This is a genomic window from Bradyrhizobium liaoningense, assembly GCF_018130825.1.
GTDB lineage: Bacteria > Pseudomonadota > Alphaproteobacteria > Rhizobiales > Xanthobacteraceae > Bradyrhizobium > Bradyrhizobium liaoningense_B.
Genome location: NZ_JAFCJS010000003.1, coordinates 705,001 through 761,560 on the forward strand (window position 1 = coordinate 705,001; position 56,560 = coordinate 761,560).

Annotated in this window: 50 protein-coding genes, 2 tRNA genes, 2 rRNA genes and 1 riboswitch (2 of these 55 running past the window's edge); of the genes, 24 read left to right on the top strand and 30 right to left on the bottom strand. The window is 64.9% G+C overall.

The annotated features are described in order from the left end of the window. From JQ603_RS16765 to JQ603_RS16780, 4 genes are all read right to left on the bottom strand, one after another. A 23S ribosomal RNA gene (locus JQ603_RS16765) occupies positions 1-593 on the bottom strand; it reaches 2,253 nt to the left of the window's first position. Positions 594-1,002: 409 nt separating this feature from the next. Next, positions 1,003-1,078 (bottom strand) — tRNA-Ala (locus tag JQ603_RS16770). 33 nt (positions 1,079-1,111) lie between these two features. Next, a tRNA-Ile gene (locus JQ603_RS16775) sits at positions 1,112-1,188 on the bottom strand. Between the two features lie 190 nt (positions 1,189-1,378). Continuing rightward, a 16S ribosomal RNA gene (locus JQ603_RS16780) occupies positions 1,379-2,867 on the bottom strand. The 16S and 23S rRNA genes sit together here with 2 tRNA genes alongside, the layout of an rRNA operon. A 1,031-nt stretch (positions 2,868-3,898) precedes the next feature. Here JQ603_RS16780 and JQ603_RS16785 point away from each other — a divergent pair. The 3 genes from JQ603_RS16785 to JQ603_RS16795 all read left to right on the top strand — a co-directional run bounded on the left by JQ603_RS16785 (position 3,899) and on the right by JQ603_RS16795 (position 8,100). Beyond that, entirely contained in the window at positions 3,899-5,962 is a 2,064-nt protein-coding gene (locus tag JQ603_RS16785; protein ID WP_212341048.1) for a M23 family metallopeptidase, read from the top strand. Between the two features lie 156 nt (positions 5,963-6,118). Next, the gene (locus JQ603_RS16790; protein WP_212341049.1) at positions 6,119-7,741 is read left to right on the top strand and encodes a Vgb family protein; all 1,623 of its coding nucleotides are present in this window, start codon (positions 6,119-6,121) and stop codon (positions 7,739-7,741) included. A gap of 92 nt (positions 7,742-7,833) precedes the next feature. Continuing rightward, the gene (locus JQ603_RS16795) at positions 7,834-8,100 is read left to right on the top strand and encodes a hypothetical protein (RefSeq protein ID WP_212341050.1); all 267 of its coding nucleotides are present in this window, start codon (positions 7,834-7,836) and stop codon (positions 8,098-8,100) included. 82 nt (positions 8,101-8,182) lie between these two features. Here JQ603_RS16795 and clpB read toward each other — a convergent pair whose 3' ends face one another. Continuing rightward, positions 8,183-10,822 (bottom strand): ATP-dependent chaperone ClpB, encoded by a 2,640-nt coding sequence (gene clpB / locus JQ603_RS16800; RefSeq protein WP_212341052.1) that lies wholly within the window; start codon positions 10,820-10,822, stop codon positions 8,183-8,185. Between the two features lie 241 nt (positions 10,823-11,063). On the opposite strand from clpB, the gene JQ603_RS16805 reads away from it, so the two are divergent. After that, the gene (locus tag JQ603_RS16805) at positions 11,064-11,852 is read left to right on the top strand and encodes an MOSC domain-containing protein (RefSeq protein ID WP_212341053.1); all 789 of its coding nucleotides are present in this window, start codon (positions 11,064-11,066) and stop codon (positions 11,850-11,852) included. A gap of 10 nt (positions 11,853-11,862) precedes the next feature. Here JQ603_RS16805 and JQ603_RS16810 read toward each other — a convergent pair whose 3' ends face one another. Then, positions 11,863-12,591, bottom strand: coding sequence for a hypothetical protein (locus JQ603_RS16810; protein WP_212341055.1), 729 nt, complete (start codon positions 12,589-12,591; stop codon positions 11,863-11,865). A gap of 155 nt (positions 12,592-12,746) precedes the next feature. Further along, positions 12,747-13,406, bottom strand: a complete 660-nt coding sequence (locus tag JQ603_RS16815; protein ID WP_212341057.1) for a TIGR02594 family protein — start codon at positions 13,404-13,406, stop codon at positions 12,747-12,749. Positions 13,407-13,621: 215 nt separating this feature from the next. On the opposite strand from JQ603_RS16815, the gene JQ603_RS16820 reads away from it, so the two are divergent. After that, positions 13,622-14,485 carry an alpha/beta fold hydrolase gene (locus tag JQ603_RS16820; protein WP_212341059.1) on the top strand — a complete coding sequence of 288 codons (864 nt, stop codon included), beginning with the start codon at positions 13,622-13,624 and terminating at the stop codon, positions 14,483-14,485. 122 nt (positions 14,486-14,607) lie between these two features. Here the strand turns inward: JQ603_RS16820 and metW are convergent, their stop codons facing one another. Together metW and metX are read right to left on the bottom strand one after the other, a co-directional pair. Further along, on the bottom strand, positions 14,608-15,270 hold the full coding sequence (gene metW, locus JQ603_RS16825; RefSeq protein ID WP_212341060.1) for a methionine biosynthesis protein MetW: 663 nt from the start codon (positions 15,268-15,270) through the stop codon (positions 14,608-14,610). A 1-nt stretch (position 15,271) separates the two neighbouring features. Next, positions 15,272-16,474 (bottom strand): homoserine O-acetyltransferase MetX, encoded by a 1,203-nt coding sequence (gene metX / locus JQ603_RS16830; protein ID WP_212341061.1) that lies wholly within the window; start codon positions 16,472-16,474, stop codon positions 15,272-15,274. Between the two features lie 90 nt (positions 16,475-16,564). Further along, positions 16,565-16,644: riboswitch (SAM riboswitch) on the bottom strand. 192 nt (positions 16,645-16,836) lie between these two features. On the opposite strand from metX, the gene JQ603_RS16835 reads away from it, so the two are divergent. From JQ603_RS16835 to JQ603_RS16845, 3 genes are read left to right on the top strand one after another with little or no spacing between them, the layout of a single operon-like run. Next, positions 16,837-17,685: a chorismate mutase gene (locus tag JQ603_RS16835; protein WP_212341062.1), complete on the top strand. Its 849-nt coding sequence runs from the start codon at positions 16,837-16,839 to the stop codon at positions 17,683-17,685. A gap of 35 nt (positions 17,686-17,720) precedes the next feature. Continuing rightward, complete coding sequence (hisC, locus tag JQ603_RS16840; RefSeq protein WP_212341063.1) at positions 17,721-18,818, top strand: histidinol-phosphate transaminase; 1,098 nt, start codon at positions 17,721-17,723, stop codon at positions 18,816-18,818. Next, on the top strand, positions 18,815-19,753 hold the full coding sequence (locus JQ603_RS16845) for a prephenate/arogenate dehydrogenase family protein (RefSeq protein ID WP_212341064.1): 939 nt from the start codon (positions 18,815-18,817) through the stop codon (positions 19,751-19,753). Before hisC ends, JQ603_RS16845 begins: the two co-directional genes overlap by 4 nt. A gap of 118 nt (positions 19,754-19,871) precedes the next feature. Here the strand turns inward: JQ603_RS16845 and JQ603_RS16850 are convergent, their stop codons facing one another. Continuing rightward, complete coding sequence (locus JQ603_RS16850; protein ID WP_212341065.1) at positions 19,872-21,056, bottom strand: DUF2125 domain-containing protein; 1,185 nt, start codon at positions 21,054-21,056, stop codon at positions 19,872-19,874. 110 nt (positions 21,057-21,166) lie between these two features. Between JQ603_RS16850 and JQ603_RS16855 the strand changes: the two genes are divergently transcribed. Next, on the top strand, positions 21,167-21,775 hold the full coding sequence (locus JQ603_RS16855) for a gamma-glutamylcyclotransferase (RefSeq protein ID WP_212341066.1): 609 nt from the start codon (positions 21,167-21,169) through the stop codon (positions 21,773-21,775). Positions 21,776-21,872: 97 nt separating this feature from the next. Here the strand turns inward: JQ603_RS16855 and JQ603_RS16860 are convergent, their stop codons facing one another. The 4 genes from JQ603_RS16860 to ftsE all read right to left on the bottom strand — a co-directional run bounded on the left by JQ603_RS16860 (position 21,873) and on the right by ftsE (position 25,251). Beyond that, on the bottom strand, positions 21,873-22,646 hold the full coding sequence (locus JQ603_RS16860) for a lysophospholipid acyltransferase family protein (RefSeq protein WP_212341068.1): 774 nt from the start codon (positions 22,644-22,646) through the stop codon (positions 21,873-21,875). A gap of 35 nt (positions 22,647-22,681) precedes the next feature. Beyond that, entirely contained in the window at positions 22,682-23,386 is a 705-nt protein-coding gene (locus JQ603_RS16865) for a YdcF family protein (protein ID WP_212341070.1), read from the bottom strand. Positions 23,387-23,630: 244 nt separating this feature from the next. After that, positions 23,631-24,599 carry a cell division protein FtsX gene (locus JQ603_RS16870; RefSeq protein ID WP_212341071.1) on the bottom strand — a complete coding sequence of 323 codons (969 nt, stop codon included), beginning with the start codon at positions 24,597-24,599 and terminating at the stop codon, positions 23,631-23,633. Then, positions 24,592-25,251, bottom strand: coding sequence for a cell division ATP-binding protein FtsE (ftsE, locus tag JQ603_RS16875; RefSeq protein WP_018646542.1), 660 nt, complete (start codon positions 25,249-25,251; stop codon positions 24,592-24,594). Before ftsE ends, JQ603_RS16870 begins: the two co-directional genes overlap by 8 nt. Positions 25,252-25,421: 170 nt before the next feature. On the opposite strand from ftsE, the gene JQ603_RS16880 reads away from it, so the two are divergent. Beyond that, positions 25,422-26,300: an MJ0042-type zinc finger domain-containing protein gene (locus JQ603_RS16880; protein WP_212341072.1), complete on the top strand. Its 879-nt coding sequence runs from the start codon at positions 25,422-25,424 to the stop codon at positions 26,298-26,300. Positions 26,301-26,335: 35 nt separating this feature from the next. After that, positions 26,336-26,710, top strand: coding sequence for a response regulator (locus tag JQ603_RS16885; protein ID WP_166818684.1), 375 nt, complete (start codon positions 26,336-26,338; stop codon positions 26,708-26,710). Between the two features lie 218 nt (positions 26,711-26,928). Here JQ603_RS16885 and JQ603_RS16890 read toward each other — a convergent pair whose 3' ends face one another. Next, complete coding sequence (locus JQ603_RS16890) at positions 26,929-28,077, bottom strand: DUF4175 family protein (protein ID WP_212341073.1); 1,149 nt, start codon at positions 28,075-28,077, stop codon at positions 26,929-26,931. Then, the gene (locus JQ603_RS16895) at positions 28,065-29,996 is read right to left on the bottom strand and encodes a TIGR02302 family protein (RefSeq protein ID WP_212341074.1); all 1,932 of its coding nucleotides are present in this window, start codon (positions 29,994-29,996) and stop codon (positions 28,065-28,067) included. Before JQ603_RS16895 ends, JQ603_RS16890 begins: the two co-directional genes overlap by 13 nt. A 165-nt stretch (positions 29,997-30,161) precedes the next feature. Here JQ603_RS16895 and JQ603_RS16900 point away from each other — a divergent pair, with 165 nt between their 5' ends. Together JQ603_RS16900 and JQ603_RS16905 are read left to right on the top strand one after the other, a co-directional pair. After that, the gene (locus JQ603_RS16900; protein WP_008567285.1) at positions 30,162-30,545 is read left to right on the top strand and encodes a carboxymuconolactone decarboxylase family protein; all 384 of its coding nucleotides are present in this window, start codon (positions 30,162-30,164) and stop codon (positions 30,543-30,545) included. A 198-nt stretch (positions 30,546-30,743) separates the two neighbouring features. Next, positions 30,744-31,652 (top strand): NAD(P)-dependent oxidoreductase, encoded by a 909-nt coding sequence (locus JQ603_RS16905; RefSeq protein ID WP_212341075.1) that lies wholly within the window; start codon positions 30,744-30,746, stop codon positions 31,650-31,652. A gap of 185 nt (positions 31,653-31,837) precedes the next feature. Here JQ603_RS16905 and lysA read toward each other — a convergent pair whose 3' ends face one another. The 3 genes from lysA to argH all read right to left on the bottom strand — a co-directional run bounded on the left by lysA (position 31,838) and on the right by argH (position 34,908). Continuing rightward, on the bottom strand, positions 31,838-33,103 hold the full coding sequence (gene lysA, locus JQ603_RS16910) for a diaminopimelate decarboxylase (protein ID WP_212341076.1): 1,266 nt from the start codon (positions 33,101-33,103) through the stop codon (positions 31,838-31,840). Between the two features lie 23 nt (positions 33,104-33,126). Further along, the gene (lptM, locus tag JQ603_RS16915; RefSeq protein WP_212341078.1) at positions 33,127-33,417 is read right to left on the bottom strand and encodes an LPS translocon maturation chaperone LptM; all 291 of its coding nucleotides are present in this window, start codon (positions 33,415-33,417) and stop codon (positions 33,127-33,129) included. 99 nt (positions 33,418-33,516) lie between these two features. Then, positions 33,517-34,908 carry an argininosuccinate lyase gene (gene argH, locus JQ603_RS16920; protein ID WP_212341081.1) on the bottom strand — a complete coding sequence of 464 codons (1,392 nt, stop codon included), beginning with the start codon at positions 34,906-34,908 and terminating at the stop codon, positions 33,517-33,519. Between the two features lie 105 nt (positions 34,909-35,013). Here argH and tlpA point away from each other — a divergent pair, with 105 nt between their 5' ends. Next, a complete protein-coding gene (tlpA, locus tag JQ603_RS16925) occupies positions 35,014-35,679 on the top strand; it encodes a thiol:disulfide interchange protein TlpA (protein ID WP_212341083.1) in 666 nt (221 codons plus the stop codon). Between the two features lie 3 nt (positions 35,680-35,682). Here the strand turns inward: tlpA and JQ603_RS16930 are convergent, their stop codons facing one another. From JQ603_RS16930 to JQ603_RS16955, 6 genes are all read right to left on the bottom strand, one after another. Then, positions 35,683-35,877 carry a putative motility protein gene (locus JQ603_RS16930; protein WP_211411771.1) on the bottom strand — a complete coding sequence of 65 codons (195 nt, stop codon included), beginning with the start codon at positions 35,875-35,877 and terminating at the stop codon, positions 35,683-35,685. A 201-nt stretch (positions 35,878-36,078) separates the two neighbouring features. After that, on the bottom strand, positions 36,079-36,960 hold the full coding sequence (locus tag JQ603_RS16935; protein WP_212341085.1) for a 3-hydroxybutyryl-CoA dehydrogenase: 882 nt from the start codon (positions 36,958-36,960) through the stop codon (positions 36,079-36,081). A 209-nt stretch (positions 36,961-37,169) separates the two neighbouring features. Continuing rightward, positions 37,170-38,114: an electron transfer flavoprotein subunit alpha/FixB family protein gene (locus JQ603_RS16940; protein ID WP_212341087.1), complete on the bottom strand. Its 945-nt coding sequence runs from the start codon at positions 38,112-38,114 to the stop codon at positions 37,170-37,172. Beyond that, on the bottom strand, positions 38,114-38,863 hold the full coding sequence (locus JQ603_RS16945) for an electron transfer flavoprotein subunit beta/FixA family protein (RefSeq protein ID WP_212341089.1): 750 nt from the start codon (positions 38,861-38,863) through the stop codon (positions 38,114-38,116). Before JQ603_RS16945 ends, JQ603_RS16940 begins: the two co-directional genes overlap by 1 nt. 126 nt (positions 38,864-38,989) lie before the next feature. Further along, positions 38,990-39,562, bottom strand: a complete 573-nt coding sequence (locus tag JQ603_RS16950; RefSeq protein WP_018646528.1) for a cob(I)yrinic acid a,c-diamide adenosyltransferase — start codon at positions 39,560-39,562, stop codon at positions 38,990-38,992. Between the two features lie 2 nt (positions 39,563-39,564). Beyond that, positions 39,565-39,759 carry a twin transmembrane helix small protein gene (locus JQ603_RS16955; RefSeq protein ID WP_183246976.1) on the bottom strand — a complete coding sequence of 65 codons (195 nt, stop codon included), beginning with the start codon at positions 39,757-39,759 and terminating at the stop codon, positions 39,565-39,567. 231 nt (positions 39,760-39,990) lie between these two features. On the opposite strand from JQ603_RS16955, the gene JQ603_RS16960 reads away from it, so the two are divergent. Continuing rightward, positions 39,991-40,884 (top strand): YihY/virulence factor BrkB family protein, encoded by an 894-nt coding sequence (locus JQ603_RS16960; RefSeq protein WP_212341090.1) that lies wholly within the window; start codon positions 39,991-39,993, stop codon positions 40,882-40,884. Here the strand turns inward: JQ603_RS16960 and JQ603_RS16965 are convergent. Next, positions 40,811-42,076 carry an ATP-binding protein gene (locus JQ603_RS16965; RefSeq protein WP_212341091.1) on the bottom strand — a complete coding sequence of 422 codons (1,266 nt, stop codon included), beginning with the start codon at positions 42,074-42,076 and terminating at the stop codon, positions 40,811-40,813. The genes JQ603_RS16960 and JQ603_RS16965 overlap by 74 nt on opposite strands. A 103-nt stretch (positions 42,077-42,179) precedes the next feature. Further along, on the bottom strand, positions 42,180-43,049 hold the full coding sequence (gene gluQRS / locus JQ603_RS16970; RefSeq protein ID WP_212341092.1) for a tRNA glutamyl-Q(34) synthetase GluQRS: 870 nt from the start codon (positions 43,047-43,049) through the stop codon (positions 42,180-42,182). Between the two features lie 127 nt (positions 43,050-43,176). On the opposite strand from gluQRS, the gene JQ603_RS16975 reads away from it, so the two are divergent. Then, positions 43,177-43,827 (top strand): DNA-3-methyladenine glycosylase family protein, encoded by a 651-nt coding sequence (locus tag JQ603_RS16975; RefSeq protein ID WP_212341093.1) that lies wholly within the window; start codon positions 43,177-43,179, stop codon positions 43,825-43,827. A 32-nt stretch (positions 43,828-43,859) separates the two neighbouring features. On the opposite strand, the gene JQ603_RS16980 is transcribed toward JQ603_RS16975, so the two are convergent. Further along, the gene (locus JQ603_RS16980) at positions 43,860-44,747 is read right to left on the bottom strand and encodes a LysR family transcriptional regulator (RefSeq protein ID WP_212341094.1); all 888 of its coding nucleotides are present in this window, start codon (positions 44,745-44,747) and stop codon (positions 43,860-43,862) included. A gap of 180 nt (positions 44,748-44,927) precedes the next feature. Between JQ603_RS16980 and JQ603_RS16985 the strand changes: the two genes are divergently transcribed. The 7 genes from JQ603_RS16985 to JQ603_RS17015 all read left to right on the top strand — a co-directional run bounded on the left by JQ603_RS16985 (position 44,928) and on the right by JQ603_RS17015 (position 53,571). Next, positions 44,928-45,902, top strand: coding sequence for an NAD(P)H-dependent flavin oxidoreductase (locus JQ603_RS16985; protein ID WP_212341095.1), 975 nt, complete (start codon positions 44,928-44,930; stop codon positions 45,900-45,902). 37 nt (positions 45,903-45,939) lie between these two features. Then, a complete protein-coding gene (locus JQ603_RS16990) occupies positions 45,940-47,124 on the top strand; it encodes an ABC transporter substrate-binding protein (protein ID WP_212341096.1) in 1,185 nt (394 codons plus the stop codon). Continuing rightward, entirely contained in the window at positions 47,117-48,664 is a 1,548-nt protein-coding gene (locus JQ603_RS16995) for an acyl-CoA synthetase (RefSeq protein WP_349630750.1), read from the top strand. Before JQ603_RS16990 ends, JQ603_RS16995 begins: the two co-directional genes overlap by 8 nt. Before the next feature lie 99 nt (positions 48,665-48,763). After that, on the top strand, positions 48,764-49,849 hold the full coding sequence (locus JQ603_RS17000) for a DUF2855 family protein (RefSeq protein WP_212341098.1): 1,086 nt from the start codon (positions 48,764-48,766) through the stop codon (positions 49,847-49,849). A gap of 77 nt (positions 49,850-49,926) precedes the next feature. After that, a complete protein-coding gene (locus JQ603_RS17005) occupies positions 49,927-51,690 on the top strand; it encodes a flavin-containing monooxygenase (RefSeq protein ID WP_212341099.1) in 1,764 nt (587 codons plus the stop codon). A 143-nt stretch (positions 51,691-51,833) separates the two neighbouring features. Further along, a complete protein-coding gene (locus tag JQ603_RS17010; RefSeq protein ID WP_212341100.1) occupies positions 51,834-52,811 on the top strand; it encodes a peptidyl-alpha-hydroxyglycine alpha-amidating lyase family protein in 978 nt (325 codons plus the stop codon). Between the two features lie 202 nt (positions 52,812-53,013). After that, entirely contained in the window at positions 53,014-53,571 is a 558-nt protein-coding gene (locus tag JQ603_RS17015; protein ID WP_027522133.1) for an HNH endonuclease, read from the top strand. A gap of 9 nt (positions 53,572-53,580) precedes the next feature. Here the strand turns inward: JQ603_RS17015 and JQ603_RS17020 are convergent, their stop codons facing one another. Beyond that, positions 53,581-55,041 (bottom strand): GH1 family beta-glucosidase, encoded by a 1,461-nt coding sequence (locus JQ603_RS17020; RefSeq protein ID WP_212341101.1) that lies wholly within the window; start codon positions 55,039-55,041, stop codon positions 53,581-53,583. 2 nt (positions 55,042-55,043) lie between these two features. Then, positions 55,044-56,045 carry a glycoside hydrolase family 16 protein gene (locus JQ603_RS17025; RefSeq protein ID WP_212341103.1) on the bottom strand — a complete coding sequence of 334 codons (1,002 nt, stop codon included), beginning with the start codon at positions 56,043-56,045 and terminating at the stop codon, positions 55,044-55,046. A gap of 321 nt (positions 56,046-56,366) precedes the next feature. On the opposite strand from JQ603_RS17025, the gene JQ603_RS17030 reads away from it, so the two are divergent. Continuing rightward, positions 56,367-56,560: the 5' end (the start) of a glycosyltransferase family 87 protein gene (locus tag JQ603_RS17030; RefSeq protein WP_212341105.1), read on the top strand. The gene runs 1,051 nt beyond the window's last position; the window shows 194 of its 1,245 coding nt (coding positions 1-194); the start codon lies at positions 56,367-56,369; the stop codon falls past the right edge of the window.

The following is a 56,560-nucleotide window of genomic DNA, read 5'->3' on the forward strand; positions in this document are numbered from 1 at the left end:
GTTTCAGGTCTATTTCACTCCCCTCGTCGGGGTGCTTTTCACCTTTCCCTCACGGTACTGGTTCGCTATCGGTCGCTGAGGAGTACTTAGGCTTGGAGGGTGGTCCCCCCGTGTTCAGACAGGATTGCACGTGTCCCGCCTTACTCGTGGATACATCATCGCATTACTCGTACGGGGCTATCACCCTCTGAGGCCCAGCTTTCCTGACTGGTTCCGATTGTCTTTGATGTATCACTGGCCTGGTCCGCGTTCGCTCGCCACTACTAACGGAGTCTCTGTTGATGTCCTTTCCTCCAGGTACTTAGATGTTTCAGTTCCCTGGGTTTGCTTGAAACCTCCTATGTATTCAGAAGTCTCATACCTTCTCTTGATAACCGGAAATCCAAAACCTCGCGGTCATGGTCCCGATCATTTCTGGTCGAACACCAAGACACAAGGTCTTGGAGTTCCGGCTATCGAAGGTGGGTTTCCCCATTCGGAAATCCGCGGATCAAAGCTTCTTCGCAGCTCCCCACGGCTTATCGCAGCGTAGCACGTCCTTCATCGCCTCTCAGCGCCAAGGCATCCACCGAACACCCTTAAGGCACTTGATTGCTCTCATTATCAATGTCCACACACTCGGCAGAATGTTGTCCGTACGATTGCCTTGCGGCGCGCACCCTCGATGAATGCTACGTACAGCCGGACATTGACTAGAAAGACCAGCTTGCTTCGTAAGATCGTTCCGATAGCGAGGCGGTCAAGCTTCGCTAAAAGGATCATTTTACAACTCGCTCATTCTTCAGATGCAGCCTTGTGAGCTACACTTGAAAAGCGCGCGAGCGCCGAAAATGATCCGGAGATAATGAAGTATCGCGTGGCAATTGCTTGCCGCACGATCCAACTCGGATCGATCTCCTCTTTACGATGTCAGAAAACACGCAGTTCACTGTCTATCCAGACTAGTGAATGCGAAGTGATGTTTCGCGGACGACGGTGCACAGTGTCGATGATCAAACCATCTGGTGGAGCCAGACGGGATCGAACCGACGACCTCATGCTTGCAAAGCACGCGCTCTCCCAGCTGAGCTATGGCCCCGTAACCAGAAGACGAATGCTCACTCGATGAAAGTGGTGGGCCTGGGAAGACTTGAACTTCCGACCTCACGCTTATCAAGCGCGCGCTCTAACCAACTGAGCTACAAGCCCCTAACGCATATCCCGTTAAGGACCCTGGATCCTGCCGTTGCAGGCCCAGCGCGTGTTCGTCCGCGAAGAAAGAGAAACGAAGACGGCGAAATCCCGCCAATGCAGCTCAACGATCTGGCGATCTGTTGGCCACTGATGTTTCTAAAACGATCCGATAGTGAGCCGAAGCTCGCTGAAGGATCATCCTTAGAAAGGAGGTGATCCAGCCGCAGGTTCCCCTACGGCTACCTTGTTACGACTTCACCCCAGTCGCTGACCCTACCGTGGCCGGCTGCCTCCCTTGCGGGTTAGCGCACCGTCTTCAGGTAAAACCAACTCCCATGGTGTGACGGGCGGTGTGTACAAGGCCCGGGAACGTATTCACCGTGGCGTGCTGATCCACGATTACTAGCGATTCCAACTTCATGGGCTCGAGTTGCAGAGCCCAATCCGAACTGAGACGGCTTTTTGAGATTTGCTAGGGGTTGCCCCTTCGCTTCCCATTGTCACCGCCATTGTAGCACGTGTGTAGCCCAGCCCGTAAGGGCCATGAGGACTTGACGTCATCCCCACCTTCCTCGCGGCTTATCACCGGCAGTCTCCTTAGAGTGCTCAACTAAATGGTAGCAACTAAGGACGGGGGTTGCGCTCGTTGCGGGACTTAACCCAACATCTCACGACACGAGCTGACGACAGCCATGCAGCACCTGTGTTCCAGGCTCCGAAGAGAGGGTCACATCTCTGCGACCGGTCCTGGACATGTCAAGGGCTGGTAAGGTTCTGCGCGTTGCGTCGAATTAAACCACATGCTCCACCGCTTGTGCGGGCCCCCGTCAATTCCTTTGAGTTTTAATCTTGCGACCGTACTCCCCAGGCGGAATGCTTAAAGCGTTAGCTGCGCCACTAGTGAGTAAACCCACTAACGGCTGGCATTCATCGTTTACGGCGTGGACTACCAGGGTATCTAATCCTGTTTGCTCCCCACGCTTTCGTGCCTCAGCGTCAGTATCGGGCCAGTGAGCCGCCTTCGCCACTGGTGTTCTTGCGAATATCTACGAATTTCACCTCTACACTCGCAGTTCCACTCACCTCTCCCGAACTCAAGATCTTCAGTATCAAAGGCAGTTCTGGAGTTGAGCTCCAGGATTTCACCCCTGACTTAAAGACCCGCCTACGCACCCTTTACGCCCAGTGATTCCGAGCAACGCTAGCCCCCTTCGTATTACCGCGGCTGCTGGCACGAAGTTAGCCGGGGCTTATTCTTGCGGTACCGTCATTATCTTCCCGCACAAAAGAGCTTTACAACCCTAGGGCCTTCATCACTCACGCGGCATGGCTGGATCAGGGTTGCCCCCATTGTCCAATATTCCCCACTGCTGCCTCCCGTAGGAGTTTGGGCCGTGTCTCAGTCCCAATGTGGCTGATCATCCTCTCAGACCAGCTACTGATCGTCGCCTTGGTGAGCCATTACCTCACCAACTAGCTAATCAGACGCGGGCCGATCTTTCGGCGATAAATCTTTCCCCGTAAGGGCTTATCCGGTATTAGCACAAGTTTCCCTGTGTTGTTCCGAACCAAAAGGTACGTTCCCACGCGTTACTCACCCGTCTGCCGCTGACGTATTGCTACGCCCGCTCGACTTGCATGTGTTAAGCCTGCCGCCAGCGTTCGCTCTGAGCCAGGATCAAACTCTCAAGTTGGACTTGAACTTTGAACCGGCTGATCACAACGTTTGACGAGGTCCCACCATTTTTCATCGACCGAAATCGACGAGCTGCCTGCGATTCACATCGCTGGCAACGATGGTGTTTCCTTTAAAACGTGTACCGCCGAAGTCTTTCGTCCGGTCTCGATCAGAAAAGCCGAAGCTTTTCAGAAGCGAGACCCGCAAGGACTCCGCCGTCCACGTTTCTCTTTCTTCATCTTCACTTGTCAAACAGCCCGGAACCGGAGAGGTCCCAACCTTCCTGAGAGGAAGGGTTCCGACACCCTTACCGACGATGGATGAACTCCAACCGACTGGTGTCGGCTGTTGTGTTCACTCAACAAGGTGAGGAGCATCAGTGGCGCGTTCGCTCGCCTTGGTCAGTGACCCGGCGGCGCCGCGCTCAGTGGTTGGGGTTATAGGCCCCACCTTCCGGGCTGTCAACGCCAATCGTCAACAAATCGTCGCACAGTGGATCAGCGAAAAAATTCCCACGATTCCAGTCGGTTAGAGGGGCGCCGGACGCGCCAAACGAGCCGGCCCGGCAAAAAATCTGAAAAAAGTTTGGCCCATGGCGGGCTCCGGAGGGGCTCCGGAAGCGGTCCTGGGCGCCCTTCCCGGGCGGTCCCCGGCGCCCGCCCGTTCAGGAAACTTTTTCCATATTAGGCGCCGTACTTGAGCCACAATCCCGCGGCGTTCTGATAAGAGACAAGCTTGAATCGCGGGATGCCAGTGGGGGCTGCCGGCGATTTTGGTGAGGTCGGAGGAAGGCGATCAGACGATGAAGCAGCCTTCTTCGGACATTCGAGAGACATCGAGAGATCTTTTTCCGCTTAGCTGTTCGTAATTTCGGCCGGCCCATTATCGGGGCCTTCTGACTGCGGACGCCTGTGCGGCTTGCCCATTCCTGCGATGCCCCTCGAAGAGGGCGGTCAGGAAGGGGCTCGAAACCGGGCTCTTGGAATTGGGCTCTTGGAATTGAGCTCGTGGAATTGGGCTCTTGGGTCGTTGATTGGGGGACTTGGGTTGAACCACAGGACGTCACGCGGCGCTTATGGGCGTGAGACCGGGATCATCGATCTCGGCCACGAGCCGCCGCTGTCCGTCGATGGTTCGGAAGCCGCCGTCATCGACCGCCGTCGCGTCTCGGTACAATGGTTCAGCGGGACAATTCTGACCGGACTTTGCGGCGCGGCCCTGATCGGCGGCGCCGTTTTCGCGTCGCTCGACGGCGAGATGACCTTCGCCAAGGTTCCGGAACGGGTCGAGGGTGCGCTGCGTGGCGCGTTCGGCGCAGCTGATCGCGCCGCCACGCTGCACAAGAGCGACCGCCTGCCGCCGCCCAGCGAATCCACGGCCTCGCGCAACATCATGCGCGTCTCGACGGTCGCCCGCGTCGGCAACCGCGACGTGATGCGGGTGCGCCCCTTCGTCCGGATCGCCGGCAATCTGTCGATGACGACGAGCGATCTGTCGGCGAAGATTCCGCCGTTCAACGCCCAGCGTCTTCTCACCGACGTCGGCTCCGATCCGAAGACGGCATCGGACGATCCGAACAATCCGGAAGCCGTCGAGCCCGACGCCGAGGTCTCTTTCGTGACCAAGGACCTGTCGCCGGTGCTGCCGAAAGCCAAGATTTCCGCGGTGGTGGCGCTCGACGACATCCTGATGCGGGTGCGCGACGCCGCCAACTGGCGCGGCAATGGCGGGGTGCGCTACGCCTCGCTCGCCAATGCCGCCGCCGACGTGTCCGGCGCGACCGGCCCCTCCGACATCAAGATGGCCTACGCCACCGAGGTGTCGCCCTCCGATCCCTATGCCGGCTTCGAGACCCGCGTGGTGCCGGAAAACGTCACGCTGCTGCCGAAGACCAAGGAACAGATTACCGGCGGCAATCCCAACGGCGAGCGCGTCCATCTGGTCAAGAAGGGCGACAGCGTCGGCTCCGTGCTGCGCGATCTCGGCGCCACCGCGGACGAGATCAAGGCGATCACCGCAACCCTCGGCCCCCGGGGGCGCGACGGCGGCCTGAAGGAAGGCGAAAAACTCCGCATCCTGATGGCGCCTGCAAGCCCCGGCGCCCGCCTCCAGCCCTATCGCGTCGTGGTTGCAAACGACACCATGGTGGAAGCGATCGCGGCACTGTCCGATCTCGGCAAATACGTCGCGGTCGACGTCTCCAGCATGAACACCGTCGCGGACGCTACGGCCAACGCCAACAGCGACGACGATGACGACGATGACGGCACTGGCGTCCGGCTCTACCAGAGCATCTACGAGACCGCGATGCGCAACAAGGTGCCGATGCCGGTCATCGAGGACATGATCAAGATCTATTCCTACGACGTCGATTTCCAGCGCAAGGTGCAGCCAGGCGATTCCTTCGACGTCTTCTACGCCGGCGAAGAAGAGGGCGTGACATCGAGCGAAAAGAACGACGTGCTGTTCGCCTCGCTCACCGTCGGCGGCGAGACCAAGAAATACTACCGCTACCAGAGCCCCGACGACGGCGTCGTCGACTACTACGACGAGACCGGCAAGAGCGCGAAGAAGTTCCTGGTCAGGAAGCCCGTCAACAACGCCATCATGCGCTCCGGCTTCGGCGGCCGCCGCCACCCCATCCTCGGTTTCGTGAAGATGCACACCGGCGTCGACTGGGCCACCGCCTACGGCACGCCGATTTTCGCCTCCGGCAACGGCGTGATCGAAAAGGCCGGCCCCGAAGGCGGCTACGGCAAGTACATCCGCATCAAGCACGCCAACGGCTACGAGACCGCCTACGGCCACATGTCGGCGTTCGCCAAGGGCATGGAGCTCGGCAAGAAGGTGCGGCAGGGCCAGGTGATCGGCTTCGTCGGCTCGAGCGGCATGTCGACCGGCCCGCACGTCCATTACGAAATCCTGGTCAACGGCCGTTTCGTCGACCCGATGCGCGTGAAACTGCCGCGTGGCCGTTCACTGGAAGGCCCGATGCTCGCCGGCTTCGAGAAAGAGCGCGACCGCCTCGACGCCATGATGAGCGGCCGGGGTGCTGCCATCGCCCGCATGTCGGACGCAACCGGCGGGCCGTTGCAGGTCACCAACCGCTAAGTCGGCCACCGGCCGACGGCGACCAAACATCCTTCAAGCACGATCGAACTGAAAAACGTTGCGAGGCGGGCCGCTTCGCGGCGCTTACAATTTCAAGTTTCGTTTGCCAAAGCCGCAGGACGGGCGAATACTTTCCAAAAAATGGGAGGTCTCGCCATGAAGAACAGGCTCGCCTGCGCAGCCCTGGTTGCCGCCGTTTTCTCCGTCACGAGCGCATCCGCCGCGGAAAACTGGGAGGTGACCAGGCTCGTTCCGGGCTCGGCGTTCCATGGCGTGCACGGGCTCGGGATCGACAAGGCCGGCCATTTGTTTGCCGGCAGCGTCGCGGGCGCGATGCTCTACGAGGTCGACATCGCCAGCGGTACCGCCAAGGTTGCAATCCCCTCACCGGTCGGAATGGCCGACGACATCGCGTTCGCGCCCGACGGCACCATGGCCTGGACCGGTTTCCTGGCCGGCGATCTCTATTCGCGCAAAGGCGACGGACCGATCAAGAAGCTCGCCTCCGGGCTCCCAGGCATCAACTCGCTCGCCTTCCGCAAGGACGGCAGGCTCTACGCCACGACCGTTTTCCTCGGCGACACGCTCTACGAGATCGACGTCGAAGGCGTCAAACCGCCCCGCCAGATCATGGAGAAGATGGGCGGCCTCAACGGCTTCGAGTTCGGCCCGGACGACAAGCTCTATGGTCCGCTCTGGTTCAAGGGACAGGTCGCCAAGGTCGACGTCGACAAGGCCGAGCTGACCGTCGTCGCCGACGGCTTCAAGGTGCCGGCCGCCGTGAACTTCGATTCCAAGGGCAATGTCTTTGTGGTCGATACCGCGCTCGGCCAGCTCGTGCGGGTCGATCCCAAATCAGGCGCCAAGACCGTGGTCGCGCAGCTGAAGCCGTCGCTGGACAACCTTGCCATCGACGACAAGGACCGCATCTACGTCTCCAACATGGCCGACAACGGCATCCAGGAGGTCGATCCGGCGACCGGCCAGGCCAGGCAGATCATCATCGGCAAGCTCGCCCTGCCCGGCGGCATCGGCGTCACCTCGGAGAATGGCAGGGACACGATCCACGTCGCCGACGTGTTCGCCTATCGCACGGTGGACGGGATGACCGGCGAGGTCAGCGAGAAGGCGCGCATGCATGCCGCCGGCGTCACGCTCGAATATCCGATGAGCGCGACGGCGAAGGGCAACGACGTGGTCCTGTCGAGCTGGTTCACCGGCACGGTGCAGGTGATCGACGGCAAGACCAGCGCAACGCGCGACATGCTGCACGGCTTCAAGGCGCCGCACGACGCCATCGTACTCGCGGACGGCAGCATCCTGGTGGCCGAGCTCGGCACCAAGTCGCTGGTCCGCGTCAGCGGCGAGCATGGCAAGGATCGCACCACGCTGATTGGCGACCTCGAGGGCCCGGTCGGACTCGTCGGCGGAACGCGTGGCGAGGTCTACGTCACCGAAGCCTTTGCCGGCACCGTCTCCAGGATCGAAAGCAATGGTGAAAAGACCGTGCTCGCCAAGGAGCTGAAAATGCCCGAAGGTCTCGCACGCGGCAGCGACGGCAAGCTGATCGTGGCGGAAGTCGGCGCCAGGCGGCTGATCGAGATCGCGCCGGAGACCGGCACAGTGACCGAAATCGCGGCCAATCTCCCGATCGGCCTGACGGGCGCGCCCGGCGGCCTGCCGACCCACATTCCGACCGGCGTGGCGGTCGGCGCGACGGGCGTCATCTACTTCTCCTCCGACATCGAGAACGCGATCTACAAAGCGGTGAAGAAGTAGCGTCTGCCGGCGGAGTCCTGCTGACCTGGAACCGGCCCCGCCGGTTCCCCGTTATACAGCAATGGGAAGCCGACCAGCAGGAGGATCGCCCCATGACGCGCCTCTCACGCGACGATGTCATCAAGACCGTGGACCGGGCCGACGACGTCACCATTGCCGAGATCATCGGGACCGGCGCGACCGTCGAGGAACTCGCCGAGGCCCAGGCCTGGCTCGCCAATGACGAGCCGATGATCAACGATTTGCGGCCGCTGGCGCAGGGACGGGTGCGCGAGCTCGTCGACATCCTGTCCGAGCTTGAAGAGGACGACGACGAGGTTGGACCGGCCGAGTCCGGCTCCGCGTCCGCAATCGGCTAGGACGTCAACGAGCCGCAAAACAATCCGCCCCGGAGAGATCATCTCTCCGAGGCGGTTTGTCGTTTCAGGCAACGAATGGCGATCAGTTCAGCTTCCGCTTCGGCACCGGCGCCTCGAACTGGGCGATCTCCGCGGTCTGCGGCGCCTTGCCGTTGAAGGTCAGCACGTTGCCTTCGGAGGAGATCGCGACCGTGTCGCCGTCCCTGACGTCGCCGCCGAGGATCATCTCGGCGAGCGGGTCCTGCAGGTAGCGCTGGATTACCCGCTTCAGCGGCCTTGCGCCGTAGGCAGGGTCCCAACCCTTGGCAGCGAGCCAGTCGCGGCCGGCGGCATCGAGGCTCAGCACGATCTTGCGATCGGTCAAAAGCTTCTGCAGCCGGGCGAACTGGATCTCGACGATGCGGCCCATCTCGCTCTTCTGCAGGCGGTGGAACAGGATGATCTCATCGACGCGGTTGAGGAATTCGGGGCGGAAATGCGCCCGCACCGTTCCCATCACCTGCTCGCGCACGGCGGACGTATCCTCGCCCTCGGGCTGGTTCACCAGGAATTCCGAACCAAGGTTCGAGGTCATGATGATCAGCGTGTTGCGGAAGTCGACGGTGCGGCCCTGGCCATCGGTCAGGCGGCCGTCGTCGAGCACCTGCAGCAGGACGTTGAAGACATCAGGATGCGCCTTCTCGATCTCGTCGAACAGCACGACCTGGTAAGGCCGGCGCCGCACCGCCTCGGTGAGCGCGCCGCCCTCGTCATAGCCGACATAGCCCGGAGGCGCGCCGATCAGCCGCGAGACCGAGTGCTTCTCCATGTATTCGGACATGTCGAGGCGGACCATCGCAGTCTCATCGTTGAACAGGTACTCCGCGAGCGCCTTGGTCAGCTCGGTCTTGCCGACGCCGGTCGGCCCTAAGAACATGAACGAGCCGGTGGGGCGGTTCGGGTCCTGCAGGCCCGCGCGGGAGCGGCGCACGGCGGTCGCGACCGCACGCACGGCCTCGGTCTGGCCGACGACGCGGGTGCCGAGCTGCTCCTCCATCTTCAGGAGCTTCTCCTTCTCGCCCTCCAGCATCTTGTCCACGGGCACGCCGGTCCAGCGCGAGACCACCTGCGCGATGTGGTTGGCGGTCACCGCCTCCTCCATCACCTCACCGGAGCCTTCACGCGCCTCGATGTCGGCAAGCTGCTTCTCGAGCTGCGGAATCCGGCCATAGGCCAGCTCGCCCGCCTTCTGGAATTCGCCGCGCCGCTGCGCAGCGGCCAGATCGACGCGCAGGGCGTCGAGCTCCGACTTCAGCTTCTGGGCGTTGGAGAGCTTGTTCTTCTCCGCGCTCCAGCGCGCCGTCAGCGCCGCAGACTTCTCTTCGAGCTCGGCGAGCTCCTTCTGGAGTGCCTCGAGACGAGATTTCGAGCCGAGATCGCTTTCCTTCTTCAGCGCCTCCTGCTCGATCTTGAGCCGGATGATCTCACGGTCGAGCGAATCCAGCTCTTCCGGCTTGGAATCGACCTGCATCTTCAGCCGCGCCGCGGCCTCGTCCATGAGGTCGATCGCCTTGTCGGGCAGGAAGCGGTCGGTGATGTAGCGGTTGGACAGCGTCGTGGCGGCGACCAGCGCGGAATCGGTGATCCGCACGCCGTGGTGCTGCTCATACTTGTCCTTCAGGCCGCGCAGGATCGAGATGGTGTCCTCGACCGAGGGCTCGCTGACGAAGATCGGCTGGAAGCGCCGCGCCAGCGCCGCATCCTTCTCGACGTGCTTCTGGTACTCGTCGAGCGTGGTCGCGCCGATGCAGTGCAGCTCGCCGCGGGCGAGCGCGGGCTTGAGCAGGTTGGAGGCGTCCATCGCGCCGTCGCCCTTGCCGGCGCCGATCAGGGTGTGCATCTCGTCGATGAAGAGGATGAAGGTGCCTTCGCTGCCGGTCACCTCCTGGAGCACGGCCTTCAGCCGCTCCTCGAACTCGCCGCGGTATTTCGCACCGGCAATCAGTGCGCCGAGGTCGAGCGACAGCAACTTCTTGTCCTTCAGGCTCTCGGGCACGTCACCGTTGACGATGCGCAGCGCGAGGCCTTCCGCGATGGCGGTCTTGCCGACGCCGGGCTCGCCGATCAGGACGGGATTGTTCTTGGTCCGGCGCGACAGCACCTGGATGGTGCGGCGGATCTCCTCGTCGCGGCCGATGACCGGGTCGAGCTTGCCGTCGCGCGCAGCCTGGGTGAGGTCGCGGGCATATTTCTTCAGGGCGTCATAGGCGTTCTCGGCGGTCGCCGAGTCCGCGGTGCGGCCCTTGCGCAGCGCCTCGATCGCCGCATTGAGGTTTTGCGGGGTGACACCGCCCTTGCTCAGGATCGCGCCGGCCTCGCTGGTCTTCTCCAGCGTAAGGCCAAGCAGCAGCCGCTCGACGGTGACAAAGCTGTCGCCAGCCTTCTCGCCGGCCTTTTCGGCGGCATCGAAGGTGCGGGCAAGCTCGGGCGCCAGATAGATCTGCCCCGCACCGCCGCCGGAGACCTTCGGCACCTTGTTCAGGGCCTCCTCGGTCGCCTTCAGGATCGCACGGGAATTGCCGCCAGCGCGGTCGATCAAACCGGCCGCGAGCCCCTCATTGTCGTCCAGGAGGACCTTCAGCACGTGCAGGGTGGAAAACTGCTGGTGCCCCTCGCGCACCGCGAGCGACTGCGCGGACTGGATGAAGCCCCTGGAGCGTTCGGTATATTTGTCGATATTCATGTCTTTTCTTTCCCTCGGCCTGCCCCTGGGGCCCTCTAAGGCACCCCAAACGGCATCTTCATTGGGTTTCCAATTACCGCATTGACGTTTCTCAACCGGTAACGGTCGTCGTGGACCGGCGTGGCCGCCGGCCTGAGGCAGATGTGGGAAGCGGGTTGCGGATGCGAAAGAGGCGACTTCACAATTTCGTGCGCTGATCCGCCGGCTTGGCGGAGCTGCGTCGAATCCCCTAAGTAGCGACATGACAGCCAGCCAGACCGCCGAGATCACCGGCCTCTTCCGCTACCCGATCAAGGGCCTGACACCGGAGCCCCTCTCCCGCGCCCCCTTGCGGCGAGGGGAGACCCTGCCTGCCGACCGCCGCTACGCCATCGAGAACGGCCCGAGCGGGTTCGATCCCGAGGCGCCCGAATGGAAGCCGAAAATCCTGTTCCTGATGCTGGCGCGCAATGAGCGGCTGGCCTCGCTCGACAGTCGCTTCGAGGACGCGACCAACCGCCTGACCATCCGCAAGGACGGCCAGATCGTCGCCAGCGGCGATCTCGAGACCGCCGCCGGGCGCGCCGCCATCGAGAGCTATTTCACCGAGAACTTCCAGCCGGAGCTGAAGGGGCCGCCGAAGGTGCTCTCGGGCCGCGATCACAGCTTTTCCGACGTCGCCCGCAAGGTGGTGTCGATCATCAATCTCGACAGCGTCCGCGCCATCGAGGCCATGCTCGGCGGCACTGCCGTCCACCCGCTGCGCTTCCGCGGCAATCTTTACGTGAAAGGCTGGCCGGCCTGGTCCGAGCTCGACCTCGTCGGCCAGACGCTCGCGATCGGCGAGGCCCGGCTCAAGGTGGTCAAGCGCATCGTGCGCTGTCCGGCGACCAATGTGGACCCGGTGACGGCAAAGCGCGATCTCGAGATCCCGCCGACGCTCTCGCGCCATCTCGGCCACATGGACTGCGGCATCTATGCCGAGGTCATTGCCGATGGTGAGATCGGGGTGGGCGATGCGGTTGCGGTGGAGCAGCCCAAGCTGATGTGAGCGGCGCCTGCTACCTAAGCGGCCGAAAAATCGGCTGGCCGTTTTTCAGCCGATCGAGGAAGTCCTGCGGATCGACGGACTCGCCGTTTCCAAAGCTCAGCCTGTGCAACGACGCATCGCGGTCATGCCGTGGCTCGATCGCCTCGGCCGCGGCCGCGGTGTATCCGATCGGCAGGCAATAGCCGTCGCCATATTCCATCTCCGCGCGGCCCCCGACCTCGGCCCAGATATCGATGCCGTGATAAAAATAGGTCCGGAGATGTCCCGTCACCATGAGGGCCGAATCTTCGAACGAATTGACGATGATCTCGTCGGCCTCGAGGTTGCCGTCGATCATGACGCACTTGCCGTAAGCATTTGCAAACGCGCTGCAGGCAACGTTGCCCAGCACGATGAAACAGCCGCACTCCGTGCCATCCTCTCCGAGGTCCAGCAGGCCGTCCGCGGAGAGATCGCCGAGCACGAGCATGTTGGCCGCCGAGGCCGGCAGCGCATCTGGCACGGACAGCGAGCCGTGATGCACGGCGCAGTCGCCTCCCGGCGCGAAAAACTCGTAACGCGCCAGCTCGCGCCGAAACCTTGCCGAACCGCGTCCCTCCAGCAGTGCGTAGAACTCCTCCGCCGTCACTTTCGCGAATGTCATGACCCTCTGCCGCTCCGGGCCGAAGGTTCGGCCAGTGCCATCTTCGTCGCACGGCAGCGGCGAAAGGTTCGTGGCGCAACTGACAGCCTCGCCCATGTGGGCACGAGGCTGTCAACCAGTGAACTTCGTAGGGTGGGTTAGCCGAAGGCGTAACCCACCACTGTCTACCTCCGCAGAAAGAGAAGAGGTGGGTTACGCCAGCGGACCGCGCTTCGCGCAACCGCTAGCTAACCCACCCTACGCACCTCGCCTCAGTTCGGCATCACATACGCATAGATCCGACCGCGCGAGACCGGCGCTTCGCGGACGCGGTTGCCATTGTTGCCGGAGATCATGATCGGATTGCCCTGCGCGTCGATGCCGGTGATGATGCCGACATGACCGCCGCGGCGACCGCGCGACATCACTGCGATGGCGCCGACCTGCGGGCCAGAGACGCGCGTGCCGTAATGCGCGAACGAGCTGGCCATGTCGGAGCCGGTGCCACGATGGCCGCTGTGCTCCAGCACCATGTTCATGAAGCGCGCGCACCACAGGCTGCCGCGCCCGGTCGGATTGCCGCCGAGATAACGGCGCGCCTCGGACACGAGGCCCGAGCCGCCACCGAAGCCGCCGCTCGCAGCCATGCCGTTATTGCCCATGCCGCCGCTGCTGGCGTTCGGATCATAGCTGGCCTGGGTGTCGGCGAAGCCGCCCGCCTGCAACTGCGCCGCGCTGCGATCGAAGCGCGAGCTGCGTGCATGATGGCGGGAGTGATGATGTCTGGCGTGGTGCACGTGAGTGTGCCGCTCTGCGCTATGACGATGATGCGGCCGCGCCGAGGCCGGAGAAACGAATGCGGCGACCGCCGCGAAGAAAACCGCCAGCGCGACAACACAACGCGACAGGCGGTACGCAAACAACTCAAACATTCTTCATCCTTCGTTGACACCCCTCTTTCCCGCCGGCCCGTGCGGTGGCCGACATCCGCCGGGGCGTAAAGCTTCCGGATGTGGCGAGAAAAAGACGCAACGTCGGCGAATAGCTGCGATGATTTTGTGCCGGTGCTGGTTTGAAGCTGCCGCATTGCAGACAACAGCATTAACTGCGATCCTGAAAAGGCGGCTTGAAGAGAGGGAAACGGTTAATGCCCCACGCCACGACATGGGATGACGTCCGCATCTATTTCGAAGAGGTGGGCCAGGGAACGCCGATTATTTTTCTGCACGAGTTCGCGGCCGACTACAGCAATTGGGAGCCGCAGATGCGCTACTTCTCGCGCGGCCACCGTTGCATCACCTATTCGGCGCGCGGCTACACCCCGTCGGACGTGCCTGATGGCGAGGTCTACACCTACACGCATTTCTACACCGATGCGCTCGCCGTGCTCGACCATCTCAAGATCGAGCGCGCGCATCTCGTAGGCCTCTCGATGGGCGCCTACTCCTCGCTGCAGATCGGCCTGAACGCGCCGCATCGCGCGCTGTCGATGACGCTGGCCGGCGTCGGCTCCGGTTCGGAGCTCGAAAATCTCGACGCCTGGCGCAAGCAGTGCCGCGCCAATGCCGAGCAGTTCGAGACGCTGGGCTCAGCCGAGGTCGCCAAGGTCACGCGCGAGGCGCCGAGCCGGATTCCGTTCCTGGTCAAGGACCCGCGCGGCCACGCCGATTTCTATGCCGCGCTGGCGCGGCACGATGCGAAGGGGTCGGCCAACACGATGCGCGGCTTCCAGGGCGGCCGTCCCTCGATCTACACGATGGCGGATGCGATCGCGAAGGTGGCAACGCCGGCGCTGATCATCTGCGGCGACGAGGACGATCCTTGCGTCGGAGCGAGCCTGTTCCTGAAGAAGCATCTGCCGGCCGCAGGGCTCGCGATGTTTCCGAAATCGGGCCACGTGCTCAATCTCGAGGAGCCCGCGCTGTTCAACGAAAGCGTGGAGCGGTTCGTGGCGCTGGTCGAGGCGGGACGATGGCCGGTGCGTGATCCCAGGTCGCTGGCGGCGCATTAGAGCGAAGGCGCCGCCAAACGCTCCGTCTCGTAGCCCGGATGGAGCGCTAGCGTAATCCGGGATTCTCGAGCGCGGCGCGACCTGCCCCGGATTGCGCTCCGCTCCATGCGGGCTACGGGAAACTACTTCCCCCCGCCCCGGCTCAGCAGAAACACGCCCTGTTCGCCGAACATATTCCACACCCACCAGGGCAGGTTCAGCGGCACCGGGCGGCCATAGAGATCGAGCGCCACCGAGCGCTCCATCTTGACGTTGATCGCGTCGCAGAGCTCGACGAAATCCTTGATGGTGCAGAAGTGGATATTGGCGGTGTCGTACCAGGTCGCGGGCAGGTTCTCCGTGCGCGGCATGTGGCCGCCGATCAGGAGCTGCAGTCGCATCTTCCAGAAGCCGAAATTCGGGAACGACACGATGGCGCGGCGGCCGATGCGCAGCAGATTCTCCAGCACGACCTTCGGCTGCCGCGTCGCCTGCAGCGTCTGCGACAGGATCACGTAGTCGAAGGCATCATCGGGATAATTGACGAGGTCGGTGTCGGCGTCGCCCTGCACCACCGCGAGGCCCTTGGCGACGCAGCGGTTGACGCCCTCGCGCGACAGCTCGATGCCGCGGCCGTCGATGCCGCGGGCCTCGAGCAGCTGAAGCAGGTCGCCGTCGCCGCAGCCGACGTCGAGCACTTTCGAGCCCGGCTTGACCATCTCGGCCATCAGCAGATGGTCGGCGCGAGCCTGGCCGGACTGCCCGGCCGCAACGCCGCCCAGCGGCAGCACTTCCTGCACCGACATCCTAGCTACCCCCGCCATTCAGTCCGCGCGCCTTGCCGGCCGATTGCAGGAAGGCGCGGGAGATGTCGAAAAACTCAGGCACGTCGAGCAGGAAGGCGTCGTGGCCGCGATCGGTCTCGATCTCGGCAAACGACACCCGCGCGCTCGAGGCGTTCAGCGCATGCACCAGCGCGCGCGATTCCGAGGTCGGAAACAGCCAGTCGCTGGTGAAGGAGACGACGCAGAAACGGGTCTGGATGCCGGCGAACGCCTTCGCCAGCACGCCGTCATGGTCGGCGGCGATGTCGAAATAGTCCATCGCGCGCGTCAGATAGAGATAGGCGTTGGCGTCGAAGCGCTCGACGAAGGACGAACCCTGGTAGCGCAGATAGGACTCGACCTGGAAGTCGGCGTCGAACGAGAAGGTCGGCAGCTCGCGATCCTGCATGCGCCGGCCGAACTTCCGGTGCAGCGCGGCGTCGGAGAGATAGGTGATGTGCGCCGCCATCCGCGCCACCGCGAGGCCGCGATGCGGATGGATGCCGCGGTCGGCATAGCCGCCATTGTGCCAGTCGGGATCGGCCATCACGGCCTGGCGGCCGAGCTCGTGGAACGCGATGTTCTGCGCCGAGTGGCGCGTCGAGCAGGCGATCGCGAGCGCGGAGAACACGCGCTCGGGATAGGCCGCGGTCCATTGCAGCACCTGCATGCCGCCCATCGAGCCACCGACCACGGCAAACAGCGTGTCGATGCCGAGCCGGTCGATCAGCATCGCCTGCGCGCGCACCATGTCCGGAATGGTGATGACGGGGAATTCCAGCCCCCACACCTTGCCGGTGGCGGGATTGATCGAGGCGGGCCCGGTCGAGCCCATGCAGCCGCCGATCACGTTGGAGCAGATGATGAAGTACCTGTCGGGATCGAGCGGCCGGCCCGGGCCGACCAGGGTCTCCCACCAGCCGGACTTGCCGGTGACGGGATGCACATTGGCGACGTGCTGATCGCCGGTCAGCGCATGACAGATCAGGACCGCGTTGGAGCGATCGGCGTTGAGCTCGCCATAGGTCTGGTAGGCGATCTGGAACGGGGCGAGATCGACGCCGCAATCGAGCGGCAACGGCTGCTCGGTGCCGAAATGCGCGATGAGCGAGCTCGGATGATCCACTTCGTGCGACCGATCGTCGGCACTGATCGCGGGGCTCGGAATCGACTTGACGCCAACCATCTGACCATCGACCTCGTTTGCGATCGGACTTCAGACCGCATTGACATCAGGCCATGAAAAACCCGGCCTGAACGATAGGTTCGGCCGGGATCGGAAGCGTCCCCGGCCTGTTTAGCGAGTTTTTTAACGTGGCTGCAAGCCGGCCGGCTCAAATGACCACGGAACAGGCAAAAACCTACCGGCTTGGACGGTTTTCGTCAAGTCGCGGCCCGGATGAGCCAAATTCGTCCCCTGGCGCGTCAGCCGAAAGGGCCGTCATTTCTCTTTGCTTTCGCGGCCCTGACTGCCTAATCAAGACATCGATCGCAGCGGACCGGCTCGGCTGGCCCGCATTGGAACGCCTCTCAATAGTCCTGTCAGATATGTCCCAACGTCCGCCCGCGCCACCATCATTGCAGGAATTGCGCAAGGAGATCGATGCGATCGACGAGGGCATGCATCGCCTGCTGATGCAGCGCGGCGACATCATCGACCGCCTGATCCAGGTGAAGCAGACCCAGGAGGTCGGCTCGGCGTTCCGCCCCGCGCGCGAGGCCTCCATGATGCGCGAGATCGTGCAGCGTCATCGCGGCATCCTGCCGCTCGACACCGTCGAGAGCATCTGGCGCGTCATCATCTCGACCTTCACCTATGTGCAGGCGCCGTTCTCCGTGCATGCCGACATCTCGGTGAGCGAGCCCGCGATGCGCGATTCCGTGCGCTTCCATTTCGGCTTCACGGTGCCCTACGTCGCGCATTTCAGCGCGCAGGCCGCGGTCGAGGCGGTGGCGAAATCCAAGGGCGACCTGGCGCTGGTCTCGGCAACGTCCAGCCGCACGCCGTGGTGGCTGGAATTGGAAGCACAAGGCGCGCCGAAGATCATCGCGCGCATGCCCTTCGTCGAGCGCGCCGACCATCCGGCGTCACTGCCCGTGTTCGCGATCTCACGCGTCGCCGACAGCGCCGTGGTGACGGAGGTCGAGACCTTCAGCGTGCGGGTCTCCGGGTGGAACGCCGAGGTCGCGCGGGCGCTGTCGCCGCTTGCCGACATCGTGGCGGTGCCCGATACCGCCTTCGACGGCGCGGCGCTGCTGGTCTCGGTCACGAGCGACACCAGCATCGACAAGATCAGGGCTGCCCTGATCGAAGCGGGGGCCTCGGTGCGCTCCACGGCCCTCGTCGGCAGCCACGCAACGCGCTATACGGTGGCCCCGACCGGGTCGAAATCGTAAATCGCGTACCGCCTAAAGCCTATCCGGAGTTGAAGATGTCCCGCCCCGTGCCGAACCCCGGCATTCTCGATATTGCGCCCTACACGCCCGGCAAGACCCCGGTGCCGGAGCCGGGCCGCAAGGTGTTCAAGCTCTCGGCCAACGAGACGCCGTTCGGGCCCTCGCCCAAGGCGATCGAAGCCTTCAAGAATGTGGCGGATCATCTGGAAGACTATCCGGAGGGCACCTCGCGCGTGCTGCGCGAAGCGATCGGCCGCTCGTTCGGGCTCGATCCGAACCGCATCATCTGCGGCGCGGGTTCGGACGAGATCCTCAACCTGCTCGCCCACACCTATCTCGGCCAGGGCGACGAGGCGATCTCCACCACCCACGGCTTCCTGGTCTACCCGATCGCGACCATGGCGGTCGGCGCCAAAAACGTGATCGCGGAGGAGACCAACCTCACCTGCAACGTCGACGCCATCCTGAAGGCGGTGACGCCGAAGACGAAGCTGGTCTGGCTCGCCAATCCCAACAATCCGACCGGCACCTATATTCCGTTCGACGAGGTCAAGCGGCTGCGCGCCGGCCTGCCCTCGCACGTGCTGCTGGTGCTGGACGCCGCCTATTGCGACTACGTCTCGCGCAACGATTACGAAATGGGCATCGAGCTGGTCGCCACCACCGAGAACACGGTGGTGACGCACACCTTCTCCAAGATCCACGGCCTTGCCGCGCTGCGCATCGGCTGGATGTTCGGGCCCGAGCACATCATCGACGCGGTCAACCGTATCCGCGGTCCCTTCAACGTGTCGACGCCGGCGATGTATGCCGCGGTCGCCGCGATCGAGGACACCGCGCATCAGGCGATGTCGAAGCAGTTCACCGAAACCTGGCGCAACTGGCTCACCGAGGAGATCAGCAAGCTCGGCCTGAAGGTGACCCCGAGCGTTGCCAATTTCGTGCTGATCCACTTCCCGACCGACAAGGGCAGGACCTCAGACGATGCCGACGCCTTCCTCACCAAACGCGGCCTCGTGCTGCGCGCGCTGAAGAATTACGGCCTGCCGCATTCCCTGCGCATGACCATCGGCACCGAAGAGGCCAACCGCCTCGTCGTCGATGCCTTGCGCGACTTCGTGGCCGGCAAATGAGCGCGAACCCGCATTTCCAGCGCGTCGCGCTGATCGGCTTCGGCCTGATCGGCGGCTCGATCGCGCGCGCTGCGAAGCTCCAGGGCCTGGCTTCCGAGATCGTCACCACCGCGCGCTCGGAGAAGACGCGCGCGCGGGTGATCGAGCTCGGCATTGTCGACCAGGTGGTGGCGACCAATGCGGAAGCGGTGAAGGACGCCGACCTCGTCATCCTCTGCATTCCCGTCGGGGCCTGCGGACCGGTGGCGCAGGAGATCGCGCCGCATCTGAAGCCCGGCGCCATCATCTCCGACGTCGGCTCGGTGAAGGGCGCGATCGTCAGGGACATGGCACCGCACCTGCCGAAGACGGTCCATTTCGTGCCGGCGCATCCGGTCGCGGGCACCGAGCATTCGGGGCCGGATTCCGGCTTCGCCGAGCTCTTCATCAACCGCTGGTGCATCCTGACGCCGCCGGAGGGCACCGACACTGAGGCCGTCGCTCACTTGCGCGCCTTCTGGGCGGCGATGGGCGCCAAGGTCGAGGTGATGACGCCGGATCACCATGATCTGGTGCTCGCGATCACCAGCCATCTGCCGCATCTGATCGCCTACACCATCGTCGGCACCGCCGACGAGCTGGCGCAGGTGACGGAGTCCGAGGTGATCAAGTTCTCCGCCGGCGGCTTCCGCGATTTCACCCGCATCGCCGCGTCCGATCCGACGATGTGGCGCGACGTATTCCTTGCCAACAAGGAAGCGGTGCTGGAGATGCTCGGCACCTTCACCGAGGATCTCGCCAAGCTGACGCGCGCGATCCGCCGCGGCGACGGCGAGGCGCTGTTCGATCACTTCACCCGCACCCGCGCCATCCGCCGCGGCATCGTCGAGATCGGCCAGGATTCGGCGGCAGCCGATTTCGGCCGCCAGCACGGGCAGCTCGAGAAGAAGCCGTAGCTCCTGTCATTCCGGGGCGCCCGAAGGGCGAGCCCGGAATCCATTGGGCCACAGCGCACGGGGTGAAATGGATTCCGGGTTCGATGCTACGCATCGCCCCGGAATGACGACACATCAATCAATATAGCGGCGGGATCTGGCCGACCTTCACCGGTCCGAGCAGCACCGCGCCGTCGACGAACTTCAGCGGGAAGCTGCGCGCCTTCTTGCCCTCGAGCGTGCTCTCGGTGCCGATCGAGTTGATGCCGGCGGCAACGCCGGCGTTGGCGTTCTGCTTGATGACCTTGCCGAGGCCGGGAACAGCGCGGTCGAGCGCACCAAAGAGATTGTTGAGGTCCTGCGACTTCACGCCGGGCGCGACGCGATCCAGCGTTGCCTGCGGCACGCCCTCTTCCAGCAGCTTCTCGATGCCGAGCGCCGGGATCGCGCGCTCGAGGCCGGTCACCGTCATCTGCAGCTCGCCATCGAGTCGGCCATTGGCCGACAGGCCGAGCGTGCCGGCCGCGACCGCTATCATCTCGCCCTGCTGGATCCGCGACTGCACGATCTCGATATGGCCGCCCGCGGCCTGGATCTCGCGGAAGCGCTGCGGCCAGGGCTTTGGCGTGAGGTCGGAAAGGCCGGTGATCTTGGCGCGCGTGTCGGCCTCGAACGGCTCGGCGAGCAAGGGATGAACGCCCTGGATGCTGCCCTGCGCGACGTGAAGCACGGTCTCGATCACGGGATGATCCGCCGGCGAACCGTCCGCGAGGCGGCCATGCAGTTCGACCTGTTTTGCGCGCGCGAGCGGCACCTGCACCGAGCCATCAACGCGGTTGATGCTGGGATCGTCGAACACGAGGGAGGCGCGCTCCGGCACGGCGGGCAGGCCGAACACGCTGCTGCGGCCCTTGCTCCAGTTGACCACGAAGGTGTTCTGCGTGACCCCGTCGACCAGTGTCGCCGGTGCCGAGAACTCTGCGATCACGAGCTTGGGATCATAGACCTGGGCGACGACCAGGATGTTGTCGAGCCTGGCCGTGAACGGCGTCTTGCTGGCATTCTGCGAGACCAGGGCGACGCTGGCGCCGGAACATTGGACCTCGAAGCGGAACGGGAAGCCCGCGATCGAGCGCTTGGCGCAATCATAGATGCGGCCGGACTTGGCCTCCTGCGCGCGCCAGGCATCTGCGGCGGTCTCGGCCTGCGACGCGGCATAGAACCAGAAGCAGGTCCACGCGACGGCGAGGATCAGCAGGAGAACGGGTGCGATGAAAAGGCCCCAACGGGAGCGGCGGCCTGTGGCAACGGTCATATCGGACATGCGGCGACCCTTTGGCCCCAGATTCAGGCAAATGTAAGCGGGGCTGGCCCCCGACGAAAGACTGAGAATCCGCTTCGCTTGGAGCCTTCATTCTGGTAGCCGTGCCCGAAATGTCCGAAATCACCCTCCCCTCCGTCACGAATGCCAAGGGCGACCTCTGGGTGTTCGGCTACGGCTCGCTGATGTGGCGGCCGGGCTTCGAATTCGAGGAGCGCGTCCCGGCCCGGCTGGTCGGCGAGCATCGCGCGCTCTGCGTCTATTCCTTCGTGCATCGCGGCACGCCCGAGAAGCCGGGCCTGGTGCTCGGGCTCGACCGTGGCGGCGCCTGCCGCGGCATCGCCTTCCGCGTCGCCGAAAAGCACCGTGCCGACGTGGTCGCCTATTTGCGCGAACGCGAGCAGGTGACGTCGGTCTATCGCGAGGTGATGCGCTCGGTATGGCTGGAGAACGATGCGCGCCAGCGCGTCTCGGCACTCGTCTATGTCGTCGACCGCGGTCATGTGCAATATGCCGGCCGGCTGTCGCTCGCCGATCAGCACCGACACGTCGTCCAGGGCCATGGCCAGTCCGGCGCCAACCGCGACTACGTGACGGCAACGGTGAAAGCCATCGAGGCCGAAGGCTTTCGCGACACGCAACTGCATCAGCTCGCGACGATGCTGCATGGTGATGCGCATCCCCTGCACGCGCCTGCTCCCGAAGATCGAGAGAGCCGCTAAAGCGCGATGAGATTTGGATGAATCGTCATCGCGCTTTAGGTTGTTGTTTGCGCATGATCTTTCCGGAAAACCGCTTCGCACTTTTCCGGATCATGCTTTAGCTCTCCGACGGCGCATAGCTCGGCGCGCTGCCGATCAATTGCTCCTGCTCTTTGCGGCCGGCTTCGACGAGGCGAACGGTCGCGTCTTCGATCACCGTCTGCACGCGGGAAAGAAACTCATCCTTCGGCAGGCCTGATGGCAGCGGAGCGAGGAACTCGACGACGAGCGTGCCCGGATAGCGCATGAAGGTACGGCGCGGCCAGAACAGGCCGGAATTGAGCGCGATCGGCAGGCACGGCACGCCGCAGGACGAATAGATCTGAGCGAAGCCGGTCTTGTAGTCGGGCGGAGCGCCCGGCGCGCGGCGCGTGCCTTCCGGAAAGATCACGAGCTGCTTTCCGCTGCGCACCGCCTCGCGCGCCCGCCGCGTCATGTCCAGCAGCGCCTTCACGCCGGCATTGCGGTCGATCGCGATCATCCCAGTCTTGACCAGGAACTGGCCGAACACCGGAATCTGCATGAGCTGGCGCTTGAGGATGAAGATCGGGCGGTTGAAGAAGCCCGGCAGCACGAAGGTCTCCCAGAACGACTGGTGCTTCGCTGCGATCACCAGCGGCCCCTGCGGGATGTTCTCGACACCCCGGAATTCCACCTTGATGTTGCAGATCACGCGCATCAGGACCAGCGTCGCCTTCGCCCACCATTGCGCGACCGTCAGCATGGCACGCGGCGGCAACGCGAAGGTCGGCAGCGCCACGATCGCGAGGCACACCAGCACGGCATAGAACAGCACGTTGAACACGAGCGAACGCAGGAAAATCAGAAACATCGACGATCCGATTAGTTTGCCGATCAGTTTGCCAGTCAATTGGCCTGGGCGGTGGCGGGCCGCTTCGGTTGCTGGCCTGCAGGCTGCTCCGACATCTCGGGCGAAAGGTCAATCCCGAAATCCTCCAGCCGCACCCTGAGCTCGGCCGCGATGTACTTGACATATTCGGACAACAGCAGCCGCAGGGTGGACGCCGAGGTCCACCACGGCTCCTCGCGCCATTTATCGCCGACCACCACGAACGGGATCAGCGTGGTCTCCGGCATCGCATGCGAGAATTCCACCAGCGCGCGCGGCATGTGATAGTTCGAGGTGACCACGATCAGCGACTTGAAGTGCCGCCCCTCGGCCCAGCGCCGCGCCTCCGCGGCATTGCCGCGGGTCGTCAGCGCGGTGCGATCGAGGTCGACGCAGCAGGTCATGAAAGACTGGTTCTCCGGCAAGGTCCGCGAGATGTCGTTTGCCGTCGAGGTCGGATGCACGCCGGAGATCAGCAGCCGCTTGCCATAGCCGGCGGCCAGCAGCTCCATCGCGTCCGAGACCCGCGAGGAACCGCCGGTCAGGACGACAATGCCGTCGGCCTTGCGGTCGGGCGCAATCTCGGCGCCGCGCATCTGCGACAGGAACGCGACGAAGCCCGCCGCCGCGCCGACGAAAGCGAACGCAATCGTCGACACGATTGTCGCGCGCAGCCAGCCGCGCGGCAGTTTCGGCGATCGATCGTCGGTCGGCGAGGTCATGCGATGTCAGTGATCCCTTCCCTGAATGATTTTAGGACGTTTTGAGGCGAAGTGGAGTCCGGTTTGTCAGGCTTATCAAAGCGACTGAACCACAACTCGATCCGCGGCGGTGCTGTGCTCCCTCGCCCCGCTTGCGGGGAGAGGGTTGGGGTGAGGGGGAGTCTCCGCGGGGACGGAGGCAGTCGGCGTCGCGGAGAGTCCTCCTCACCCGGAATCCGCGCAAGCGGGGAGAGGCGAAGAAACTTCAATCGATATCATTCAGCGTCGCAAACAGCGTCTGGCGCGAGGCGACCGCGGTGATGGCGCCGATCAGCACCGCCTGCACCGCGAGCACGACATAGCCGGACGGCCGCAGCGAGAAGGTGCCCAGCAAGGCCGCGAACTGGTCGCCGACCGGGGTCCCCGAGAACCAGCCGGCGATCGACTCGGAGAAGCCGAACACCAGCATGGCGGCGCCGCCGCCGATCACGCCGCCTTCGAGGCCGAGCCTGAGGAAATGCCGCAGGAAGCGGTTGGCGATGTAGCGGTCGCCGGCGCCGACGAAATGCAAGACCTCGACGATCGGGCGGTTCGCCGCCATGGCGCCGCGGGTCGCGAACGACACCGAGATGATGGTCGCGATGATGACGAGCGCGAGAATGCCGAGGCCGGCGAGCACGGTGGCGTTGGTCATCGAGCGCATGCGCTCGATCCAGGCGCGGTGATCGTCGACGCTGGCGCTTGGCGCCACCTGCGTCACGCGGGCACGCAAGGCGCCGAGATCGAGCGGCGTGCCGGGCTGCACCCGCGCGATGATCATGCGCGGCACCGGCAGGTCGTCCATCGACAGGCCGGTGCCGAGCCACGGCTCGAGCAGCTTGCCGCTCTCGTCCTTGCTGAACGGCTTGACCTCGACGATGCCGGGCTGCGCGCGCATCGCCTCGGTCACGGCCGCTGCGTCGCGGTCGAGATCGCGCCCCGCTTGCGGACGGACCTGGATGGTGATCTCGCTTGCGACCTCCGACTGCCATTCCGCGGCGGAGGCGCTGACCAGCAGCACGGTGCCCGTGGTCATCGAAGCCAGGAACGTCATGATGGCGACGACGGCGACCAGCGCGCGGCCCTGGATCGAGGCGCGCGGCACGATCGGCGACATGTTGCGCGCCTTGGCCGGAAGCTGCGGACGCTCCTGTCCGAGGTCGACCAGCACGCCGCGCTCGTCGGTCCTACTCATAGACGTGCAACCGTCCCTGGTGCAGCACCAGCCGCCGCGCCTCGTACTGGTCCATCAGGCCGATGTCGTGGGTCGCGATGATGACGGCGGTGCCGGATTTGTTGAGCTCGATGAAAAGCCGCAGCAGACGGCGGCCGAGCGTCGGATCGACGCTGCCGGTCGGCTCGTCCGCGAGCAGCAGCTGCGGCCGCGAGATCACCGCGCGCGCGATCGCGGCGCGCTGCTTCTCGCCGCCCGACAGGATCGGCGGCAACGCATCCATGCGATCGCCGAGGCCGACCCAGCGCAGGAGGTCGATGACCTCCTTGCGATAGCTCGACTCGCTGCGGCCCATGACGCGGAACGGCAACGCGACGTTCTCGTAGGTCGTCATGTGGTCGAGCAGGCGGAAATCCTGCAGCACGATGCCGATGCGCTTGCGCAAGTCCGCGATCTCGTCCTTGCCGAGCTGCGAGATATCGTGGCCGAACAGATTGACGAGACCGCGCGTCGGCCGATGCGACAGGAACAGCAGGCGCAGCAGCGAGGTTTTGCCGGCGCCGGACGGGCCGGTGAGGAATTGGAAGGAATGCGCGGGGATCTGGAAGCTGAGGTCGCGCAGGATCTCCGGCCCCAGACCGTAACGCAATCCGACATTTTCGAACCGAACCAAGCTCAGCTCCGTTCGAGAGGGGACGATGGAAGCGACGCGGCGCGCTGCCATGCGCGATCAACGGTTTTTGCGACCGTTATGGTTTCCGGTTCGTTAACGGTCGCCTTGTAGCATCCAGGGCAACCGGCTCTCCGGGTCATCAAGACCAGTCCATGCATCAAGGCTCGTCCATGCATATCGTCTGCCCCCATTGTACGACATCCTACGCCATCAAGCCCGCGAGCCTGGGGACGAACGGACGGACGGTCCGCTGCTCCCGCTGCAAGGAGACCTGGGTCGCCTATGCCGAGGATGCCATCGAGGAGGCGTCCGTGCCGGCGATGGCCGCGGCCAGCCAGGCCGACGACCAGTCCGACCTGGCCGAGCAGTGGAACTCCTATGCCAAGGACGATAACGCCGCCGACACCCCGGTGGTCGAGAGCCCCTCGATCGCCAGCGACTGGCCGGCCGACAACGCCCGGGAGATCGAGGACGAGTGGTCAGCGGCGGCACGGGCTGCCGAGGAAGAAGCCGTCGGCGCACAGCACCAATCCTGGTTCCGCAGCCTGTTCAGCCGCCCCGGCGCGCGGGTGAAGCGTCCAGTCCCCGCTGTTGCTCCGCGAAAATCCTATTTCGGCCTGCCGACCGCCTGCGCAGCCATGGCCGCGCTGGTGCTGGCCCTGATCATGTGGCGCGGCGACGTGGTGCGCCTGCTGCCGCAGACGGCGGCGTTCTACAAGATGGTCGGGCTCGAGGTGAACCTGCGCGGGCTGACCTTCAAGGACGTCAAACTCTCCAGCGAGACCGTCGACGGTAAGCAGGTGCTGGTGATCGAGGGCGTGATCGTCGGTCAGGGCAAGAAGCCGCTCGACATCCCGCGGCTGCGATTTGCCGTGCGCGACGCGCAGGGCGCGGAGATCTACGCCTGGAATACTGTGCTGGAACAGACCGTGCTGCAGCCCGGCGAGCGCGCCTTCTTCCGCTCCCGCCTGGCCTCGCCGCCGCCGGAAGGCCGCAATATCGACGTTCGCTTCTTCAACCGGCGCGACATCGCCGGCGGCAGCGTATAGTCGTCGCACGGGAGGTTGGTCCCAAGGTTGGTCTCATGTCCAAAATCCTGATCGCCGACGACGAGGATTCGATGCGCACGCTGGTGGCGCGCGCCATCGCCATGGACGGCCACGAGACCGTGACCGCACAGGACGGCGCCGAGGCGCTGGAGATCCTGACCCGCGAGGACGGCGCGTTCGATCTCCTGCTCACCGACATCCAGATGCCTGTGATGGACGGCATCGCGCTGGCGCTGTCCGCCGCGCGCGATTTCCCCGACCTGACGATTTTGCTGATGACCGGCTTTGCCGACCAGCGCGAGCGCGCCTCGAACCTCAATGCGCTGGTGCATGATGTCGTGACCAAACCGTTCTCGGTGGCGGACATCCGCACCGCAGTGGCCGACGCGCTGGCGGCGAAGAAGGGGTAGTCGGCGATCGCCGCAGTCACGTCGGCTATGCCTCTATGACGCGACGTCGCCGCGACACATTCGGTGTCGTCCTGGCGAAGGCCAGGACCCATACCGCGTGATTTATCTGTCGGAAATGGACGTCGTACCGGGCAACCAGCCTTCGCCAAATGCCTCCCTGGGGTAATGGGTCCTGGCTTTCGCCAGGACGACATCGGGGAGGCATCGAGGCTATCGCCTCAAAAATCCTTCAGCAGCCGCTCGATGTAGTCGAGCTCGATCTGCGGGCGCGAGGGATCGCCTAAGCGGCGGCGGAGCTCTTCGAGGATGCGGCGGACGCGCTGGGCGTCGATCTCGCCGGGGATCTTGACGGTGTAATCGTCGCTGAACTCACGGCCGTGAAGGGGCCGGCCGAGCGGGTCGGTCTGATTGCCGCCGCTCTGCTGGCGGCCGGCCCGGTTGCCGGGACCATCACCCTGCCCGTCGCCGTCGCCCTGCTGCATCGCCTCGGCCATCTTCTGCGCGCCCTTGCGCAGGGCATCGAGCGCCTTGCCCTGCGAGTCCACGGCACCATCCGCGTTGCCCTCGCCGAGCTTCGAGCCGGCATCGCCCATGGCGCCGTCGGCGGCATCCAAGCTGCCATCGTCATCGCCCTGGTCGCCGTCCTGATCGCCATCCTGGCCGGACTGTCCCTGCTCGCCCTGCTGACCCTTCTGACCCTGCTGCTTCTGGCCCTTTTGACCCTTCTGCGTGAGGCCGCGCTTGGCGAGTTCGTCCTGCAGCTTCTTCAGGCGGTCGCGCAGCGCCTGCTGGTCCTGCTGGAGGTCCGACATCGACTGGTCGCCCTGCTTGCCGCGGGAGCGGTCGCGCCGGGAATCCTGGCCCTGCTTGAAGGTCTTGTCGCGCAATTGCTGCTGCTTGCGGATCATGTCGCTGAGCTCGTTCAGCGCCTGCTCCATGTCGCTGTCGCCGGACTGCCCCGGCTGCGCCATCTGGAGATTTTCCATGATCTGCGCGAGCTGCTCGAGCATGCGCTGCGCGGCTTCTTTATTGCCCTCGCGCGCCGCCTTCTCGATCTGCTTCAGCAGCTCGTCGAGATCGCGCTGCGTGATGACGTTGCGATCACGGCTGGAGGATTGGCTCCGTTCCGTCGCCCGCTTGTACTCCTCGAGCTTCTGAATGGCGTCGGATTGGTTGCTCAGGCTCTTACCGGATTCCTTCTGCCTGAGGCTGTCGCCGGAATCCTGCATCGCCTTTTCGGCGCTGTCGAGCAGCGCATCGGGATCCTGATCCAGCTGGGCAGCGGCCGGCGAGACGCCGCCCAACAGGAAGGCGAGGCAGGCGATCGAGATCGCCCTGAAGACTGGCGCGCGTGCTAGCTTCCGCATTTCCGGTCCCGCGTAAACTGGTTGGCCCCGTCGTTGCCCGCCTTCGCCCGGTTGCTTGCCGACTTCCGATAGGCCTGAAGCTGCTCCCGCAACGCGTCCTGCTGCTTCGACAGTTCTTCGAGCTGATCTGGCGTCGCCTTCTGGGTCTTCTGTTTCAACTCGACGGCCTTGTCGAGAATGAGCTGGACCTCGGCCGGGAACGGCTGACGGGGCCCGAGCGGATTCTGCTCGGCGCGGCGAGCGAGATCGCGCACCTTGCCGGCCATCGCCTCGCGAAGCTTTTGCGTCAGCACCTTGAGCTCTTCCTCGCTGGCGCCGCGTTCCAGCGCCCGCTTCAGCGCGTCCTGCGCCGAGCGCAGCGCGGCGTTGACGCTGCCGGCGACACCGTCGTCCTCGATGGTGACCGCGAACGCCCACATGCTCGCCACCACGTCGCGCAATGCATCGTCGGTGCGGGCCGCCTCGAGCTGGGCCGCGAGGCTCCGGAGGCCGAGATAGCAGCCGGCATCCGGGGTGAACAATTCGGGCGCGATCATCAGCGCATCGAGCGCGGCGTAGACGTCGGAATTCTTGTTGGCATCGAGCGCGAGGATGCGGCGCTGCTCGATCAACGCGCGCGCGAGCGAGTTGGTGAACAGGCGCTCGGGCAGGCGCATGTTGAACGGCTCGCTTTTCGCCTCGTTGCCGGCCTCGTCCTTGGCGGAGAGCGTCAGCGTGACGTCGGCACCGGCATAGGGATCCTCGCTGAGGTCCTTCACGGTCTGGCCGACGCCGTTGCGGGTGCGCGCGTTCGGCAGCACCAGCGGGAATTGCGGCGGCGGGAACAGCGGCCGCGCGGCGGCCTTGGTGTCGTCCTTGCTGCCATCCTTGCCATCGGCAGCGCGCAAACCGATTTGCGCCTCGGCGCCGGTGACGCCGTAATCGTCCTCGATCTTGTAGGACAGCTGGAGTCCGCCGCGCGCCTGGCGCTCGGGATCCTTGGCGAGCGAGATCGTCGGCGCGCGGTCCGGCGTCGCCGCAAAGGCCCATTGCGGCTGGCCGGAAGGCGCACGGACATGCGCGGTGCCGTCGGCGGTGATGGCGAAATGCTTCTCGTTGGTGCCCTTGGGCGTGGCTTCAGTGGGGGCGACCTCCTTCAGGCCGCCGGAGATGACGACATCGAGGTTGCCGCCGGAGGAGCGCACGATCAGGGTCGAGCCGGCGGGAACGGCGAGCGGACCGCTCGCCGGCAGCGCGGCGGCTTCCTTGTTGGCGGCCGACAGGATGACGGGCGGCTTGCCGGTGTAGAGCGGCGGCGTGACCCAGGCATCGACGCGAACGTTCGTCGGCGCCAGCACGCCATTCCAGTCGAAGGCGGCCCCGACGCGCATCGCGCGCTCGTCGCCGGCAGCGAAGAAGGTCGCAACCAGCATCACCATGACCAGCGCCCGCAGCGCCCAGGGATCATGGAGCGCGAGCCGCGGTCGCGGCAGACCGGCACGGATGCGCTTGAGCGAGGCCAGCGTACGCTCGCGCTGCGCCTGCCACAGCGCCTTCGCGATCGGGTCCTGCGAGGTCAGCGTGTCCGTGAGCGTGGTTGCCGGGCGGTGACGGATGCCGGAGCCGCGGTCGAGCCGGCCCAGCGCTTCCTCGCGGCTCGGCCAGCGGAACCGAAGCAGGGGGAACAGCACGGCGATCGCAATGCCGGCGAAGATGACGAGACCGACGGCACGGGCCAGGAACGGCAGCGCCAGCCAGAGACCGGCCCAGGACACCACCAGGAACAGGCCGATGACGGTCAGCAGCCGCGCGAGATTTGGCCAGGCACGCTCCCACGCGATGGCATAGATGGCCCTGTCGAGGGCCTGCGCCAGCTTCAGCCGCGACAGAGCGTCGCCGTCGCGGATAGGGTCTGACGGGTCGGGGGTGACGCCGTTCAATCAGCTCTCCAGGTTGCCCGGTAGAGTGAAGCGTACCACAACGGCAGCACTGAGGCATCCGTTCCTGTACGGGAGACACCCCTTTTCCCGCATAACACGAGGACGTGACTGGCCCGCCGCAACCCCGTAATTTCCGCGCCACCTGAGGACAATGAAGGAAACGCCATGGACAAGAAGATGCACGACAAGGGCCTCGAGGTCCGCAAAGCGGTACTCGGAGAAGCCTATGTCAACAACGCCCTGAAGAACGTCGACGATTTCAACCGTCCGTTCCAGGAGATGCTCAACGAATATTGCTGGGGCACGGTGTGGGGCCGCGAGGAGCTGCCGCGCAAGACCCGCAGCATGCTCAACATCGCGATGATCGCGATCCTCAACCGCCAGCACGAGTTTCGCGCGCATCTGAAGGGCGCGCTCACCAACGGCGTCACCCGCGACGAGATCCGCGAGATCCTGATGCAGGTCGCCATCTATGGCGGCATGCCCGCCGCCGTCGACAGTTTTCGCATCGCGCGCGAGGTGTTCGCGGAGATCGACGGCAAGGCGTGAGGCAGGCCTCTCTCCGGCGTCGTCCCGGCGAAGGCCGGGACCCATAACCACCTTCGGATGTGGTTACGAGGACTCGGAGTTGTCAGCTTCGCGCCACACCTCTCCCTCGGGTAATGGGTCCTGGCTTTCGCCAGGACGACACCGAGGGTGAGCGCGAGCCGTTCAACAAACAACGAATAACAAGCACAAGGAAACACCATGGACATCGGATTCATCGGGCTCGGAAACATGGGTTTCCCGATGGCGCGGCGGCTGATCGAGGCGGGACACAGGCTCGTCGTGTTCGACACGCGCAAGGAGGTCGTCGAAAAGCTCGTGGCGCGCGGCGCCACCGCTGCGTCGTCGCCGAAGGACGTCGCCGACCAGGTCGAGACCGTGATGGCGAGCCTGCCCTCGCTGCAGGCTTCGCTCGAGGTTGCCACCGGCGCGAACGGCGTCATCGAGGGCAAGCGTGCAAAGCGCTTCATCGATCTCTCCACCGTCGGCTCGGCGATGGCATCGAAGATTCACGGCCTCCTGGCCAAGCGCAACATCGTGCAGATCGACTGCCCCGTCTCGGGCGGTGTCGGCGGCGCCGAAAAGGGCACGCTGGCAGTGATGGTGTCGGGGCCGAAGGCGGAGTTCGAGCTGCTGAAGCCGGCGCTCGACGTGATCGGAAAAGTATTCTTCATCGGCGAGAAGCCGGGGACGGCGCAGACCATGAAGCTCGCCAACAATTTCCTGTCGGCCACCGCCATCGTGGCGACCTCGGAAGCCGTCGTGATGGGCGTGAAGGCCGGGCTCGATCCCGCCGTGATGATCGACGTCATCAATGCCGGCTCCGGCATGAACACCGCAAGCCGCGACAAGTTTCCGCGCTCGGTCCTGCCGCGCACCTTCGATTTCGGCTTCGCCACGGGATTGATGGTGAAGGACGTGCGGCTGGCGCTGGAGGAGATGAAGCAGCTCGGCCTGTCGATGGAGGTCGCCGACGCCGTCGGACGGCTATGGGAGACCGTGATCAGCGCGGAAGGCGCGGAGTCGGATTTCACCGCGGCGATCAAGCCGATCGAGAAGAAGGCGGGGGTCGTGGTTGGCGGGAAGACGGGCGGATTGGTCGGGAAGTAGTTTCTCGCGCATCCCCTGTCCACGTCGTCCTGGACAAGCGAGCGGAGCGAGCGCTGATCCAGGACCCAGGGAGAGGTTTGGCGAAGACTCGTGGTTACCAGCTTCGCGCCAAATTACTTCCTGGGGTAACGGGTCCTGGCTTTCGCCAGGACGACGCCGAAATTGTTGAAGCGCCGTCGCGCCCCTCACAGCCACGGCGCCGGCGTATCCATCGCGATCAGCTGCTCGACCTCGATGCGCGGGCGCACGACGGCATACTGATCGCCCTTCACCAGCACCTCGGGCACCAGCGGGCGCGTGTTGTAGGTGCCGGCCTGCACGGCGCCATAGGCGCCGGCGGTCATGATGGCGAGGAGATCGCCCGCCTTCGGCGTCGGCAGCGTGCGGTCGAGCGCGAGATAATCGCCGGTCTCGCAGACCGGGCCGACGACGTCGGCCGTGATCGTGGCGGCATCCTTCGCCGGCTGCGTCACCGGCAGGATGTCGTGATGGGCCTCGTACAGAGTCGGGCGGATCAGGTCGTTCATCGCGGCATCGATGATGACGAAATTCTTGCCGTCGCCGTGCTTCACATAGATCACCTTGGCGACCAGGATGCCGGCATTGCCGACGATCATGCGGCCCGGCTCGAACATCAGCGTGCAGCCGAGATTGTGGCTGACGCGCTTGACCATGGCGGCATAGGCGGCGGGCGCCGGCGGGGCCTCGCGGTCCATGTAATAGGGAATGCCGAGGCCGCCGCCGAAATCGACGTGGCTGATGTCGTGGCCGTCGCTACGCAGCGTCTGCACGAATTCGGAGAGGATGCGGAACGCGGTCTCCATACTGGAGAGATCGGTGATCTGGCTGCCGATATGCACGTCGGTGCCGGTCACTTCGATACCAGGCAGCTTCGCAGCGCGGGCATAGACCTCGCGGGCATGCACGATCGGGATGCCGAACTTGTTCTCGGACTTGCCGGTGGAGATTTTTGCATGCGTGCCGGCATCGACGTCGGGATTGACGCGCAACGAGATCCGCGCGGTCTTGCCCGTCTCGGTCGCAAGGCGCGACAGCAGCTCGAGTTCCGGCTCGGATTCGACGTTGAGACAGAGGATGTCGGCGGCGAGTGCCGCCCGCAGCTCGTCTTCCGTCTTGCCAACGCCGGAAAAGACGATCTTGCTGGCGGGAATGCCGGCGGCCAGCGCGCGCTTCAACTCGCCGCCCGAGACCACGTCGGCGCCTGCCCCGAGCTTCACCAGCGTGCGCAGCACCGACTGGTTGGAGTTGGCCTTCATGGCGTAGCAGACCAGCACCTTCTCGCCGGCAAAAGCCTCGGTGAAGACGCGGTAATGCCGCTCCAGCGTCGCGGTCGAATAGCAATAGAACGGCGTGCCGACCGTTGCGGCCAGCTCGGACAGGTTCACCGCCTCGGCGTGCAGCACGCCGTTGCGATACTCGAAATGGTTCATGGCGTTGGCTCAGTTACTCCAGCCTACCGGCCGGGCTTGTCGTCCAGGAGCGGGTCGAGAATAAACGATTTCTTCTTGCCCTTGGGAGCCGCCGGCGCAGCGTCCGCACCATAGGTGGGGTTGAACACGCTCGGCGTCTTCTGGGCTTCGGTCTCGGTGTCGGTGGGCGCGGCGACATTGGCCGTGGACGCGCTGGAGGCGGTCGGCGGCAGGTCGAGTGGCCCTTTGCGGCCGCAGCCGGCAAGCGCGAGCGCCGTCAGGCTCAAGACAATGATGGCCCACCCCGAGCCGGCCGGGCGAAACTTTGACGTCACGACGAAATCCCCACTACGCGGGCCGCACCATACAGAGATTGGCGCGCTCTGGCGAGAGCCGGATGACCATGAAACATAAGCGAAATTTTGCCCTCAGCCCTATTTCCGCTCTTTTTCCAGCCGCTTCGCCCAGCTCTTTGCCTGCGACGCCACGTTCTTCGGCGCGGTGCCGCCGAAGCTGGTCCGGCTCCTCACCGACGATTCGACCGAGAGCACGCCGAGCACGTCCTTGGTGATCTTCGGCTCGATCGCCTGCATCTCCTTCAGCGGCAGCTCGTGCAGCGCCATGCCGCCCTCGGCGGCCTTGGCCACGATCCGCCCGGTGACGTGATGGGCCTCGCGGAACGGCATCTTCAGCGTCCGCACCAGCCAGTCGGCCAGATCGGTCGCCGTGGCATAGCCCTCGCCGGCGGCCGCCTTCATCTTGGCTTCGTCGGGGACGAGGTCGCGGACCATGCCGGTCATGGCGCGGATCGCCAGCGACAGCGCGGCAAAGCCCTCCATGGCGCCCTGCTTGTCCTCCTGCATGTCCTTTTGATAGGCGAGCGGCAGGCCCTTCATGACGATCAGGAGGCCGTTGAGCGCGCCGATGACGCGGCCGGTCTTGGCACGCACCAACTCGGCTGCATCCGGATTGCGCTTCTGCGGCATGATCGACGAGCCCGTGGTGAACTTGTCGCTGAGGCGGATCAGGCCGACCAGCGGCGAGGTCCAGATCACGATCTCCTCGGCAAAGCGCGACATGTGCACGGCACAGATCGAGGCCGCCGACAACGTCTCCAGCACGAAGTCGCGGTCGGAGACCGCATCGAGCGAGTTCGCCATCGGGCGGTCGAAGCCCAGCGCCTTCGCGGTGGCATGGCGGTCGATCGGAAACGAGGTGCCGGCGAGCGCGGCGGCGCCGAGCGGCGACTCGTTGAGCCGCTTGCGCGCGTCCTGGAAACGGCCGCGGTCGCGCGCGGCCATCTCGACATAGGCGAGCAGATGGTGGCCGAAGGTCACGGGCTGCGCGGTCTGCAGATGCGTGAAGCCGGGCATCACGGTGCCGGCATGCTCCAGCGCACGCTCGACCAGTGCCTGCTGGAAGGCGGCGAGCGCCGCATCGGTCTCGTCGAGAACGTCGCGGACATAGAGACGGAAGTCGGTCGCGACCTGGTCGTTGCGCGAGCGCGCGGTGTGCAGGCGGCCGGCGGCGGGGCCGATCAGCTCCGACAGGCGGCTCTCGACATTCATATGGATGTCCTCGAGCGCGCGCTTGAATTCGAAGCCGCCCTTGCCGATCTCTGACAAAATCGTGTCTAGACCCTTGCCGATATTTTTCGCATCAGAGGCCGTGATGATGCCCTTCGCGGCGAGCATCGCGGCGTGGGCCTTGGACGCGGCAATGTCCTGGGCAAAGAGGTGACGATCGACGTCGATGGAGACGTTGATCTCTTCCATGATCTCATCGGGACGCTCCGAGAACCGGCCGCCCCACATCTTGTTGCTCATGATCCCCTGCTCACGCCTTGCCTGTCGCTAGCCACGTTTGCTGGCCGCAGCCAGCCGTATTAAGAGGCCCCTGATAGCCATATCTGCGACCGGATGACAAACGATATGCTCGACAAGAAGCCCTCCGCCACGCGCCGGATCCCCCTCGTCATCGCCACGGTGGCGATCGGCGGGCTGGCCGGCTTCGCCGCGCTGTACGGGCTGGGCCTGAGCCGGGCGCCTTCGGGCGATCCGACCTGCAAGCCGGCGGTGGCGACGGCGCAAAAAATCGCTCCGCTCGCCCATGGCGAGGTGGCGGCGCTGACCATGGCGACCGCGCCGTTGAAGCTGCCTGACCTGGCCTTCGAGGACGCCGACGGCAAGCCGAAGAAGCTGTCCGATTTCCGCGGCAAGACGCTGCTGGTGAACCTCTGGGCGACCTGGTGCGTGCCCTGCCGGAAGGAGATGCCGGCGCTGGACGAGCTCCAGGGCAAGCTGGCGGGCCCGAATTTCGAGGTGGTGGCGATCAACATCGACACCCGCGACCCCGAAAAGCCCAGGACCTTCCTGAAAGAGGCCAATCTGACCCGGCTCGGTTACTTCACTGATCAGAAAGCCAAGGTTTTTCAGGATCTTAAGGCCATAGGCCGGGCGCTGGGCATGCCCACCTCGGTGCTGGTCGACCCGCAAGGCTGCGAGATCGCGACGATCGCGGGGCCGGCGGAGTGGGCGAGCGAAGATGCGCTCAAGCTGCTCCGGGCGGCGACGGGCAAGGCCGCCGCGTCGCTTTAGGGGTTAGGCAGTCACGTTCAGGTTGCCGCCGACACCGGGTCCGACATTGGCGAGCGAGGGCTGACCGGCACCGAGCAGGGTCAGGACGGTGGATTTCTCCATGTCCAAGTTCTGCTTGGTCAGCGTCGCCGCAATATTCGACTGCAGCGCGCCTTGCTGAGCGGCCAGCATGGTGCTGACCATCGCCATCATATCCATTACGCGAACCCTCGTACCGGCTGTAACCTAGAGGCGAGCGGTTAATGGGACATGAATTGTCACAGAGTGGATGCTAGCCGAGACCAATGGCGCCGTAGGGTGGGCAAAGGCGCACTTGCGCCGTGCCCACCATCTCACCATTGCAGCAAAAAATGCGTGGGCACGCTTCGCTTTGCCCACCCTACGGCACCGGGAAATGGATCAGCGGGTCGGAACCGGCTTGGCGCCGCGGTAGTCGTAGAAGCCGCGCTGGGTCTTGCGACCGAGCCAGCCGGCCTCGACGTATTTCACCAGCAGCGGGCACGGGCGATACTTGGAGTCGGCGAGGCCCTCGTGCAGCACCTGCATGATCGACAGGCAGGTATCGAGACCGATGAAGTCGGCAAGCTCCAGCGGACCCATCGGATGGTGCGCCCCGAGCTTCATCGCCGCGTCGATCGCCTCGACGTTGCCGACGCCTTCGTACAGCGTGTAGATCGCCTCGTTAATCATCGGCAGCAGGATGCGGTTGACGATGAAAGCCGGGAAATCCTCGGAGACCGCGACCTGCTTGCCGAGCCTGGCCACGAATTCCTTGGCCGCCTCGAAGGTCGCATCATCCGTGGCTATGCCGCGGATCAGCTCGACCAGCTCCATCAGCGGCACCGGATTCATGAAGTGGATGCCGATGAAGCGCTCGGGCCGGTCGGTGGCGGCGGCAAGGCGCGTGATCGAGATCGAGGATGTGTCGGAGGCGACGATCGCCTCGGGCTTCAAGATAGCGCAGAGCTCGTGGAAGATCTTGCGCTTGACCTCTTCCTTCTCGACCGCGGTCTCGATCACGAGATCGCAGTCGGCGAGGTCGTCGAGCTTCTCGGCGGCCACGATGCGCGACAGCGCCTTGGTCTTGGCCTCCTCGGTGACGACCTTCTTGGAGACCTGGCGGGCCAGATTGCCATTGATGGTGGCCATGCCCGACTTGAGGCGGTCGGCCGAAACGTCGTTGAGCACCACGTCGAAGCCGGCGAGCGCTGCAACATGCGCGATGCCATTGCCCATCTGACCCGCGCCGATCACGCCGACCTTCTTGATCACTGCCGCCATAATGTCATCCACCGGAACGGCGCGCATATCGCGCCCTGCCTATCCCCTGAGCCGGGAGGTCTGATTTGACCAGAAGCCTGATTTAATCAGAACCTTGGCTCGAAACCTAGATTGGATCGCTTCGAAGGCGTGCCCCACGCCAAAGAAAACGCCTCAAAAATGAAACACCGGCCGGAGTTTATACCTCCGGCCGGTGTTTTGAACGCGTTTTACTTGCCGAGCTTGCCGAGTTCGGCCGTCAGCTCCGGAACCGCCTGGTAGAGGTCGGCGACCAGGCCATAATCGGCAACCTGGAAGATCGGCGCGTCCTCGTCCTTGTTGATCGCGACGATCACCTTGGAGTCCTTCATGCCGGCCAGATGCTGGATCGCGCCGGAAATGCCCACGGCGACATAGAGCTCGGGGGCCACGACCTTGCCGGTCTGGCCGACCTGCCAGTCGTTCGGGGCGTAGCCGGCGTCCACCGCCGCACGCGAGGCACCGACGCCGGCACCCAGCTTGTCAGCCAGCGGCTCGATGTACTTGGCAAAGTTCTCGCGGCTCTGCATGGCGCGGCCACCGGAGACGATGATCTTGGCCGAGGTCAGCTCGGGACGGTCGCTCTTGGCGACCTCCTCACCGACGAAGGACGACAGGCCGGGATCGGCCGCCGCCGCCACGGTCTCGACCGGCGCGCTGCCGCCTTCGCCCGCCGCGGCGAAGGTGGAGGTACGGACCGTGATGACCTTCTTGGCGTCCTTCGACTTCACCGTCTGGATGGCGTTGCCGGCATAGATCGGACGCTCATAGGTATCGGGGGCGACCACCTTGATGATCTCCGAGACCTGCATAACGTCGAGCAGGGCGGCGACGCGCGGCATCACGTTCTTGAAGCGCGAGGTCGCGGGCGCGACGATCGCATCATAGCCGGAAGCCAGCGAGACGATCAGCGCGGCCAGCGGCTCGGCGAGATCGTGCGCGTAGAGCTCGCCGTCGGCGAGCAGCACCTTCTTCACGCCGGCAAGCTTGGCAGCAGCATCCGCCGCGGCCTTGGCGTTCTGGCCGGCCACCAGCACCTCGACATCCGCACCGAGCGCGGCAGCCGCGGTCAGGGTCTTGTTGGTCGCATCCTTGAGCGACGCATTGTCGTGTTCGGCAATCAGAAGCGTCGTCATCAGAGCACCCCGGCTTCGTTCTTGAGTTTCGACACCAGCTCGGCGACGTCCTTGACCTTGACGCCCGCCTTGCGGCCCGCCGGTTCAGTGGTCTTGAGAACCTCGAGGCGCGCGGCGACGTCGACGCCGTAATCGGCGACGGTCTTCTCCGCGATCGGCTTCTTCTTCGCCTTCATGATGTTCGGCAGCGAGGCGTAACGCGGCTCGTTGAGACGGAGGTCGGTGGTGACGATTGCCGGTCCCTTCAGCTTGACGGTCTGCAGGCCGCCGTCGACTTCGCGCGTGACCTTGAAGTCAGAGCCTTCGACCTCGAGCTTGGAGGCGAAGGTCGCCTGCGACCAGCCGAGCAGCGCGGCCAGCATCTGGCCGGTCTGGTTGCTGTCGTCGTCGATCGCCTGCTTGCCGAGAATGATGAGGCCGGGCTGCTCTTCTTCCGCGACCTTCTTCAGGATCTTGGCGACAGCGAGCGGCTCGACATTGCCTTCGGCCTTCACCAGGATGCCGCGATCGGCGCCCATGGCAAGACCGGTGCGGATCGTCTCCGACGCCTGCGCAGGTCCAATGGAGACCACCACGACCTCGGTCGCCTTGCCGGCTTCCTTCAGGCGCAGCGCTTCCTCGACCGCGATTTCGTCGAACGGGTTCATCGACATCTTGACGTTGGCGAGTTCAACGCCCGATCCATCGCCCTTGACGCGGACCTTGACGTTGTAATCGACCACCCGCTTTACCGGCACTAAGACCTTCATCGATCCTCTTTCACTCAATTTGGGAGGGGGGTTATCAACTGGCGCGGAACCTAAAGGCCTGATCCGGCCCGGTCAACGCGCGAAGGGGCCAATTTTTAGACCTTAGAAATGCGCCGTCCAAATGGGTCAGCGGTTCTGGCCCGGAACCCAGAGCACGTCTCCGGCTCCGTTATGGTTAGCGGCACGGCTCGCCACGAACAGGAAGTCCGACAGGCGGTTCATATACTGGATGCCAGCCGCGCTGACCGGCTCGCCCGGCCGGGCCGCCAGTTCCACGATCACGCGTTCCGCCCTGCGGCATATCGTGCGGGCGACGTGGAGGTAGGCCGCAGCCGGCGTGCCGCCGGGGAGCACGAAGGAGGTCAGCGGCGCGAGCTTGTCGTTGAGCGCGTCGATGTCGCGCTCGAGCCGCTCCACCTGGCTCGCGACCACCCGCAGCCGCTCGGCCTTGCCTTCACGTTCGGGCACCGCGAGATCGGCGCCGAGGTCGAACAGGTCATTCTGGATACGGCCGAGCATCGCGTCGAACTCGGGCATGTCATGGGTATGGAGCCTGACAACGCCGATTGCGGCATTGGTCTCGTCGACCGTGCCATAGGCCTCGATGCGCAGATCGTATTTCGGACGGCGCTCGCCCGAGCCCAGCGCCGTCGTGCCGTCGTCACCGGTCTTGGTATAGATGCGATTCAATACCACCATGTTCAGCGTCCCATCGCCCAGACTGCCGCCATGGCGATGACGATCGCCACGAACTGAAGCAGCACCCGCCAGCGCATCAGCTTCTGCGAGGTATCTGGCGAGCCGCCGCGCATCATGTTGACGAGGCCGAGCAGCAGCACCAACGCCACGGCGCCGACCGCGATCGGCAGGATGAAAGTACTCAGGATAGATGCCATCTGAGGGTAGATAACACCGTGTGCGGCGGTCCGCCATGGCGTTCCCGATCTGGCTTTTAAGCCAATAATATCAGAAGCTAGCTGGATGATTTCAGATTTGCGCGAGCGGCCCGTTCTCTTCGCCTCTCCCCGCCTGCGCGGAAAGGCCGGAATGCGCTCGCAGCCCGCAAGCGGGGCGAGGCGAATTCGGGCCGCAAGCGGAGCGAGAGCAACATTGCTCTGGAGCAAGCCGTGAAAGCGATCCGCTACATCTACTGCGTGCTGGAGGACGCGTTCTACACGTTCCTGGCCGACGACGGCTGGGCGATCGCGAGCCATATCGCGCTGTCGACGCTGATGGCGCTGTTCCCGTTCCTGATCGTGCTGACCTCGCTCGCCGGCTTCTTCGGCTCCAAGGAACTCGCCGATCAGGCCGCCAGCCTGATGCTCGAGGTCTGGCCCAAGCAGGTCGCCGATTCGATCTCGGGCGAAATCCACGACGTGCTGACCACCACCCGCACCGGCGTGCTGACGATCGGCGCGGCGCTGTCGGTCTACTTCGCCTCGAACGGCGTCGAGGCGCTCCGCGTCGCGCTCAACCGTGCCTATGCAGTGGTGGAGATGCGGCGCTGGTACTGGCTGCGGCTGGAATCGATCGGCTACACGCTGGTCGCGGCCTTCACCGCGCTAGCCATGGCATTCCTGATCGTGCTCGGTCCGCTCTTCATCGAGGCGGCGCGGCGCCATATCCCGCTGTTCGTCGAATCCAACGAAAGCATCCTGACCTGGCTGCGCTACGGCATCACCATCGGCGCGCTGGTGGTGGCGCTGGTGATCCTGCATGCCTGGCTGCCGGCGGGCCGGAGGAGCTTCTTCCAGATCATGCCCGGCATCGTCTTCACCATCGTGGCGTCGCTGATTTCAGGCATCGTGTTCGGACAATATCTGGCGCGCTTCGCCAACAATTACGTGACGATGTATGCAGGCCTCGCCTCGGTGATCATCGCGCTGGTGTTCCTGTATTTCATCGCCGCGATCTTCGTTTACGGCGGCGAGCTCAACGCCGCGATCATCAAATCGCAGCTTCCTCACGGCGTGTCGCTTCAAGCAGCGCAGTCGCTAAAGCCCGCGGAGACACAGGCTTGACCAGGAAGGCATCAGCGCCGGCTTCACGCGAGGCCGCCTCGTCCTCGCCGCGCCCGGAAACCCCGATGATGGGGATCTGAGCCAGCGGTGCCGGCATGGTGCGGATCCGCCTGATCGCCTCGACGCCATCTATGCCAGGCAGCACCATGTCCATCAGCACCGCATCGAAGGCGCCCTGCTCCAGCCGGTTCACGGCATCCTCGCCGCGCCCGATGAACTCGGCATGATGGCCAAGCTCGGTGAGGATGGTGTTGAGCACGACGCGGCCGAACGGGTTGTCCTCGACGCTGAGCACGCGCAGCGCCGCGACCGTGTCCATCTCGGCTTCGCCTTTCGATTTACCCGACCTGGCCGGCCCTGCCGCATCCAGCGACACCGTCAGCGTGAAGGTGGCGCCGCCGCCATTGCGCGGCGCGACCGAGATGTCGCCCCCCATCGCGCGCGCCAGTTGCTTCACCGAGGACAGCCCTAGGCCGGCGCCGCCGAAACGCGAGGCGATGGTGACATTGGCCTGGCTGAAGGGGCGAAACAGCCGCTTGATCTCGGCCATGGTGAGGCCGATGCCGCTGTCGGACACCGCGAAGGCGACCCCGACCTTGCTTTTGCCCTTGCTCGTCTTGGTAGGACGCCAGGGCGTCACCGCGAGCGCCACGCCGCCCTGCTCGGTGAACTTGACGGCATTGTCGATCAGGTTCTCGAGCGCGGCGCGCAGGCGGACGGGATCACCGACCACCAGCCCCGGCAGCTTGTCGGAGATCTCGACCTGGGCCTGGAGCCCCTTGGCCGCGGCGCGCCCGGCGAGCGAATCGCCGGTGCTGCGCGCGAGCGCCCGCAAGTCGAACAGATCCTGCCGCAGCGTGCTGCCGCCCTTCCCGGCGCCCTTGCCCGTTCGGGCAGCGTCCACGAACAGCGTGGCAAGGCTCGCCAGATGCTCGGCGCCCGCCTTGATGGTGTCGGCCCAGCGCCTCTCCCGCTCCCCGAGATCGGAGGTCGCGAGCAGATCGCTGATCGCGAGAATGCCGGTCAGGGGGGTGCGGACCTCGTGGGCGAAGGCGGCGAGCGCCGCCTGGACCACATCTGGCGCGGCAGCTTTGGTGGCGCGCCTGCGCGACCGCCCGGCCGCCCCGGACCGCTTCCGAGGCGGTCGCCTGGACGTCCGCGTAGTGCGCACTGCGCGCGTTTTCGCCGCCATAATTCCCCTTCGAAGTATCCGCTTCGAACCCGGGCCGTCGGCCGAGCATGGCACGGGGGAACCCCCGGAGTCACGGCAGCGTTTCGCTAACCCCCAGAGAAACTTAACCTAATCCCACCAGCTGGCGGACACTGGCGGGTGTGGCGCCAGCAGCGCGCAACTCGCGCAGCCCCGTCGAACGGCTGGATTTCGACAGCTTCCGGCCCTCGCCGTCACGAATCAGAGCATGGTGCCGGTAAGCCGGTTCCGGCAGGCCGAGCAGGACCTGGAGCAGGCGGTGCACCGCGGTTGCGTGAAACAGGTCCTGCCCCCGCACGATCTCGCTGACGCCCTGGAGCGCGTCGTCGACGACCACCGACAGATGGTAGCTGGTCGGCGTCTCCTTGCGGGCCAGGATTACGTCGCCCCAGGCCTCCGGCCGCGCCGGGACGGCGCCGCGCTCGCCATCGGGTCCTTCGCCGAGCTCGTTCCAGCTCAGGCCGTCGACACGGCGGCAGGCGGCCGCCATGTCGAGCCGGAGCGCGTAGGGCGCGCCCGAGGCGATCAGTCGTGTCCGCTCGTCGGCAGGGAGCGACTTCGCATCACCAGGATAAAGCGGTGCGCCATCGGGATCGCGCGGCCACGGCCCGTCGGCCTCCCGCTCCGCCACCAGTCTTGCGATCTCGGCCCGGCTTTCGAAGGCGGGATAGACGAGGTCCAGCGCCGAGAGTCTTTCGAGCGCGGCACGATAGTCGGAAAGATGCTCCGACTGCCGCCGCACCGGCGTCTCCCAGGCAATGCCGAGCCAGGCGAGGTCCTCGTAGATCGCGGTCTCGTATTCCGGCCGGCAGCGCGTCGCATCGATGTCCTCGATCCGCAGCAACAGCCGCCCACCGGTCTCTCGCGCGCGATCGAAGTTGAGCAGCGCGGAATAGGCGTGGCCGAGATGCAGCAGGCCGTTGGGGCTGGGGGCAAATCGGAAAACGGGTGGCATGAGTTCTCGGTGTATCCGTCATTGCCGGGCTTGACCCGGCAATCCATCTTCCATGACTCTGTTACGATAGGAGATGGATGGCCGGGTCAAGCCCGGCCGTGACGCCGGAGAGAGCTTACCGAGCCCCATGACCATCCACCTCGAAACCCAGTCCGACCTCGAAGAAGCCGTCCATGCGCTGATCAAGCGCGATCCGCGCCTCAAGCCCGTGTTCGAGATCGCGGGCATGCCGGCGTTGCGGCGGCGCGAGCCGGGCTTTACCGGGCTCGCGCACATCGTCTGCGGGCAGCAGCTTTCGACCGCGAGCGCATCGGCGATCTGGGGACGGCTGTCGGCCGCGTTCGATCCGTTCGACCATGACGCCGTGCGCCGCGCCCGCACCGACCGGCTGGGGCGGCTCGGCCTGTCCGCCGCCAAGATCAAGACGCTGAAGCATCTCGCGCGCGAGATCAATGCGCAGCGGCTGAACCTCGACGTGCTCGCGGAGGAAGACGCCGACGCTGCGCACCACACGCTGATCTCGCTGCCCGGCATCGGGCCGTGGACGGCGGATGTCTATCTCCTGTTCTGCCTCGGGCATGGCGATGCATGGCCGGCCGGCGATCTCGCCGTGCAGGAGGGCATCAAGATCGGGCTCGGCCTCAAGGCGCGGCCGACGGAAAAACAGATGGCGCCGCTCGCCGAGCCCTGGCGCCCGCTGCGCGGCGCGGCCGCGCATCTGTGGTGGAGCTATTATCGCGCAGTGAAGAAGCGCGAGGGCGTGCTCGCCGGAAACTAAATTTTTTTGCGCATGACCTTTCCGGAAAACCTCTAGCCCCGCAGCCGCTCGCGGTCGGCGCGGGCGCATTCGGCCACGAAGTCGACCACGGCCCGCACCGCGGACAGCTCGACCAGATCGGGATGGGCGAGCAGCCAGAGGTCGGCGACACTGACGAGCTTCTGCGGCGCGACGCGCACGAGGTCCGGATAGCTCTCCGCGACGAAGCAGGACAGCGCGGAGATGCCAATCCCCGCGCGCACCGCCGCCAGCATGTCGCCCTGCGAGGAGCAGCGCATCACCACGGTACCCTGGCGCGTGATCGCATCGCTCCAGCGCGCCAGCTGCGCGTTGGAATCCTGATCGGCAAAGCCGATGACGCTGTGCCCCTTCCACTCGCCGCTACGCTCCGGCAGAGGGCGGCCGGCGGCATAGTCGCACGAGGCATAGAAGCCGGTGCCGAGGCGGCCGATCTTGCGGCCGACCAGGTTTTCCTCGCCGCTGTCGACCGGCCGCAGCACCACATCGGCCTCCCGGCGGCGCACGCTGGCCGGAAACGGATGGGTGATGATCTCGAGCCGGATGTGATCATGCGCGCCGAGGAAGGATCGCAGCCGTGGCATCAGCCAGTGCGAGGCCAGCGTCGCACCGATCGACAGCTTGACCGTGCCGCGCGCCTTGCGCCCGCCGGCGCCGACCGCCGCCTCGGCCCGGAGCGCGGCAGCCGCCATCGCCTCGACATGCTCGCGCAACGTCCGACCATCGGCGGTGAGCACGAATCCATCCGCGGCGCGCGCCAGCAGTTTTGTGCCGAGCTGCGCCTCCAGCGCCGCGACCTTGCGGCTGACGGTCGGATGGCTGGCGTGCAGACGCTTTGCCGCGGCCGTGAAGCTGCCGGTATCGGCGACCGCGACGAAGGTCTTGCAAAGATCCCAATCCACCGCCGGCTCCGTACAAATCTGATTATACGCTTGTTCAATATTGAACGATCACCTGTCCGCCGTCCAACTTATATTGGGGTCAAAGCGCTGGGCGGCGGACACCCCGCCAGCGCGACAATCGACATGGAAGCGCTCACAATCGGCCGGCAGGCCGTTGACGCGCGTTATCAGGAGGATCGGATGGCACTGCCTGCCTTGCTCAAGAACAATCTGGAGCTGCCCGTCGTCGGCTCGCCGCTCTTCATCGTCTCCGGACCGGAGCTGGTGATCGCCCAGTGCAAGGCGGGTGTCGTCGGCTCGTTTCCCGCGCTCAATGCCCGTCCGGTCGAGAAGCTCGACGAATGGCTGAGCCGGATCGAGGACGAGCTCGGTGAATACAAGTCGCGCAATCCGGGCAAGAAGGTCGCACCCTACGCCGTCAACCAGATCTGCCATGCCTCCAACGACCGGCTGATGAAGGACATGGAAACCTGCGTGAAGCACAAGGCGCCCATCATCATCACCTCGCTGCGGCCGCCGGCGGAGATCGTCGAAGCCGCGCATTCCTATGGCGGGCTGGTGTTCCACGACGTCATCAACGTCAAGCACGCGCGCAAGGCCGCCGAGCAGGGCGTCGACGGCCTGATCCTGGTCTGCGCCGGCGCCGGCGGACATGCCGGCACACTGTCGCCCTTCGCGCTGGTGCGCGAGGTCAAGCAATGGTTTGACGGCGCGATCCTGCTGTCGGGCGCGATCAGCGACGGTTTCGGCATCGCCTCCGCGCTGACGCTGGGCGCCGACCTCGCCTATATGGGGACGCGCTTCATCGCGACGCAGGAAGCAAACGCCGATGAAGCCTACAAATCGGCGCTGACGCAGCACGCCGCGCACGACATCGTCTACACCAACCTGTTCACCGGCGTGCACGGCAACTATCTGGGACCCTCGATCGCCGCCGCGGGGCTCGATCCGGACAATCTCCCGGCCGCCGACAAGACCAAGATGAACTTCGGCTCCGGCGGCAACATGAAGTCCAAGGCGTGGCGCGACATCTGGGGCTCGGGCCAGGGCATCGGCCAGATCCTAGATGCGCCACCAGTCGCCGAGCTCGTCGACCGGCTGAAGGGCGAGTTCGACCAGGCCCGGCAGGATTTCCTGATGCGCGCCAGCGCCTGACGGCTCGAACTGTAGAAAAGAAAAACGGGAGGACATCATGAAGCTGGCAGCCGCACTGATCGGCCTGTCGTTGCTGACACTCGCGACCGGGACCGCCCGCGCCGAAGGCAGCAACGAGATCCGCATCGGACAGACCCTGCCCTATAGCGGTCCGGCCTCCGGCTTCGGCGCGATCGGACGGACGCAGGAGGCGTTCTTCGAGAAGGTCAACACTGAGGGCGGCATCAACGGCCGCAAGGTCAAGTTCATCACGCTGGACGATGCCTACTCGCCGCCCAAGACCGTCGAGCAGACCCGCAAGCTGGTGGAGCAGGACGAGGTGCTGATGATGTTCGGCTCGCTCGGCACCGCTACCAACAGCGCCGTGCAGCGCTACCTCAACGGCAAGAAGGTGCCGCAGCTATTCGTGCTCTCGGGCGCGACGAAATGGGCCGATCCGCAGAAATATCCGTGGACCATGCCCGGCATGGCCGCCTACGAATCCGAGGGCGTGGTCTATGCCAAGCACGTGCTGCGCACCAAGCCCGGCGCCAAGATCGCCATCCTGTCCCAGAACGACGATTTCGGCCGCGACTATGTCGCCGGCTTCAAGCGCGCGCTCGGCGAGAAAGGCGCCAGCATGATCGTCGCGGAGCAGACCTATGAGACCAGCGCGCCGACGATCAGCTCGCAGCTCTCGACCCTGAAGGCGTCGGGCGCCGACGTGCTGTTCGGCGTCGTGCTCGGCAAGTTCACCTCGCAGATGATCAAGGGCGTGGCCGAGATCGGCTGGAAGCCCGAGCTGTTCTTCGTGCCGACATCGGCCTCGTCGATCTCGTTCCTCGAGCCGGCCGGGCTCGACAACGCGGTCGGCCTGATCTCGTCGAGCAACCAGAAGGACACGATGGACCCGCAATGGGCCAGCGATCCCGGCGTGAAGGAGTACTTCGCCTTCATGAAGCAATACATGCCGACCGCAGACCTCTCCAACTCCAACTACGCGGCCGGCTATCACTATGCGACGCTGCTGATGACGGTGCTGAAGGCGTGCAAGGATGATTTCAGCCGCGACAACATCATGCGCCAGGCGGCCTCGCTGAAGGAGGTGAAGCTGCCGCTGCTGCTGCCGGGCATGTCTGTCACCACCGGCCCCGACGACTATCTGCCGTTCCAGCAGCTTCAGCTCCGCCGCTTCAACGGCAAGAGCTGGGTCGGGTTCGGCGACGTGCTGGACGATCGCTAGACTCGAGCGCAAAAAGGGACACGCCATGATCATCAGCGGCGAACGCCGGATCGGCTATGACGAGATCCAGGCCTGCATCAGGCGGGCGGCGAGCGGGCTGCGTGCCCTGGGCCTTGCCGAAGGTACGCCGGTCGCCATGATGCTGCGCAACGATTTTGCGCTGTTCGAGGTGGTCGCGGCCTCTGCCGCGCTGGGCAGCCCGGTGGTGCCGATCAACTGGCACCTCAAGGCCGAGGAGGTCCGCTACATCCTGACCGACAGCGGGGCGAAGATCCTGGTCTGCCATGCCGATCTGCTGCCGCAGATCCGCGCGGGTCTGCCCGAGGATGTCCGCCTGCTCGTCGTCGCGACGCCGCCCGAGCTCGCCGCGACCTTCGCCATTCCCCCCGAGCTGACTCAAGTCCCGGCGGACCTCACCGATTGGGATCGCTGGCGCGACAGTCATCCGGAAATGCAGGAGCCGCCGCGCCGTGCCGCGGCAATGATCTACACGTCGGGGACCACGGGCATGCCGAAGGGCGTGCGGCGGATGCCGATGCAGCCCGAACAGGCGGCCGCCTCCGAGCGCGTCGGTGCGATCGCCTATGGCATCAAGCCGCGGGACAATCAGGTCGTGCTGATCAACGGCCCGATGTACCATTCGGCGCCGCACTCCTACGGCATGCTGGCGTTCCGCAGCTTCTGCACCATCGTCCTCCAGGCGCGGTTCGACGCCGAGGAGCTGCTGGCGCTGATCGAGCGCCACCACGTCACGCATATCCACATGGTGCCGACCATGTTCGTCCGGCTGCTGCGGCTGCCCGAGGCCGTGAGACAACGCTACGACCTCTCCTCGCTGCGTTTCGTGGTGCACGGCGCCGCGCCCTGCCCGCCCGAGATCAAGCGGGCCATGATCGAGTGGTGGGGACCGGTCATCAACGAATATTTCGGCTCGACCGAGACCGGCATCCCGGTATGGCACTCGGCCGAGGAGGCGTTGAAGAAGCCCGGAACGGTCGGCCGCGCCATCGAAGGCGGCATCGTCAAGGTTTTTCGCGACGACGGCAGCATCTGCGGCGCCAATGAGGTCGGCGAGATCTACATGCGCCAGACGGCGGTGCCCGATTTCGACTATCACGGCAAGGCGCAGGCGCGGGCTGAGGCCGGCCGCGAAGGTCTCGTCAGCGTCGGCGACGTCGGCTATCTCGACGAAGACGGCTATCTGTTCCTGTGCGACCGCAAGCGCGACATGGTGATCTCGGGCGGCGTCAACATCTATCCCGCCGAGATCGAGAATGTGCTGATCGCGATGCCCGGCGTGCGCGACTGCGCCGTGTTCGGCATCCCGGACGCCGAATTTGGCGAGCGGCTATGCGCCTGCATCGAGCCGGAGACCGGCGCGCAGCTTTCCACCGGCGTCGTGCAGGCCTTTCTGCGCGAGCGATTGGCCAACTTCAAGGTGCCGAAGGAGGTCCAGTTCCTGGATGCGCTGCCCCGCGAGGCAACCGGGAAGATCTTCAAGCGCAAGCTGCGCGATCCCTATTGGGCGAACCACCGCTAACGGAGGCGAACGAACAGCGTTTAAAACTATGTTGAGGTTGCAAACGGGGCGCGCATAGTCGATGAGATGCCGGTGCGGATCAGAGCCGGGATCGACATCATGACAGCCACCGACTTCATCGTTGCACGGGACAATCTCGAAACCTGCAAGACGATCGCAACCGGGCTTCCCACGGCAGATGCGCTGCCGCAGGATGCACTTCTCGTCAAAGTCGAGCGCTTTGCGTTCACCGCCAACAACATCACGTATGCGGTGATGGGCGACGAGCTGAAATACTGGCAGATCTTTCCCGCGCCGCAGGGATTCGGCAACATCCCGGTGTGGGGCCTTGGCGAGGTGATCGCCTCGAACCACCCGAACGTGCCGGTCGGCGAGAGGCTGTTCGGCTATTTCCCGATGGCGACGCATCTCGTGATCGAGGCGACCGACGTCAGCAAGCGCGGCTTGCGCGACGGCGCCGCGCATCGGCAGGGCGTGGCGCCCGTCTACAATGCCTATGCGCGTGTCGGCGGCGATCCCGCTTACGCCGGGCGGCAGGGCGACTACCAGGCGCTTCTGCGGCCGCTGTTCATGCTGTCGTTCCTGGTCGACGACTTCCTCGCCGAGAACGACGATTTCGGCGCGCGCGCCGTGCTGCTGTCGAGCGCATCGAGCAAGACCGCATTCGGGCTCGCACATCTGCTTCACACGCGCGGCCGCAAGGTGATCGGCCTGACCTCATCAGGCAATTCCGGCTTTGTCACCTCGCTCGGCTGCTATGACGAGGTCGTCACCTATGACCGCGCGACGTCGCTACCGTCAGACGCGCCGGTTGCCTTCGTCGACATGGCCGGCAACAGCGCGCTGCGCGCCACGCTGCACCGGCATTTCGGCGACCAGATGAAATGCTCGGTGCGCGTCGGTTTGACGCATCGTGCGACTGATGCCGACGAAGGCGTCCTGCCCGGCGCAAAGCCACGCTGGTTCTTCGCCCCCGACCACATCCGCAAGCGCGCCAAGGAATGGGGTCCGGGTGGCATCGAGCAGCGCCTTGGCGCGGCCTGGGCCGGCTTCGCGCCGATGTTGGAGCGATGCCTGACCGTGGTCGAGGGCCGCGGGCCCGAGGCGGTGCGGCAGGTCTATCTCGACACGCTGCAGGGCCGCATTCCGCCGGAGCAGGGCCATATGCTGTCGCTGCTCGGGTAAGGCGCTTTTGACGTCAGCCGAACCAGTATAGCGTCAGCCTCAGAGGAAACGCCGCGAAGACGGCCATGAGGTCGCGCATGCTGGACAAGACGCAGGATATTTCCGTCTCCGCACAGGCCTGGCTCGATGAGTTCGAGCGGACGCTCGGCAAGCCCGATCCAGCCGCGCTGGAGCGCCTCTTCCTCAGCGACGGCTTTTGGCGCGACGTGCTGGCGCTGAGCTGGAACCTGCAGACGATCGCAGGCCGCGATGCAGTCGCTCAGGCGCTGACAGCACTTGCGCCCGAGGCCGTACCGACCAATTTCAAGATCGCTCCGAACCGCGCGCCGCCGCGCTGGGTGACGCGTGCCGGCACCGCCAACATCGAGGCGATCTTCAATTTCGAAACCGCGATCGGCCGCGGCAGCGGCATCGTGCGGCTCGTCCCTGATGCGGCCGACGGCGACCACCTGAAGGCCTGGACGCTGCTCACCGCACTCGACGAATTGAAAGGTTTTGAGGAGCAGCTCGGCACCTCGCGCCCGCGCGGCCAGGCCTATTCGCGCGATTTCCGCGGGCCGAACTGGCTCGACCTGCGCAACGCCTCGCGCGACTATTCCGATCGCGATCCGGCCGTGCTGGTTGTCGGCGGCGGCCAGGCCGGACTCGCGATTGCGGCGCGGCTGAAGCAGCTGAAGGTCGACACCCTGATCGTCGATCGCGGGATCCGGATCGGCGACAATTGGCGCAAGCGCTATCACGCGCTCACCCTGCACAACCAGGTGCAGGTCAATCACCTGCCCTACATGCCGTTTCCGCCGAACTGGCCGGTCTATATCCCCAAGGACAAGCTCGCTAACTGGTTCGAGGCCTATGTCGATGCCATGGAGCTGAACTTCTGGACCGGCACCGAGTTCGAGGGCGGCTCGTATGACGAGACCAAGGGCCACTGGACCGTCAGACTGCGCCGCGCCGACGGCAGCAAGCACACCATGCATCCGCGCCACGTGATCATGGCAACCGGCGTCAGCGGCATCGCCAATATTCCCGACATTCCGACCCTCGAAAATTTCAAGGGTACGCTGGTGCATTCCAGCCGCTACGAGGACGGCGAGAACTGGACAGGCAAGCGCGCCATCGTCCTCGGCACCGGCAACAGCGGTCATGATATCGCGCAGGATCTTTATTCCAGCGGCGCCGAGGTGACGCTGGTGCAGCGTTCGCCGACGCTCGTCACCAATATCGAGCCGTCGGCGCAGCTCGCTTACGCCACCTACAATGAAGGCACGCTCGAGGACAACGATCTGATCGCGGCCTCGATGCCGACGCCGCTCGCGAAGAAGACGCATGTGATGCTGACCGAGCAGTCGAAGGCGCTCGACAAGGAGCTGCTCGACGGCCTTTCGCGCGTCGGCTTCAAGCTCGACTTCGGCGAGGCCGGCACCGGCTGGCAGTTCAAATACCTCACCCGCGGCGGCGGCTATTATTTCAACGTCGGCTGCTCCAACCTGATCGTCGAGGGCGCGGTCAAGCTCAGGCAGTTTTCCGACATCAAGACCTTTGTCCCCGAGGGTGCTCGGATGAAGGACGGCTCGACCATTCCCGCCGATCTGATCGTGCTCTCGACCGGCTACAAGCCGCAGGAGTACCTGGTGCGAAAACTGTTCGGCGATGGCATCGCCGACCGCGTCGGTCCGATCTGGGGTTTCGGCGAGGGTTTTGAACTGCGCAACATGTATGCGCGCACGAAGCAGCCCGGCCTCTGGTTCATCGCCGGCAGCCTCGCGCAATGCCGCATCAACTCGAAATATCTCGCGCTGCAGATCAAGGCGATCGAGGAAGGATTGTTGGGGCGGACGTAGACACAGCCGTCATTCCGGGGCGCGCGAAGCGCGAGCTATGATGCGCAATTGCGCATCTGAGAATCCATTTATCCCCGACACCGCCGTACGATGGATTCCGGGTTCACGCTTCGCGTGCCCCGGAATGACAAGAGGAGAAATCAATGCCAGCCATTCTCGGCACCGGCGAGCACCGCTACCGCGTCGTCGAAAACTTTGCGAAACTTCCCGACGGCTGGCAGCTCACCGACGTCGCCTCCGTCGCGGTCGACAGCAAGGACCGCGTCTACGTGTTCAACCGCGGCGCCCATCCGATGGTGGTGCTGGACCGCGAGGGCAACTTCCTGCGCAGTTTTGGCGAAGGCCTGTTCTCCCGCGCGCACGGCCTGCATATCGACGGCGACGACAATCTCTATTGCACCGACGACGGCGACCACACCGTGCGCAAATGCACCACCGACGGCAAGGTGCTGCTGACGATCGGCATCCCCGCAAAGCCGGCGCCGTTCATGAGCGGCGAGCCGTTCCACCGCTGCACCCACACCGCGCTGTCGCCGAAGGGCGAGATCTACGTCTCCGACGGCTATGGCAATGCGCGCGTGCACAAGTTCACGCCCGACGGCAAGCTGATCAAGAGCTGGGGCGAGCCGGGCACCGATCCCGGCCAGTTCAACATCGTGCACAATATCGCGACCGATGCCGACGGCTGGGTCTATGTCGCCGACCGCGAGAACCATCGCGTGCAGGTGTTCGACGGCGAGGGCAAATACGAGACGCAGTGGAACAATCTGCACCGGCCCTGCGCGCTGTGCTGCTGCGGCGGGGCCAGGCGCCCGACCTTCGTGATCGGCGAGCTCGGTCCCGGCCTCGACATCAACCGCAATGTGCCCAATCTCGGCCCGCGGCTGTCGATCGTCGATGCGCAGGGCAAACGCATCGCGCGGCTCGGCGGCGAGGAAGGTCCGGGCGTTGCCAGCGGCAAATTCCTGGCGCCGCACGGCATCGCGCTGGATTCGAGGGGCGACATCTATGTCGGCGAGGTCGGCGTCACCAACTGGAAGGCGAGCTTTCCGGACGAGGAAATGCCCGCCGTGGTGCGTGCGACGCGGTGCCTGCAGAAACTGGAGCGGGTGCCGGAATGAGGCGTCGGCGACCGCCCGGCGGTTCCGTCCCGGCCTCGCCCGCCCTCCCCGAATCACGGCGTTTTTGGGCGCTTCGCCACCCCGCCGCCGCATTGGCTGAGGCTGAATAAGTCTCTCGACGGGCTTCACAATCCCGTCACGCTGCATGTAGTATGTCAGTACATGCTGCTTCGCAGCGTACATTGGAGGCCGGGAGCGTTACTTGAACGCACATGTCTCGCAAGGCAGTTGGCCGGTGTTGGTGCTGAATGCGGACTTCCGGCCGCTGAGTTACTACCCACTGTCTCTGTGGTCGTGGCAGGACGCGATCAAGGCGGTGTTTCTCGACCGCGTCAACATCGTCGCCCATTACGATCAGGCGGTACGAAGTCCGACGTTAGAGATGCAGTTACCGAGCGTCGTCTCGCTCAAATCCTTCGTCAAGCCGACCACCCATCCTGCCTTCACCCGGTTCAACGTCTTCCTGCGCGATCGCTTCAACTGCCAATATTGCGGCTCGCCCGAAGACCTGACGTTCGATCACATCATTCCGCGCAGCAAAGGCGGCCAGACCACCTGGGAGAACGTGGTCGCGGCATGCTCGCCGTGTAACCTGCGCAAGGGCAATCTCACGCCCGCGCAAGCCAAGATGTTTCCGCGCCAGACCGCGTTCGCCCCGACCGTGCACCAGCTCCACCGCAACGGCCGGCTCTTCCCGCCGAACTACCTGCACGACAGCTGGCTGGACTACCTGTACTGGGATACGGAACTGGATCCGTAGAGGCCGGTCTCATACCCCAATCGCATTCCGCGCCACCACGTCGCGATAGAACGCCGCGCTCAGCTTCGGCACCCTTGCCTGCGTCTCGAAGTCGACCCGGTAGAGGCCGAAGCGCTTGCCGTAGCCGAAGATCCATTCAAAATTGTCCATCAGGCTCCACAGGAAGTAGCCGCGGATCGGCACGCCTTCGGTGATCGCGCGCTGCATCTGGGTCAGATAGTTGCGCAGGAACATGATGCGGTCGAGGTCGTAGACCTGGCCGTCGGCAGCGATCCTGTCCTCGGACGAGGTGCCGTTCTCGCTGACGTAGATGGTCTCGATGTTCCAGATTTTCGCGGCAAGGCGCGGGGCCCAGTAGATCACCTCGGGGCCGACCCGCAGCCATTCCGAATTCATGTGCGGGAACGAGGTCGGGAACGGCAGCACGTGGAAGCCCGGCGCGCGGTCCGAGGCGGTGACATAGTATTGCGGCGCGTAGATGTTGAGGCCGACGAAATCGTTCGGCGTGCCGATGATCTTCAACTCCTCCGCGGTGAATTTCGGCGCGTTCGCACCGGCATAGGCGAGGAAGCCGTCGGTGTACTTGCCCTCCAGCACCACGCCGAGGAAGCCGGCATTGAGTTCGCGCGTCGCGATCTCGGCGGCGCGGATGTTGTCCGGCGTCGCGATCGCCGGCACACAAGCGGCGATGTTCTCGGCTGCACCAACTCTCGTGCCGGCACGCCCGGAGGCGCGGATCGCCTGCACGGCAAGCCCGTGCGCCAGCGCGACGTGATGGCGGGCCTGGTTGAGCTGTGCGGTCGACAGCTTCAGGCCGGGCGCATCGATGCCCCAGCCATAGCCGAAATTCACGAAGCGCCCGACCTCGTTCACGGTGAAGACGGTCTTGACGCGATCGGTCAGGCGCGCGGCGACGTAAGCTGAATAGTCGGCAAATGCTTTCGCCGTATCGCTCGACTGCCAGCCGCCGACGCGATCCTGCAGCGCCTGCGGCAGGTCCCAGTGATACAGCGTGGCGTAGGGCTCGATGCCGTTCGCGAGCAGCTCGTCGACAAGGCGGTTATAGAAGTCGAGCCCCTTCGGATTGGGCTGGCCCGATCCATCCGGAAACACGCGGGGCCAGGCGATCGAGAAACGGTAGGCCTTGACGCCGAGCGCCTTGATCAGCGCGACGTCCTCCTTGTAGCGGTGATAGTGCTCGTTGGCGCGGTCGCCGGTCGAGCCGTCCTCGATCTTGCCGGGCATGTGGCTGAAGGTGTCCCAGATCGACTTGCCGCGCCCGTCCTCGTTGACGGCGCCTTCGATCTGGTAGGACGAGGTCGCTGTGCCCCACAGGAAATCCTTCGGGAAAGGCGCGGGTGCGTGTCGGTCGGCCGGAGTGGTCTCCGCAGCCCTGGCGTCCATTGCCGCGCCAAGCGCGGCGAGACCCGCAAGCCCTGCAAATTCGCGCCGCGAGACGTCAGCTGACATCGTTATCTCCGCGCCTGCTCCATATCGATCTGATAGACGGAAATCCTGTCGATCTCGAATGCCACGCGCGGCGGCGATTCCGCATCGACCGGTCCGACGCCAAGGAAGAACTTCGATCCGATCGCCAGGTTGACGATCATGTACATGGGATCGTCGAAGCCGATCGGCACCTTGATGTCGGAGACCGGCCTGCGGTCGATGAAATAGACCAGGCGATCCTCCGCCCACAGCACACCGTAATTGTGGAAGGTGCCCGACGCATCGCCGACTGCGAAATCGAAGCCGCAGGACTGGATTTTCTGGGTCGACGGAATCCGCCAATGCGTGGTCATGACGAGATCGCCGGGCCGCTCGCCGCGCCCTTCCAGCACGTCGACCTCCGGCGGCCAGCCGCCGTCATCCGCCAGCATCCAGAAGGCCGGCCACACCGCATGGCCGACCGGGACTTTGGCGCGGATCTCGAAATAGCCGTGCTTCTGCGCGAACGAGCCCTGGGTCGTCAGGATCCCGGAAATGTACTCGTTGTTGAACAGCACGGGTTTCAAGTCCGGCGGCGTGCGGCTGGCGACGATCGACAGCACGCCGTCCTTCACCTCGAACGGATCGAGCCCGAGCGGCGCCGCCCCACGGCCGGCATAGCGCGGATCGACATAGATCTGCTGCTCGCCGTTAGCGCTGGTCTTGCGCTTGAAGTCGGAGCCGTCGCCGCCCCAATAGCGCGCCTCGGGCCACGCCGCGCCGCCGGCATAGTGCGGCACCCAGCGACCTGTCGCGAGCGGATGCTCGTTGAAATCGTCGTTGAAGGTTCGGCGCAGCGTCAGGAACGCAAGCGAGGCGGGATTGACCGTCTCCAGCCTGCGGCACTCGATCGTGGAGGGATCGGTGGTGACTTGCAGCGACATCGTGCCGGGCGCGTCACCGAGATCGTCCTGCGCGACGACAGGCGCCGGCACGGCCGACAGGCCGATCGCGACCAGAGCGCCCTTCGTCCAACGGTCGATCATCACCGCACATCGAACATGCCAGGAAACCACACCGAAATTAGCTTGCCTGTCCCTGAACGGGCAAGCGCACCCATCGACCGCCTGCGGGCGATTTCGCAAAGACATCTCGACCGCTCACGCCAATCGGCCGCGGCCGGGAAGCCTGTCATCCGGCACAAGACTGATGACGAACCCGGGCAGATTCACGCGCCCCCCACATCGCCAGGGGCGGCTTCCTTCAACATTCGTTACGGTCCCTTAAGCCTCCAATGGCAGCTTTTCAGGGATCTGCGGACCTACCCGGCCGGTCGCCAATCCGCCAGGTACGAGGTTGCCGCCGCCATGCTCGCCGAAACACTGGAAGGGGTTCAGTTCTCGCCGTCGAAGCGGGCGACCTATCTGCGTCTCGTGCTGGCTGCGCTGGCGGCGGTCATCGCGTTCAAGACCTTCTGGTTCGCCCGCTGGGGCGGCTGGACGAACCGCGAGCTCGCCGATTTCGACGCCTTCCACATCGTCGCGCAGCGCGTCTGGCGCGG

Excerpts from the sequence above, each read along its gene's own strand:
- JQ603_RS16790 (WP_212341049.1), top strand. The coding sequence starts at position 6,119 with ATGAAGAACAGGCTCGCCTGCGCAGCCCTGGTTGCCGCCGTTTTCTCC.
- JQ603_RS16795 (WP_212341050.1), top strand. The coding sequence starts at position 7,834 with ATGACGCGCCTCTCACGCGACGATGTCATCAAGACCGTGGACCGGGCC.
- clpB (WP_212341052.1), bottom strand. The coding sequence starts at position 10,822 with ATGAATATCGACAAATATACCGAACGCTCCAGGGGCTTCATCCAGTCC.
- JQ603_RS16805 (WP_212341053.1), top strand. The coding sequence starts at position 11,064 with ATGACAGCCAGCCAGACCGCCGAGATCACCGGCCTCTTCCGCTACCCG.
- JQ603_RS16810 (WP_212341055.1), bottom strand. The coding sequence starts at position 12,591 with ATGGGCGAGGCTGTCAGTTGCGCCACGAACCTTTCGCCGCTGCCGTGC.
- JQ603_RS16815 (WP_212341057.1), bottom strand. The coding sequence starts at position 13,406 with ATGTTTGAGTTGTTTGCGTACCGCCTGTCGCGTTGTGTTGTCGCGCTG.
- JQ603_RS16820 (WP_212341059.1), top strand. The coding sequence starts at position 13,622 with ATGCCCCACGCCACGACATGGGATGACGTCCGCATCTATTTCGAAGAG.
- metW (WP_212341060.1), bottom strand. The coding sequence starts at position 15,270 with ATGTCGGTGCAGGAAGTGCTGCCGCTGGGCGGCGTTGCGGCCGGGCAG.
- metX (WP_212341061.1), bottom strand. The coding sequence starts at position 16,474 with ATGGTTGGCGTCAAGTCGATTCCGAGCCCCGCGATCAGTGCCGACGAT.
- JQ603_RS16835 (WP_212341062.1), top strand. The coding sequence starts at position 16,837 with ATGTCCCAACGTCCGCCCGCGCCACCATCATTGCAGGAATTGCGCAAG.
- hisC (WP_212341063.1), top strand. The coding sequence starts at position 17,721 with ATGTCCCGCCCCGTGCCGAACCCCGGCATTCTCGATATTGCGCCCTAC.
- JQ603_RS16845 (WP_212341064.1), top strand. The coding sequence starts at position 18,815 with ATGAGCGCGAACCCGCATTTCCAGCGCGTCGCGCTGATCGGCTTCGGC.
- JQ603_RS16850 (WP_212341065.1), bottom strand. The coding sequence starts at position 21,056 with ATGTCCGATATGACCGTTGCCACAGGCCGCCGCTCCCGTTGGGGCCTT.
- JQ603_RS16855 (WP_212341066.1), top strand. The coding sequence starts at position 21,167 with ATGTCCGAAATCACCCTCCCCTCCGTCACGAATGCCAAGGGCGACCTC.
- JQ603_RS16860 (WP_212341068.1), bottom strand. The coding sequence starts at position 22,646 with ATGTTTCTGATTTTCCTGCGTTCGCTCGTGTTCAACGTGCTGTTCTAT.
- JQ603_RS16865 (WP_212341070.1), bottom strand. The coding sequence starts at position 23,386 with ATGACCTCGCCGACCGACGATCGATCGCCGAAACTGCCGCGCGGCTGG.
- JQ603_RS16870 (WP_212341071.1), bottom strand. The coding sequence starts at position 24,599 with ATGAGTAGGACCGACGAGCGCGGCGTGCTGGTCGACCTCGGACAGGAG.
- JQ603_RS16880 (WP_212341072.1), top strand. The coding sequence starts at position 25,422 with ATGCATATCGTCTGCCCCCATTGTACGACATCCTACGCCATCAAGCCC.
- JQ603_RS16885 (WP_166818684.1), top strand. The coding sequence starts at position 26,336 with ATGTCCAAAATCCTGATCGCCGACGACGAGGATTCGATGCGCACGCTG.
- JQ603_RS16890 (WP_212341073.1), bottom strand. The coding sequence starts at position 28,077 with ATGCGGAAGCTAGCACGCGCGCCAGTCTTCAGGGCGATCTCGATCGCC.
- JQ603_RS16900 (WP_008567285.1), top strand. The coding sequence starts at position 30,162 with ATGGACAAGAAGATGCACGACAAGGGCCTCGAGGTCCGCAAAGCGGTA.
- JQ603_RS16905 (WP_212341075.1), top strand. The coding sequence starts at position 30,744 with ATGGACATCGGATTCATCGGGCTCGGAAACATGGGTTTCCCGATGGCG.
- lysA (WP_212341076.1), bottom strand. The coding sequence starts at position 33,103 with ATGAACCATTTCGAGTATCGCAACGGCGTGCTGCACGCCGAGGCGGTG.
- argH (WP_212341081.1), bottom strand. The coding sequence starts at position 34,908 with ATGAGCAACAAGATGTGGGGCGGCCGGTTCTCGGAGCGTCCCGATGAG.
- tlpA (WP_212341083.1), top strand. The coding sequence starts at position 35,014 with ATGCTCGACAAGAAGCCCTCCGCCACGCGCCGGATCCCCCTCGTCATC.
- JQ603_RS16930 (WP_211411771.1), bottom strand. The coding sequence starts at position 35,877 with ATGGATATGATGGCGATGGTCAGCACCATGCTGGCCGCTCAGCAAGGC.
- JQ603_RS16935 (WP_212341085.1), bottom strand. The coding sequence starts at position 36,960 with ATGGCGGCAGTGATCAAGAAGGTCGGCGTGATCGGCGCGGGTCAGATG.
- JQ603_RS16940 (WP_212341087.1), bottom strand. The coding sequence starts at position 38,114 with ATGACGACGCTTCTGATTGCCGAACACGACAATGCGTCGCTCAAGGAT.
- JQ603_RS16945 (WP_212341089.1), bottom strand. The coding sequence starts at position 38,863 with ATGAAGGTCTTAGTGCCGGTAAAGCGGGTGGTCGATTACAACGTCAAG.
- JQ603_RS16950 (WP_018646528.1), bottom strand. The coding sequence starts at position 39,562 with ATGGTGGTATTGAATCGCATCTATACCAAGACCGGTGACGACGGCACG.
- JQ603_RS16955 (WP_183246976.1), bottom strand. The coding sequence starts at position 39,759 with ATGGCATCTATCCTGAGTACTTTCATCCTGCCGATCGCGGTCGGCGCC.
- JQ603_RS16965 (WP_212341091.1), bottom strand. The coding sequence starts at position 42,076 with ATGGCGGCGAAAACGCGCGCAGTGCGCACTACGCGGACGTCCAGGCGA.
- gluQRS (WP_212341092.1), bottom strand. The coding sequence starts at position 43,049 with ATGCCACCCGTTTTCCGATTTGCCCCCAGCCCCAACGGCCTGCTGCAT.
- JQ603_RS16975 (WP_212341093.1), top strand. The coding sequence starts at position 43,177 with ATGACCATCCACCTCGAAACCCAGTCCGACCTCGAAGAAGCCGTCCAT.
- JQ603_RS16985 (WP_212341095.1), top strand. The coding sequence starts at position 44,928 with ATGGCACTGCCTGCCTTGCTCAAGAACAATCTGGAGCTGCCCGTCGTC.
- JQ603_RS16990 (WP_212341096.1), top strand. The coding sequence starts at position 45,940 with ATGAAGCTGGCAGCCGCACTGATCGGCCTGTCGTTGCTGACACTCGCG.
- JQ603_RS17000 (WP_212341098.1), top strand. The coding sequence starts at position 48,764 with ATGACAGCCACCGACTTCATCGTTGCACGGGACAATCTCGAAACCTGC.
- JQ603_RS17005 (WP_212341099.1), top strand. The coding sequence starts at position 49,927 with ATGCTGGACAAGACGCAGGATATTTCCGTCTCCGCACAGGCCTGGCTC.
- JQ603_RS17010 (WP_212341100.1), top strand. The coding sequence starts at position 51,834 with ATGCCAGCCATTCTCGGCACCGGCGAGCACCGCTACCGCGTCGTCGAA.
- JQ603_RS17020 (WP_212341101.1), bottom strand. The coding sequence starts at position 55,041 with ATGTCAGCTGACGTCTCGCGGCGCGAATTTGCAGGGCTTGCGGGTCTC.
- JQ603_RS17025 (WP_212341103.1), bottom strand. The coding sequence starts at position 56,045 with ATGATCGACCGTTGGACGAAGGGCGCTCTGGTCGCGATCGGCCTGTCG.